Source organism: Escherichia sp. E4736 (assembly GCF_005781225.1).
Classification (GTDB): Bacteria; Pseudomonadota; Gammaproteobacteria; order Enterobacterales; family Enterobacteriaceae; genus Escherichia.
Window position 1 is genome coordinate 1 of record NZ_VATT01000004.1, and the last position, 57671, is coordinate 57671.

The following is a 57671-nucleotide window of genomic DNA, read 5'->3' on the forward strand; positions in this document are numbered from 1 at the left end:
AACCAGTGAAATTCCCGCAGGACCGTATACTCCGGTACTACCCGTCATCCCGGCCCCCGATCCTGAGCCACCTGTAACACCTGAGCCCCCTGTAACACCAGAACCGCCAGTGACACCGGAGCCGCCTGTTACGCCATCTGTTCCACAACCAGAACGAAAACATCTGTATCGCCCGGAAATTGGTAGCTATCTGGCCAATATTCAGGCGGCAAATACGCTGTTTAATACCCGACTGCATGACCGTCTGGGGGAAACACAATACACCGACCTGCTCACTGGCGAACAGAAAGTAACCAGTTTGTGGATGCGTAATATTGGCGGACATAATCGCTTTAAAGATCGTTCGGATGAATTGAGCACTCAGAGCAACCGTTATGTTCTGCAACTGGGTGGTGATCTCGCACAATGGAGCAGTAATGACCTTGATCGCTGGCATCTCGGCTTAATGGCTGGCTATGCCAACAGCAAGAGTCACACGCATTCCAGCCTGACCGGATACAGCTCACGTGGGCAAATCGACGGCTACAGTGTGGGCGTGTATGGCACCTGGTACGCTAACGAAGCAGACAAAACAGGGACTTATGTTGACAGCTGGTTGCTCTATAACTGGTTTGATAACACCGTCTCCGGCGAGTATCTGCCCAGTGAAAAGTATCACTCTGACGGCATCACCGCCGCCATTGAAGCGGGTTATACCTTCCGTCTCGGTGAAAGCGCTGATGCGCGTACCAGCTACTGGTTGCAGCCAAAAATGCAACTGACGTGGATGGACGTGAAGGCAGACAATCATACGGAAGACAATGGCACTCTGGTTGAGGACAGCACCGAAGGCAACCTGCAAACGCGTCTGGGGGTGAAAGCGTATCTGCAGGGTCATAATGCTATTGATGATCATAAAGAGCGTTCCTTCCAGCCTTTCGTGGAAGCCAACTGGATTTATAATTCCCGCAATTACAGCGTGAAGATGGATCACATCGGCGATGAGATCATCGGCGCACGTAACACTGGCGAGTTAAAAGCGGGGGTGGAAGGTCAGATTACTCCGCATCTGCAACTGTGGGGCAACGTCGCCCAGCAGTTGGGTGACAATGGTTACAGCGATACCCAGGGAATGCTGGGCGTGAAATATCTCTTCTGATATACCACTTTGCCACCTGTCACGTACAGGTGGCATGTTCCCTGCGTCAACCAGATAAGCGTAGCGCACCAGGCAAGCCTGACGGTGCTGTTGCATCTCCGGCTGCTTCTGCACTAACCAACTAAATGTGCAGTTCCTGCAACTTCTCTTTCGGCAGCGCCAGTTCTTCATTGCTGTTGATGCGCACGTCACGTTCCAGAATGCTACGCGCAATATCCTGTGCTTCCTGCAAAGAGTGCATCTGGTAAGTACCGCACTGATAGACGTTAAGTTCCGGGATCTGATTCTGATCCTGCACTTTCAGCACGTCTTCCATTGCCGCTTTCCAGGCATCAGCGACACGCTGCTCATCAGGCGTACCAATCAGACTCATATAAAAACCAGTGCGGCAGCCCATTGGTGAGATATCGATAATCTCAACGCCATTACCGTTAAGATGGTTACGCATAAAACCAGCAAACAGGTGCTCCAGGGTATGGATCCCTCTTTCTGGCATCACTTCTTTGTTCGGCACGCAGAAGCGAAGATCGAACACGGTAATTGCGTCGCCATGCGGGGTGTTCATTGTTTTTGCCACCCGAACTGCAGGCGCTTCCATCCGGGTATGATCGACTGTGAAGCTATCTAACAACGGCATTTAGCCACCTCCGGTAAATTTTTTTTAAATATTCTGAACTCTTTCTTCCCAGGCGAGTCTGAGTATATGAAAGACGCGCATTTGTTATCATCATCCCTGAATTCAGAGATGAAATTTTGGCCACTCACGAGTGGCCTTTTTCTTTTCTGTCAGGCGTGTTTTTCCAGCCACACCGCAAACGGTTCGGTATCAGCGGCTTCCATTTCCTGCTGGCGACGTTCAGACGCCTCGCGCTCGGCTACAAAATCCTCTTCGCGCAGAATTTCCAGCGGCTCTTCACGCAGAAGATTACGGTAGGCTTCTGCAAACGCTTTACCTGTTCCGCCAATGCCAGTATCAATCATAGACCTTAAGATACGCGCAGAGAAAGTCAGATCAGGATTATCGAAGCAGGCGACCAGTTCATCACACACTTTCTGGTACGCTTCGCCGCCGTTAATGCTATCCAGCGTTTGCGCGACGCGTTTTAGATCGCGGAACAGATCTTTACCCACCTGCGGCAACGGGAATTGCGCAGTTTCGCAACCGATACCCAGCGTCAGGCCCGGTTTACGACCCTCGAGGATCACCCGGTTCCAGTTAACGCGTGTACAGGCAAGTTCGCTACTGCTCATTTCCGGTGCATCAGCCAGCGCACACCAGACCATAAACAGGTCGAGGAAACGCACCTGCTGTTCATCTACACCAATCGGCGAGAACGGGTTGATGTCCAGCGAACGCACTTCAATATATTCAATGCCGCCACGTAATAGCGCATCAGAAGGCGATTCTCCGCTGCGAGTAACGCGTTTTGGACGAATCGGCGCATACAGTTCGTTTTCAATCTGCAGCACGTTGCTGTTGATTTGTAGCCGCTTACCGTCTTTCTCAATACCAATCTTCGCGTACTCTTCCGACGGCGTTTTGATAGCCTGCTTGAGCCCTGCGACGTACTCGTAGAGATCGTTGAAGGTAATACCGAGATTGCTTTGCGATTTATTGGTATAGCCAAGATCGCTCAAACGAAGAGAGGTCGCATACGGCAGGTAATACATACCGCACTCGGTTTTCTCAAACGGCAGCGACGTTGGTTTTCCTTGCAGGAAAGAAGAACAAATCGCCGGAGACGCACCAAACAGATAAGGGATGACCCAACCGAAGCGATAGTAGTTGCGGATAACGCGGAAATAGCCCGCAGAAATTTTCTCTTTGGCATCAGCGCCCGAGATATCACCGCACTTCGCTTGCCAGAATGCCATTGGCAAAGAGAAATTGTAGTGCACGCCGGAAATGGTTTGCATCAGCGCGCCGTAGCGATTTTTCAGCCCTTCACGGTACAGCGTTTTAAAGCGTCCGGTGTTAGAAGTGCCGTACTGTGCCAGTTCGATGTCCTGACCTTCTGCGATGTAGCATGGCATGCTTAACGGCCACATCCGCTCATCGCCCATATTGCGCGCCGTATAACGATGCAGGTCGCGCATAAAGGTCAGCATATGTTCAATATCACCATCCACTGGTGTAATAAATTCCAGCAATGCTTCCGCAAAATCGGTGGTTATCCATTTATGCGTTAGTGCGGAACCTAATGCTTCAGGATGACCTGTTGTTGCAAGTGTGCCATCAGCATTAACACGCAAAGTTTCGCGCTCCAGCCCACGCTGTATCCCCTTTAACGCCTGAGGATGTTTTTCCAGCCAGGCCAGCGCCTGTGATACGTCCGGGATCAAATTGACCTCCCGCCTGTCAAAATCGTTTTATTTAGCATAACTGTAATGGTGGCCATGTGTGCAGGCCTACAATTAGTGCCACCACATCATGCCCTGAACGGTAGCTACTGCAATCGCAACATAGCGTAACGCTTTACCAAGGCACAAAAAAAAGATTACTGGTCCCCACGAGATGCGCATCCATCCCGCTAACAGACACAGTAAATCGCCAACCACGGGCATCCAGCTTAATAATAGTGTGATTGCACCATATCGTTTCAGCCAGCCGATGGCTTTCTCTTGCCAGCGCGATGTTTTGCGCAGTGGAAAGAAACGCCCAAGGATAACGTTAGTTAGCCCTCCAAGGCTATTACCCATTGTTGCTGTTAACACTAAAACCCAGGGATGACTTACCCCGGAAAGTAACATTGCAACCAAGACGACTTCGGAATTACCGGGTAATAGTGTAGCGCTGAGGAAACTACTGGCAAACAACGAGAAAAGCGATAAAGCTTCACTCACAGCAAGCGAACATCCACAGCGTCCATGCCTGCAGCGCGAGCAGCCTGAATACCGAAATCAGCATCTTCAAAGACCACACACTGCGTTGGTTGCACGCCCATACGCTGTGCGCACAACAAAAATGTGTCTGGCGCAGGTTTATGGTGTTTGACGTGATCGGCGGCAACGACCGCATCAAAATAACGGCGTAATCCCAGGTGCGCCAGCAATGCCTCAGCGATGGCGCTTTCACTCCCCGTTCCAACAGCCATTGGTCGACGTCCGTGCCAGCTTTTCACCACTTCAACAAGAGGAAGCGGCTCGACGCTATCCAGCAGCATACTTCTTACTGCTTCTGTTTTTTCACGCGCTAACGCATGCGGGTCGAGATCGGCCTGATTCAGCTCAATAATCGCCTGAGCAATACGCCACGTGGGCGAGCCATTAAGCGCAATCATCGCCTGAACATCGTACTGAAGACCGTAATGCCCTAATACTTCGCGCCACGCTTTACGGTGCGTAGGCTCCGTATCCAGGATTGTGCCATCCATATCAAAAATTAAACCTGCATAACGCTCGTACATGGTCTTCTCGCAAGTCGAAAAATATGACGCTACTTTAGCGTAATTGCTTGATTTTGTCGCTGATGGCGAAGGAGAAGAAAATTCAGGAAATGGATAAAGTAGTTATTTAGAAATGAGATATTTTTGAAGGAAATTTTTTGGAGAAGATGGTGCATCCGGGAGGATTCGAACCTCCGACCGCTCGGTTCGTAGCCGAGTACTCTATCCAGCTGAGCTACGGATGCATCGGGAAATTTATTTTACTGCTGATATTGATACCGCTACGAAAGCCATATCAAGTAAGAGATGGTGCATCCGGGAGGATTACTCGCCTTGCGGCTCGCCCTTCGGGCCGTTGCTAAAGCAACGTTATCCTTCCTGGTGCCTGCGGTTAGTACCGCTACTTTTTCCATACCTTCATAGCTGAAAGTTACGGAGAATATGGTGCATCCGGGAGGATTCGAACCTCCGACCGCTCGGTTCGTAGCCGAGTACTCTATCCAGCTGAGCTACGGATGCATCGGGAAACTTACTTTACTGCAGATTTTTTGATACCGCTACTAAAGCCGTATCAAGTAAGAGATGGTGCATCCGGGAGGATTCGAACCTCCGACCGCTCGGTTCGTAGCCGAGTACTCTATCCAGCTGAGCTACGGATGCAAATGGCGGTGAGGCGGGGATTCGAACCCCGGATGCAGCTTTTGACCGCATACTCCCTTAGCAGGGGAGCGCCTTCAGCCTCTCGGCCACCTCACCACACGCCTCTTACGAGTGCTTCGAAGAACTTGTTTATCGCTCATCGTCGCTGCGTGGCGCACATATTACTTTCTGAGACTTATAAGTCAAACAATTTTTCCCACACTTTTATCGTTTGCACACTTCGCGCTCAATTAGTCTGTAAAAACGTCAAAAAGAGTGTTTTATCAACAGAAAAACAGGCCTCTGACAGGTAGCAGTGATAGAGAAAAATGAAGGCAAAAGTTAAATGAACGGGAGTAACGCGAAAAAAATGAAGTGAAAGAGAAATTTTGAGGGTGCGTCTCACCGTTAAAGATGAGACGCGGAAAGATTAGTAACTGGACTGCTGGGATTTTTCAGCCTGGATACGCTGGTAGATCTCTTCACGGTGAACAGAAACTTCCTTCGGGGCGTTTACGCCAATACGTACTTGGTTGCCCTTTACCCCTAAAACTGTCACGGTGACCTCATCCCCAATCATGAGGGTCTCACCAACTCGACGAGTCAGAATCAGCATTCTTTGCTCCTTGAAAGATTAAAAGAGTCGGGTCTCTCTGTATCCCGGCATTATCCATCATATAACGCCAAAAAGTAAGCAATGACAAACACATTACATCTAAGCAGTCATGGCATTACATTCTGTTAAACCTAAGTTTAGCCGATATACACAACTTCAACCTGACTTTATCATTGTCGATAGCGTCGATGCGAATGCCGTGAAGCAAGTCCACGGCATTGCCTGACACTTATATTATTGCAATTTCGCGCTGACCCAGCCTTTCACACTGGCTAACGCTGCAGGTAAGGCCGCAGCATCCGTACCACCGGCTTGCGCCATGTCAGGACGTCCACCACCCTTGCCGCCCACCTGCTGAGCGACCATACCAATCAGTTCCCCTGCTTTCACGCGATCTGTGACGTCCTTAGATACGCCTGCAATCAGAGAAACCTTACCTTCGGCTACCGTTGCCAGCACGATAATTGTCGACCCCAGCTGATTTTTTAAATCGTCAACCATGGTGCGCAACATTTTCGGCTCAACACCGCTAAGCTCACTAACCAACAGCTTAACACCATTAACATCAATTGCCTTACTGGAAAGATTTGCGCTCTCCTGTGCGGCAGCCTGTTCTTTAAGCTGTTGTAACTCTTTTTCCAGCTGACGCGTACGTTCCAGTACTGAGCGCACTTTATCAGCCAGATTATTGCTATCGCCTTTCAGCAGATGCGCGACTTCGCTTAAGCGATCGCTGTCTGCATGAACGGTGGCGATAGCACCTTCTCCGGTTACCGCTTCGATACGACGAACGCCTGCAGCAGTACCCGATTCAGAAATGATACGGAACAGACCAATATCACCGGTGCGGCTGGCGTGAGTACCACCACACAGCTCGGTGGAGAAATCGCCCATGCTCAGCACACGTACACGTTCATCATACTTCTCGCCGAACAGCGCCATCGCACCTTTCGCTTTCGCCGCTTCGAGATCCATGATGTTGGTTTCGATAGGCAAGTTACGACGAATCTGCGCGTTCACCAGATCTTCGACAGCACGAATCTCTTCTGGTTTCATCGCTTCGTTATGCGAGAAGTCAAAACGCAGCACCTTGTCATTAACCAGCGAACCTTTCTGGGAGACATGAGTACCCAGAACCTGACGCAGCGCAGCGTGCATCAGGTGCGTTGCGGAGTGATTCAGACGAATACGAGCGCGACGAGCTTCATCTACATCTGCCTGTACCGCGTCGCCCACTTTCAGAGAACCCGCAGCAAGTTTACCGATGTGACCAATCGCCTGGCCATATTTCTGCGTATCTTCCACCGCAAAGGAGAAGTTAGCGCCTTTCAGTTCGCCTTTATCGCCAACCTGACCGCCGGATTCTGCATAGAATGGCGTTTGATCCAGCACGACCACAGCTTCCTGGCCTGCATTGATGGCATCAACCGCTTTACCATCAACAAACAGCGCGGTCACTTTGCCGTTCAGTTCCAGATGGTCATAGCCTTTAAATTCAGATGCACTATCAACACGGATCATTGCGTTGTAATCGGCACCAAAGCCGCTGGCTTCGCGCGCACGACGACGCTGCTCTTCCATTGCTGCTTCAAAACCAGCTTCGTCAACTTTGATGTTGCGCTCACGGCAAACGTCAGCCGTCAGGTCAACCGGGAAGCCGTAGGTGTCGTACAGGCGGAAAGCTGTTTCACCATCCAGCGTATCACCAGAAAGTTTTGCCAGCTCTTCATCCAGCAGTGCCAGACCGCGCTCCAGAGTACGGGCAAACTGCTCTTCTTCAGTCTTCAGCACCTGCTCAACCTGCGCCTGCTGGCGTTTCAGGTCTTCACCCGCAGAGCCCATAACGTCGATCAGCGGACCAACCAGTTTGTAGAAGAAGGTTTCTTTCGCGCCCAGCATATTGCCGTGACGCACTGCGCGACGAATGATACGACGCAGCACATAACCACGGTTTTCGTTGGACGGCATTACGCCATCCGCGATCAGGAACGCACAAGAACGAATGTGGTCAGCGATAACGCGCAGCGATTTATTGCTCAGATCGGTCGCGCCAGTCACCTTAGCCACCGCCTGAATCAGCGTACGGAACAGGTCGATATCATAGTTGGAGTTTACGTGTTGCAGCACGGCGGCAATACGCTCCAGCCCCATACCGGTATCTACAGACGGCTTCGGCAGCGGTTCCATCGTGCCATCTGCCTGGCGGTTGAACTGCATGAAGACGATGTTCCAGATCTCAATGTAGCGGTCACCGTCTTCTTCCGGGCTTCCCGGAGGGCCACCCCAAATGTGGTCGCCGTGATCGTAGAAGATTTCGGTGCACGGGCCGCACGGACCAGTGTCACCCATCTGCCAGAAGTTGTCAGATGCGTATGGCGCACCTTTGTTATCGCCGATGCGAATAATACGTTCGCGCGGGATCCCTACTTCTTTTTCCCAGATTTCGTAGGCTTCGTCGTCGCTTTCATAGACGGTAACCCACAGACGCTCTTTCGGCAGGGCAAACCATTTTTCGCTGGTCAGCAGTTCCCATGCAAACTGAATGGCATCGTGTTTGAAATAGTCGCCGAAGCTGAAGTTGCCCAGCATTTCGAAGAAGGTATGGTGACGCGCGGTGTAACCGACGTTTTCCAGGTCGTTGTGTTTACCACCCGCACGCACGCAGCGTTGGGAAGTGGTAGCGCGGGAATAATTACGCTTGTCGAGCCCAAGGAAGACATCCTTGAACTGGTTCATCCCGGCGTTGGTAAACAACAAAGTTGGGTCGTTATGGGGTACCAGGGAGCTGCTGGCAACTACCTGATGCCCCTTACTATGGAAAAAGTCGAGAAACGCCTGACGGATCTCAGCGGTGCTCTTGCTCATAATTATCCTGAAATCAAGCTAACGAAATATCGCCACCAGCTACAGCGTGTCTTAACCGCCGGGCTGGTAACTGAAAAGTGGGAATAAGATAAGTTTTCTTGACTGGGAAGTAAAATACCGTATGCGTTCAGTCGGCAAAATTTCGCCAAATCTCCTGGATATCTTCCATCAGATAGCCACGATAGAGCAGAAAACGCTGGATCTTAACTTTTTCTGAAAAGACAGTTGGCAAAGGTTCGCCATATTTTCGCGTCGCCTGATCGCGTGCCAGCGCACACCAGTCAATGTCACATTCACGCATCGCTTTTTCTGTCGCTTCGCGGGAAATACCTTTCTGATTCAGTTCCTGACGAATACGCGCCGGACCATAGCCTTTGCGGCTACGGCTGGCAATAAAGCGCGCAACAAATCGGCTGTCATCGAGATAGCCATGTTCATGGCACCAGGCAATAACGCGCGCGTAATCTTCTGCCGTAGCATCAATCTCTTCCGGGCCATTTTTGCCCATAATCGGTGCCGCGAGTTTACGTCGCAATTCTTGCTCACTGTGATCGCGCACCGCCAGAATGCGTACCGCTCGATCCAACAGACGAGCATATGCCGAGCGACGGGATGTTGAGTCTGTCATGGCATATCCTTAAAACTTAAAAAACAAAAGGGCCGCAGATGCGACCCTGGTTTTGCTGACAAAGTGGCGTTGTTCATGCCGGATGCGGCGTGAGCGCCTTATCCGTCCTACAAACCGTGCAACTTCAATACATTGCAGAGAACATGTAGGTCTGATAAGCGTAGCGCATCAGGCAATTTTGCGTTTGTCATCCGTCTCAGAGTCGCAGATGCGCCCCTTGAGTATCAAACAAGACGATTAAAAATCTTCGTTAGTTTCTGCTACGCCTTCGCTGTCATCTACAGAGAAATCCGGCGTTGAGTTCGGGTTGCTCAGCAGCAGCTCACGTACTTTCTTCTCGATCTCTTTCGCGGTTTCCGGGTTATCTTTCAGCCAGGCAGTCGCATTCGCTTTACCCTGACCGATCTTCTCACCTTTGTAGCTGTACCACGCGCCTGCTTTCTCGATCAGCTTCTCTTTCACGCCCAGGTCAACCAACTCGCCGTAGAAGTTGATGCCTTCACCGTAGAGGATCTGGAATTCGGCCTGTTTAAACGGCGCTGCAATTTTGTTCTTCACCACTTTCACGCGGGTTTCGCTACCCACTACGTTTTCGCCCTCTTTCACCGCGCCGATACGACGGATGTCGAGACGAACAGAGGCGTAGAATTTCAGCGCGTTACCACCGGTAGTGGTTTCCGGGTTACCGAACATCACACCAATTTTCATACGGATCTGGTTGATGAAGATCAGCAGCGTGTTGGACTGCTTCAGGTTACCCGCCAGCTTACGCATCGCCTGGCTCATCATACGTGCTGCAAGGCCCATGTGAGAGTCGCCGATTTCGCCTTCGATTTCCGCTTTCGGCGTCAGTGCCGCCACGGAGTCAACGACGATAACGTCTACTGCGCCAGAACGCGCCAGAGCGTCACAGATTTCCAGTGCCTGCTCGCCGGTGTCCGGCTGGGAGCACAGCAGGTTGTCGATATCGACACCCAGTTTACGTGCATAGACTGGGTCCAGCGCGTGTTCAGCATCGATAAACGCACAGGTTTTACCTTCGCGCTGGGCAGCGGCAATCACCTGCAGCGTCAGCGTGGTTTTACCGGAAGATTCCGGTCCGTAGATTTCGACGATACGGCCCATCGGCAGACCACCTGCTCCGAGCGCGATATCCAGTGAAAGCGAACCAGTAGAGATGGTTTCCACATCCATGGAACGGTCTTCACCCAGGCGCATGATGGAGCCTTTACCAAATTGTTTCTCAATCTGGCCCAGTGCTGCCGCCAACGCTTTCTGTTTGTTTTCGTCGATAGCCATTTTTACTCCTGTCATGCCGGGTAATACCGGATAGTCAATATGTTCTGTTGAAGCAATTATACTGTATAGTCATACAGTATCAAGTATTTTGTAGAAATTGTTGCCGCAGCGTATTTAAGGCATAAGCCGTCGCCTTACGACGCACGGCATCGCGGTCGCCGCTAAAGCATTCCCGGCGGGTAATGCCTTCGCCGCGGGCTGTGGCAAAAGCAAACCAGACGGTGCCGACAGGCTTCTCTTCGCTGCCGCCATCCGGTCCGGCGATGCCACTGATAGCAACCGCATAATCAGCACGAGCCGCTTTCAGTGCGCCTATCGCCATTTCCACCACAACAGGTTCACTCACCGCGCCATGCTGCGCCAGCGTCTCTTCGCGTACGCCGATCATCTGCGCTTTGGCTTCGTTACTGTAGGTGACAAATCCGCGTTCAAACCAGGCGGAACTGCCGGCAATATCGGTAATCACTTTCGCTACCCAACCGCCAGTACAGGATTCAGCGGTTGTTACGGTTGCGCCACGGGATTTCAGCGCCAGCCCTACCTGCTCGCTTAACTGCATCAGTTCACTGTCAGTCATCACAACCTCTGTCAGTCAAAAATTTATGCCGGACAAGATAGCACTTTCCCGCAGAAGATGGGGACCAGCGATTCATTTTACGAGTCGCATTCCGAAATAAGACTGTTGCGGCCAACCGGTAAAGAAAAACGCTACCATGCAGCGTTCATATTGCCAGGTATTCACAAGGAGAGAAAAATAATGACAACAAAGAAAACGGATAACACCCCCCAAAACGTGCTTAAACAGACCACGCAAATACGTATGTGGGTCATCATTGGTGGCATCAGCGCACTGGTTTCAGTGATATGTAAGATTTTATCTTCTGGCTATCTTGAACCTTTCGACTTCGGTCAGGCTGCGTTAGGCGTTGTCTGCCTGGGATATGCGATATCGCTGTCAAAAAAAATCAGGCAATTACGTCATTCGAATAAACAGTAAGAAAGCAGAGGGAAGTTTAACCTCCCTCTTGCAGATAGTTACTGTACGCGCGCCAGCGCCACGGCTTGTCCTAACTGCCAGACCGCCATTGCGTAATGTGTGCTGTGGTTATAACGGGTAATGGTGTAGAAGTTCGGCAGACCGTACCAGTACTGATAACCTGTTCCAACATCCAAACGCAGCAGGCTGGCCTGTTGATGGTTGCCCAGCGACTGCTGTGGCGTTAAACCTGCCGCGGCAAGCTGCGAAATGCTGTACTTGGTTTTGAAGCCATTTGGCAAGCCTGGAGCCTGACCATTTGCCATTACCGCGACCTGATCGCCTTTTACCCAGCCGTGCGCTTTGAAATAGTTCGCCACGCTACCGATCGCATCAACCGGATCCCAAAGGTTGATATGCCCGTCGCCGCTGAAATCTACCGCATATTGTTTGTAAGACGACGGCATAAACTGTCCGTAGCCCATCGCCCCGGCAAAGGAACCTTTCAGATTGAGCGGATCGTCCTGCTCATCGCGCGCCATCAGCAGGAAGGTTTCCAGCTCGCCAGAGAAATACTCCGCGCGGCGTGGATAGTTAAATGACAGCGTTGCCAGCGCATCGAGGATGCGGGTTTTCCCCATCACGCGCCCCCAGCGGGTTTCGACGCCGATAATCCCGACGATAATTTCCGGCGGTACGCCATACACCTGCCACGCGCGATTCAGCGCATCTTCATACTGATTCCAGAAAACCACGCCGTTCTGCACGTTATCCGGCGTAATAAATTTTTTGCGATAACGCAGCCATGCGCCGTTCGGACCAGATGGCGGTTTCACCGATGTGGTTGGTGCCTGGTTATCCATCAGCCGCAGTACCGAATCCAGACGTTTCGCCTGAGAGAGAATTTCCTGCAATTGCTGACGATCGAAACCATGTTTGTTCACCATTTTTTCGATGAACTGCTGCGCATTGGGGTTATTGGCGAAATCTCCGCCCATCTGCATCACATTGTGCTGCGGCTCAAGCAGGAAGCCGCCGGACGGCGTTCCGGTGGTTGTTTCAGTCTCAGTCGGTTTTGGCTTGCTGCTACAGGCGGCAAGTAACACAAAAAGGGGAAGCAATGTTACATAACGATGCTTGAACATGAGGGGTCCATTTAACAAATTCAACCAGGGGCAAGTATGGTAAAGCATCCCGCCCAGCACAAGGAAGCGGTAGTCTGTTTTCGGCACTCCATTTCTCTTTAGTCTCTTCTTTCAGTTAATATTTTTTCTTAAAGTATGTTGTAACTAAATTCACATATGTTGTTTCCCTTCCCATAGCGCTGGATAATGAGCGCTCATTCCGGCCATCAATCCTTGGCTGGAATAAATAAATGGACCTTAACCGGAGAGAGCAATGAGTGAAGCACTACTGAACGCGGGACGTCAGACGTTAATGCTGGAGTTGCAGGAAGCAAGCCGTTTACCGGAACGTCTGGGCGATGATTTTGTTCGCGCCGCCAATATCATCCTGCACTGCGAAGGCAAAGTGGTAGTTTCGGGAATTGGCAAATCGGGCCACATTGGTAAGAAAATCGCCGCAACACTTGCCAGCACCGGCACACCGGCTTTTTTTGTCCATCCGGCAGAAGCACTGCACGGCGATCTGGGGATGATTGAAAGCCGCGATGTGATGCTGTTTATCTCTTACTCCGGTGGAGCGAAGGAACTGGATCTGATTATTCCACGTCTGGAAGACAAATCTATCGCGCTGCTGGCGATGACCGGCAAACCGACGTCACCGCTGGGACTCGCGGCGAAAGCGGTGCTGGATATCTCCGTAGAACGCGAAGCCTGTCCGATGCACCTTGCGCCGACCTCCAGCACCGTCAATACCCTGATGATGGGTGATGCGCTGGCGATGGCGGTCATGCAGGCACGCGGATTTAATGAAGAAGATTTTGCCCGCTCCCACCCAGCTGGGGCACTGGGCGCTCGCTTGCTGAATAAAGTGCATCATCTGATGCGCCGTGATGACGCTATCCCACAGGTAGCGTTAACCGCAAGCGTGATGGATGCGATGCTGGAACTCAGCCGCACCGGTCTGGGGCTGGTGGCGGTATGTGACGCTCAACAACAGGTACAAGGCGTCTTTACCGACGGTGATTTACGTCGCTGGCTGGTTGGCGGCGGCGCACTCACCACGCCAGTTAATGAAGCGATGACGACAGGCGGCACGACATTACAGGCACAAAGTCGCGCCATCGACGCCAAAGAAGTTCTGATGAAGCGCAAAATCACCGCCGCACCGGTGGTGGATGAAAACGGCAAACTCACCGGTGCGATTAACCTGCAGGATTTCTATCAGGCCGGAATTATTTAATCCTTCAATCCCAGACGTTTCGCCAGCCGATGCAGGTTGGCGACGTCGGTTTCCAGCATCCGCGCGCAGGCAGCCCAGTTGTTATGATTTTGTGCCAGTGCCTGGCGAATGGTTTCACGCTGGAACGCTTCTGTCGCTTCACGCAGATTTTGCTTAACAACGGGCATTGTCATCGCTTCTGGCAGCGGCAACGCCTCCTCAGGAAAAGCAAAATGTTGCGCCTCAAGAATCACTTCATCGCCGCTGCGAGTGGCTCTCGCCAGCACTACCGCCCGATGAATAGCATGTTCCAGTTCGCGCACATTTCCCGGAAAATTATAGTGTTGCAGTAATTTTCGCGCCCCGGCACTTAATACCACGCGGGAGAGCCCCAGCCGCAAACGACACTGCTCACAGAAATACCCTGCCAGCAGAATGACGTCATCGCCCCGCTCACGCAGCGGCGGCACCGAAAGTGGAAACACGCTCAGGCGATGAAACAAGTCGGCGCGAAATCGCCCTGCCAGCACCTCTTCGCGTAAGTCGCGGTTAGTCGCAGCCAGCACGCGCACATCGACCCGCAAACTGCGGTCATCGCCAACGCGCTGAATATCGCCATACTGCAACACCCTCAGCAGCTTGGCCTGCAATGCCAACGACAACTCGCCGATCTCATCCAGAAACAGCGTGCCGTTATCCGCCATTTCAAACTTCCCGCTGCGGTTACTGATAGCGCCAGTAAACGCTCCTTTCACATGCCCGAACAACTCACTTTCCGCCACACTTTCCGGCAGTGCGGCACAGTTGAGATAGACCAGCGGATTCACCGCCCTTGGCGAGGCTTCATGAATCGCTTTCGCCACCAGCTCCTTACCGGTTCCCGTCTCACCGCTGATCAGGACGTTGAGATCGGACGCCGCCACAATCTCAATCTCTTTTTTCAATTGCGTCATACCTGGCGACAGACCGATCATCTGCGTCTGTTTCACCGCTTCAAACGGCGCGGCATCGCCTGGCAGCATATTCTGGCTTTCCAGTTGTTCAATCAGCAACGCATTACTTAACGCTCCCGCCGCCAGCGCAGCAATCAGCCGTAACTCTTCGTCGCTGAAAACATCGAACTGATCGGGCTGCATCCCGTCGAGCGTCAGTGCGCCGATCAAGTTTTGTCCGGCAAACAACGGCAGGCCAACGCAGGCGTGAACCTTCAGACTCTCCTGCCCGGGAATCAAACCGTCATAGGGATCGGGCAATTCGCTGTCTGCGGGAAAACGCACCACGTCCCCGGCGCGGGCAATCGCTTCCAGCCGCGGATGACCTTCCAGCGCAAAGCGTCTACCGAGTACATCCTTCGCCAGCCCGTCGATGGCAAGCGGAATAAACTGCCGCGAGTCGTAACGTAGCAACGCAGACGCATCGCACTCCAGCACCTGACGCAGCGTGGTGATCAGGCGCTGAAAACGATCCTGATGACCAATTCCACGCTGCAATTCGATGGCGATATTCGCCAGCACATCAACGGAAAAACTCATCTTTGCCTCACTGTCAATTTGACTATAGATATTGTCATATCGACCATTTTATTAATAGTCATTTTGACTACTCATTAATGAGCATGATTTTATTTATATTTTAAAAACAATTAGATAAAAAACTGGCACGCAATCTGCAATTAGCAAGACATCTTTTTAGAACACGCTGAATAAATTGAGGTTGCTATGTCTATTGTGGTGAAAAATAACATTCATTGGGTTGGTCAACGTGACTGGGAAGTGCGTGATTTTCACGGTACAGAATATAAAACGCTGCGCGGCAGCAGCTACAACAGCTACCTCATCCGCGAAGAAAAAAACGTGCTGATCGACACCGTCGACCATAAATTCAGCCGCGAATTTGTGCAGAACCTGCGTAATGAAATCGATCTGGCGGATATCGACTACATCGTTATTAACCATGCAGAAGAGGACCACGCCGGGGCGCTGAGCGAACTGATGGCGCAAATTCCCGATACGCCGATTTACTGTACTGCCAACGCTATCGACTCGATAAATGGTCATCACCATCATCCGGAGTGGAATTTTAATGTGGTGAAAACTGGCGACACGCTGGATATCGGCAACGGCAAACAGCTCATTTTTGTCGAAACGCCAATGCTGCACTGGCCGGACAGCATGATGACTTACCTGACAGGCGACGCGGTGCTGTTCAGTAACGATGCTTTCGGTCAGCACTACTGCGACGAGCATCTGTTCAACGATGAAGTGGATCAGACGGAGCTTTTCGAGCAGTGCCAGCGTTACTACGCCAATATCCTGACGCCGTTCAGCCGCCTGGTAACGCCGAAAATTACCGAGATCCTGGGCTTTAACTTACCAGTCGATATGATAGCGACCTCTCACGGCGTGGTATGGCGCGATAACCCGACGCAAATTGTCGAGCTGTACCTGAAATGGGCGGCGGATTATCAGGAAGACAGAATCACCATTTTCTACGACACCATGTCGAATAATACCCGCATGATGGCTGACGCTATCGCCCAGGGGATTGCGGAAACCGACCCGCGCGTAGCGGTGAAAATTTTCAACGTCGCCCGAAGCGATAAAAACGAAATCCTGACCAATGTCTTCCGCTCAAAAGGCGTACTGGTTGGGACTTCGACGATGAATAACGTGATGATGCCGAAAATCGCCGGGCTGGTGGAGGAGATGACCGGATTACGCTTCCGTAACAAACGCGCCAGTGCTTTCGGCTCTCATGGTTGGAGCGGCGGTGCGGTGGATCGTCTTTCCACGCGCTTGCAGGATGCAGGTTTCGAAATGTCACTTAGCCTGAAAGCCAAATGGCGACCGGACCAGGATGCACTGGAATTATGCCGTGAACACGGTCGCGAAATCGCCCGTCAGTGGGCGCTCGCGCCGCTGCCACAAATCACGGTGAATACGGTAGTTAAAGAAGAAACCTCTGCCACCACGACGGCTGATCTCGGTCCGCGGATGCAGTGCAGCGTCTGCCAGTGGATTTACGATCCGGCAAAAGGCGAGCCAATGCAGGACGTCGCACCGGGAACGCCGTGGAGTGAAGTTCCGGACAACTTCCTCTGCCCGGAATGTTCCCTCGGCAAAGATGTCTTTGACGAACTGGCATCGGAGGCAAAATGAGTTACGGCATTGTGATCATTGGTTCGGGCTTCGCCGCCCGCCAACTGGTGAAAAATATCCGCAAACAGGACGCTACTATTCCATTAACCCTGATTGCCGCCGACAGCATGGATGAGTACAACAAACCTGACCTCAGCCATGTTATCAGCCAGGGGCAACGTGCCGACGACCTTACCCGCCAGACGGCAGGTGAATTTGCCGAGCAGTTTAATCTGCGCCTGTTTCCGCACACTTGGGTGACGGATATCGATGCCGAAGCCCATGTGGTGAAAAGTCAGAATAATCAGTGGCAATACGACAAGTTAGTGCTGGCAACCGGTGCCAGCGCCTTTGTCCCGCCAGTGCCTGGGCGTGAGTTAATGCTGACGTTAAATAGTCAGCAAGAGTATCGCGCCTGTGAAACACAACTGCAGGATGCCCAACGCGTGTTGATTGTCGGCGGTGGTTTGATTGGTAGCGAACTGGCGATGGATTTTTGTCGGGCAAGCAAAGCGGTCACGCTGATTGATAACGCCGCCAGCATTCTGGCGTCGTTAATGCCGCCGGAAGTAAGCAGCCGCTTGCAGCATCGGTTGACGGAGATGGGCGTTCATCTGCTGTTAAAATCTCAGTTGCAGGGGCTGGAAAAAACGGATTCTGGCATTCTGGCAACGCTGAACCGCCAGCGTAGCATCGAAGTGGATGCGGTAATTGCCGCCACCGGACTGCGCCCGGAAACCGCCCTGGCACGACGCGCCGGGCTGACGATTAATCGCGGCGTTTGCGTCGACAGTTATCTGCAAACCAGTAATGCCGATATTTATGCGCTGGGCGATTGCGCGGAAATTAACGGTCAGGTATTGCCGTTCCTCCAGCCGATTCAACTTAGCGCGATGGTGCTGGCAAAAAATCTTCTCGGCAATAACACGCCGCTGAAACTACCGGCGATGCTGGTGAAAATCAAAACGCCGGAATTACCGCTGCATCTGGCAGGCGAAACCCAGCGTCAGGATTTACGCTGGCAGATTAATACCGAACGCCAGGGAATGGTGGCGCGCGGCGTTGACGATGCAGACCAGCTTCGCGCCTTTGTGGTCAGTGAGGATCGGATGAAAGAGGCATTTGGATTGTTGAAAACGTTGCCGATGTAGGCGGGCTACTGTGCCTAAAATGTCGGATGCGACCTACGGGGACGCATGTGTTGGCCGGATAAGGCGTTTACGCCGCATCCAGCTACTGTACCCAAAATGTCGGATGCAACGCTCGCGCGTCTTATCCGACCTACGGGGAGCGCATCCGGCAATGGTGGCCAAATGCAACACGTTTTATCCGTTCTGGACTTCACCCGCTAACCAACGAGCCGCAGCAATAACCCCCTGCCCCAGAGACAAGCCGCCATCACCCGCCGGTAAACTCTGTGGAAAGAGCAACGTGAAATCAGCGAGATAATGCGCCAGACGTGCACGCAGCAAACGGTTATGAATAACCCCACCGCTAAATACCAGCGTAGTGATACCGCGCATCGTGGCCTGCTCACGCATCAACGCGGCAAAACCCTGCGCCAGCGCATCATGAAACGCCCACGCGCGTTGATTAACCGGTGCCTGCCAGTTCAGCCACTGCTGCCAGAAAGTGGCGAGATCCAGTTGATTGTCCACCAGCGGCATCGTCACCGGATGCGTCACTCCGTGGCACGAAGCTGCGAGTGCCTCCAGAGCACAAGCCGCTTCACCTTCATAACTTAACGTGGCTGGCGCACAGCCCAGTGCCGCCGCTACGGCATCGAACAAACGCCCACACGATGACGCCAGCGGCGCGTTAATTCCACGTTCAATGGCCCGCGCCAGCACGCTCCAGTTTTGCTGTTGCACACTTGCCGTTTCAGGATAATTCTGCCACTCCGGCACAAAGCGCAGGCACTGCGCCAACAGGTTTCGCCACGGCTGCTTCGCCGCCAAATCGCCACCCGGAAGCGCCACCGCAGGCAAGCCGCCCAAGTGCTGGCATTCGCGATAGTTCACCCGCAGACACTCGCCGCCCCACAAAGCGCCGTTCTCCCCCATACCGATACCGTCGAGCGTCAAAGCAATGACATCCCCGCCATCCAGTGGCCAGTGATGTTCTGCCAGACACGCCGCCGCGTGGGCATGATGATGCAGCACCGTTTGCGTCGGCAGATTCATTTCGCTCGCCCACTGGCTGGAGACATAGCCCGGATGCACGTCATGCACAACGTATTGCGGGGTAAAATCGTAGATGTTTTGCATCAGGCGTAACGCTTCGCGCCACTGCATCTGGATGCCATCGTCACTTAAATCGCCCAGATGCTGACTCAACACCGCTTGTTCACCGCGCACCAGGCAGAAGGTATTTTTCAGATCCGCGCCGAGACACAGCACAGGCGGAACATTTTTAAAGCCCGGAGGCAAAGCCAGCGCATCCGGCACATACCCCCGCGAACGGCGCAGCATTTCGCCGCTTTCGCGCACCACTGAATCATCCATCCGCTGCACGATGTCGCGGTTATGTATCAAGAATCCGTCGGCAATGCCCTGCAAATCCTCCAGCGCCTGTTCGTTGCTGATAGCCGGTGGTTTACCGCTCAGGTTGCCGGAGGTCATCACCAGCGGGCATTGCAATTCCTGTAACAGCAAATGCTGGAGCGGATTCGCAGGCAACATCACCCCGACTTCGTTAAGGCCAGGGGCGATATCATCACAAAGCTCAGGAACGTATTTTTTATCCACCAGCACAATCGGCGCGGCGGGCGTGGTGAGCAACTGGCGGGCAGCGTCTGGTAAACCGTCTGCCACTGGCAACATGACCGCCAGCGGTTTCGCCGGGCGATGTTTGCGCGCCCGAAGTGTCGCCACCGCGTTACTGTTACGTGCATCGCAGGCGAGATGAAATCCGCCAATCCCTTTGATGGCGACAATGTTGCCCATTTTTAACTGTGCGATAGCTGCCTGTAATGCCGCCTCTTGTTCCTCATGTTCACCATGACTTACCCATTCAAGATGCGGGCCACACTCCGGGCAGGCCACCGGCTGGGCGTGGAAGCGACGATCGAGCGGGTCACGGTACTCTTTGTCACAAGCCGAACACAGCGGAAACGCCGCCATCACGGTAAACGGGCGGTCGTAAGGCATGGCGCGAATAATGGTGAAACGCGGGCCGCAGTGGGTACAGTTGATAAACGGATAACGATAACGCCGTTCGCCTAGGGTATTCATTTCGGCAAGACAGGCAGGGCAAGTAGCGGCATCGGGAACAATTTGCGTATTCATGACGCCGCCCGCGCTCTGGCGGATGGTGAACTCAGTGGGCAGTTGTGACCAGATAAACGGCTCACGCTCGACGCTATCAATACGCGCCAGCGGCGGGCAGTGCTGATGCAATTGAACAAGAAACATTTCCGGGTCTTCCAGCAGCCGGACTTCCACGCCATCGCCGTCATTACAGACATCGCCGTGAAGATTTAATTGCTGTGCCAGCTGCCAAACAAACGGACGAAAACCGACGCCCTGCACTTTGCCACGAATACGCAGTTGGACACCGCAAGATGTGTTTTTTGCCATTGAGTTATTCCCGCCATCATGAATTGCGTAACCCGCCCAGCCGGACACGACAGCGTCGCATCCGGCAGCCACAGGTCGGCGATACCGCCCGCACCGTATTCTACGAATATTTCCGGGAATTCCTTTGATGCCAGAACAGTTCTGTAAGATTTTTAGAACATCAGCGCCGTGCGGCGGCGTTTTTCTGCGCTCAGTTGTTCAAGTTTATTACGATCGACACAAATCAGCGCATGGGTCGGGCAAGCTGCCATACACGCCGGGCCGTCTTCACGATGGTTACAGAGGTCGCATTTATTGGCTTCAGCTTTGTCAGCCCGTACATTAAGCCCCGCGCCGCTGTTGCGAATCACCGGACGTACCACCACTTCCATCGCGCCATACGGGCAAGCCACAACGCAGGTTTTGCAACCAATGCAACGTTCCTGCATCACATGAACAAACCCTTTATCACGGCTGATAGCACCATTCGGGCAGACGTTAGCGCACGGTGCATCTTCACACTGACGGCAGACTGTTGCCGTGGAAATGTTCACACCTTTAATGACATGGATTCGCGGTAAAAAAGTTTCCGGGGTCAGCGATGCACAGTCCTGATTTTCCTGATGAGAAACCACGCACGCCACTTCACAAGTACGGCAACCAATACATTTACTCGCGTCAGCAATGATGAAACGGTTCATCAAATTCTCCAGCAATGACAGTTAATGCGCCGATACATTCACAAATCATGCCAGTTTTTAATTTACTGTTATTTAAGGAAATTAATTTCTGCGATGCAGGAAAAACGATGTCATCGACACTAGTGACGATGACATGTGATGACAGTGTTTATTGCGAAAGAGCAATGAGTGAGTCGCGGCGGATCAGTTTTCCGCTGAAGGTTTTCGGCGGTGAGAAATCCCCGCCATCGAGCATAAAAATCAGCCGTCCAATAATTTCCTGAATCATCTCAGTCACCGGAATTTTTACGCTGGAGAGCGCCGGAACGGTGTAGGGGGCAATTGCGATATCATCGAATCCGATAACTGACACCTGCTCTGGCACCGCTATGCCGCGCTCGTGTAACGCTTTCATCGCACCAATCGCCATATCGTCGTTACTGGCAACTAACGCGCTAAATTTAGCCCCACGTTCGAGTAACGTTTCTACCCCTTCGGCCCCGCTGGCGGGCGTCCATTTACCGTTAACGATAAGTTTTTCATCGAGCGCAATACCATGCTGCGCCAGCGCGTCTTTATATCCGGCAAGACGTTCAATGCTGGTGGGAGAATCCATCGAGCCGGTAAGGAAAGCAATCTCCTGATGTCCGGCGTTTATCAACTCTGCCACGGCGTTAAAGCTGGTCTGTTTATGATCGCACCAGACGCTATGGCTGCTGTTTTTGCGCAGGCGGCGATTAAGCACCATTATCGGCTGACTGTGCGCGTCAATGATGTCATCGATCTCATCCACGCTTAAAAAACGCGGGTAAATCATGATGGCGTCGCAGCGCAAATCCAGCAGATACTGAATCGCCTGGCGCTCTTCTTCGGCGCTATGTTTGCCATCTGCCAATAGCAACTGTCGCCCTTTCTCTTCCGCCATTCGCGCGGCATGAAACAGTAATTCACTAAAATAAATGCCGTGGTAAAGCGTGTTGGTCACTACCAGCCCCAGCGTCTGAGTACTCTTCGCCGACAGATTGCGCGCCAGCAAGTTTGGGCGGTAACCGCTCTCTTCTACCGCCTGAAACACGCGATCTTTAGTCTCCTGGCTGACGTAGCCATTACCTGAAAGCACGCGGGAAACGGTCGCTTTTGAAACCCCGGCGCGCTTCGCCACTTCCAGCATCGTCGTCATCATTTTCATCCCTTTACACGCAATCAACGCAGTGTACTGCACCGTTTGCCGATTGTCCTTGCGCAATCGGCGGGAAAAATATTCAGGTGACCGGTTTCACAAATATAAAAAATGAACAATTAACTCTCTTGCTTATTTTTTGACAACTATTCATGATTTTGTGAAACCGGTTTCTTAATTCCGTTTCAGCATCGGCATTTTTCCGTCCCGTCGACTGATAACAACTACATCTACCCTACTGATAACAGGATAAAATCCGATGGCCAAAAATTATGCGGCGCTGGCACGCTCGGTGATAGCAGCACTGGGCAGCGTTGATAACATCTCGGCAGTCACGCACTGTATGACGCGTTTGCGCTTTGTTATCAAAGATGACCAGCTTATCGACAGCCCGACGTTAAAAACCATCCCCGGCGTGCTCGGCGTGGTACGTAGTGACAACCAGTGTCAGGTAATTATCGGCAATACCGTTTCGCAAGCCTTTCAGGAAGTCGTCAGTCTGCTGCCGGGAGATATGCAGCCCGCACAGCCCGTGGGTAAACCTAAACTCACGCTACGTCGCATTGGTGCGGGGATCCTTGATGCGCTGATCGGCACCATGTCACCGCTGATCCCGGCGATTATCGGCGGATCGATGGTCAAACTACTGGCGATGATCCTCGAGATGAGCGGCGTGTTGACAAAAGGATCGCCGACCTTAACCATTCTGAATGTGATTGGTGACGGTGCTTTCTTCTTCCTGCCGCTAATGGTCGCGGCATCTGCCGCCATCAAATTTAAAACCAATATGTCGCTGGCGATTGCCATCGCGGGTGTGCTGGTACATCCGAGTTTTATTGAACTGATGGCGAAAGCGGCCCAGGGTGAACATGTCGAATTTGCCCTGATTCCGGTCACCGCGGTGAAATATACCTACACGGTGATCCCGGCGCTGGTGATGACCTGGTGCCTGTCATATATCGAACGCTGGGTGGACAGCATTACACCGGCGGTGACCAAAAACTTCCTCAAACCGATGCTGATTGTGTTGATTGCCGCACCGCTGGCAATCCTGCTAATTGGCCCGATTGGTATCTGGATCGGTAGCGCCATTTCGGCGCTGGTTTACACCATCCATGGTTATCTGGGCTGGCTTTCAGTCGCCATTATGGGCGCACTGTGGCCTCTGCTGGTAATGACCGGGATGCACCGCGTCTTTACGCCAACCATCATTCAGACCATTGCCGAAACCGGCAAAGAAGGGATGGTCATGCCGTCCGAGATCGGCGCTAACCTGTCGCTGGGCGGTTCATCGCTGGCGGTGGCGTGGAAAACGAAAAACCCGGAACTGCGCCAGACGGCGCTGGCTGCAGCGGCATCAGCCATTATGGCGGGGATTTCCGAACCGGCGTTATACGGCGTGGCGATCCGCCTGAAACGTCCGCTTATCGCCAGTCTTATCAGCGGTTTTATTTGCGGGGCGGTTGCCGGTATGGCGGGACTTGCCAGCCACTCAATGGCAGCGCCGGGGTTATTTACCAGCGTGCAGTTCTTCGACCCGGCGAATCCAATGAGCATCGTCTGGGTGTTCGCCGTCATGGCGCTGGCGGTTGTGCTGTCGTTTATCCTCACACTGTTGCTCGGCTTTGAGGATATTCCTGTTGAGGAAGCGGCTGCCGAGGCGCGAAAGCATCAGAGTGCACAAACGACCGTCGCCAAAGAAGTAAGTCTTAATTGAGGATGAAAATGTCAGTATTTCCAGAAGGTTTTTTATGGGGCGGCGCGCTTGCCGCCAACCAGTCTGAAGGTGCGTACCGTAAAGGTGGCAAAGGGCTGACCACGGTCGATATGATCCCACATGGCGAGCATCGAATGGCGGTGAAACTGGGGCTGGAAAAACGTTTTCAGTTGCGCGATGACGAGTTTTATCCCAGCCATGAGGCGACGGATTTTTATCATCGTTATAAAGAAGATATCGCCCTGATGGCAGAGATGGGATTCAAGGTTTTCCGTACCTCGATTGCCTGGAGCCGCCTCTTTCCGCAGGGCGATGAACTGACGCCCAACCCGCAGGGCATTGCTTTTTATCGTTCGGTCTTTGAAGAGTGTAAAAAGTACGGCATCGAACCGCTGGTCACGTTGTGCCACTTCGATGTGCCGATGCATCTGGTCACCGAATATGGCTCCTGGCGTAACCGCAAGCTGGTGGAGTTTTTCAGCCGCTACGCCAGAACCTGCTTTGAAGCCTTTGATGGCCTGGTGAAATACTGGCTCACCTTCAATGAAATCAACATTATGTTGCATAGCCCGTTTTCCGGCGCGGGTCTGGTGTTTGAAGAAGGTGAAAATCAGGATCAGGTAAAATATCAGGCCGCGCATCACCAACTGATTGCCAGTGCATTAGCCACCAAAATCGCCCATGAGGTTAACCCGCAAAATCAGGTGGGCTGTATGCTGGCGGGCGGTAACTTCTACCCTTACAGTTGCAAGCCGGAAGATGTCTGGGCGGCGCTGGAGAAAGACAGGGAAAACCTGTTTTTTATTGATGTGCAGGCGCGGGGCGCGTATCCGGCTTACTCTGCCCGCGTATTCCGCGAAAAAGGGGTAACCATCGACAAAGCACCTGGCGATGATGAAATCCTGAAAAATACCGTCGATTTTGTCTCTTTCAGCTATTACGCCTCGCGCTGCGCCTCGGCGGAGATGAACGCCAACAACAGCAGTGCGGCGAACGTGGTGAAATCGCTGCGTAACCCGTATCTACAGGTAAGCGACTGGGGCTGGGGTATTGATCCACTCGGTCTGCGTATCACCATGAATATGATGTACGACCGTTATCAGAAGCCGCTGTTTCTGGTGGAAAACGGCCTGGGCGCAAAAGATGAATTTGCTGCTAATGGTGAGATTAACGATGACTATCGCATCAGCTATTTACGCGAACATATCCGCGCAATGGGCGAAGCGATTGCAGACGGCATTCCGCTGATGGGCTACACCACCTGGGGCTGTATTGATTTGGTTTCCGCCTCTACGGGTGAAATGAGCAAGCGCTACGGTTTTGTCTACGTAGACCGTGACGACGCAGGCAACGGTACGCTGACGCGCACGCGTAAGAAATCGTTCTGGTGGTATAAAAAAGTGATTGCCAGTAACGGTGAAGATTTAGAGTAAGTAACAGTGCCGGATGCGGCGTGAACGCCTTATCCGGCCTACATGTCGCACGAACCAGGTAGGCCCGATAAGCGCAGCGCATCAGGCAATCTGGCGTTTGCTATCAGTTCTGATTCCCTCATCAAGAACATCCCTGTCCTGATTCCTTACTGAAAAACTACTCTTCTTCCACCGCTAACTGCGTAAATCCGCCGTTCCCTTCCCAGCCTTCCAGTCGTTGATAAACGGTTTCAACCGCATCTTTAATCGGCTGGGTCATCGGGTAGTAAAAGCCGACGATATCCGGCTGGATGCCGAGGAAAATCACTTCGCCAATATCTTCTTTCAACTGGTCGATAAGGTAGTTCAACGGCATGTTATGGGTAGTCATCATAAACATCTCGGCGATGTCATCTGGGTCGATGATGCGGATCTCGCCGGGGTTTAGCCCCATATCAGTGGCGTCGACAATCAGCAGTCGTGTCGGGCGCAGTTCGCGGATGGCGACAATGTCGTTTTCCGGTGCGCTACCGCCATCAATCACCACCCAGTTACCTTTCGGCGCGGCGGCGCACTTTTCCGCCAGCAGCGGACCTGCGCCATCATCGCCCATCATGCTATTGCCAACACAGAGTAAAACGTCAGTCACGCAATCTCCTCACCATCAAATAGATGGCGTTTTCCTGATGAATATCGTGCAGCATACTTAACAGCATTGTACTCCATTCCTTCTGCTGCGAAGTTTGCGCTGCCCGGGCTTTATCGAATGCGTTGGCCAGCATCGGCACATGGTTAATGTCGATGACGATCTCACCATATTTCGGCACGCCTTCCATTTTGCGGCGGGCTTCGCTGCCCGCTTCCAGAGTAGCAATCCATGCCAGATATTCATCCCACGGGCAGGTGAGCGCCGCTTCCAGGCAATCGATAACCCCAAGGTGGTGACCAATCGCCAGGCTGTAATAGACCACCTGCTGCGCCTCGGCGGGCGTGGCATCGTTCTCATCAATAAATTTACGGCTCAGTTGACTGAACACCACCTTTTCACTCATCGGATACGCGCCTCTTCAACAACATGATTCAGATGGCTGACAATCTCGTTCAGACGCGGATCGTTTTCCGCTTCCAGCCAGCGTGCAACCTGTTCTTCGCCCTGCCCTAACTGTGTCAGGAAGTCATCGGCAATCTGACGACCGTAGCGGTAACCCGCCAGGCGGCGTGCTTCGCGATCCACTTTCACGCGCAGCGGCTGCACCATATCGCCATGCAGGATCTCAGCCGGTTGTTCATCCTGCTCACCCGGGCCACGGGCGTGAATTTTCTGCTCCAGCAGGCCGAGTGCCATTGCAAAGCCGTACAGCGTGGCGGCTGGTGTTGGCGGGCAGCCAGGGATATAAACATCCACCGGGACGATTTTATCCGTACCGCCCCACACGCAGTAAAGATCGTGGAAAATGCCGCCGCTGTTGCCGCAGGCACCGTAGGAGATACAGATTTTCGGGTCCGGCGCGGACTGCCACGCACGTAGCGCAGGGGATCGCATTGCACGGGTTACCGCGCCGGTAAACAGTAAAATATCCGCATGACGCGGTGACGGAACGACTTTAATGCCGAAGCGTTCTGCATCGAAAAGTGGCGAAAGCGTGGCGAAAATTTCGATTTCGCAGCCGTTGCAGCCGCCGCAGTCCACGCGGTAAACGTAGGCAGAACGTTTGATTTTTTTCAGTAACGACGCCTTCATGCTGGCGATGGACTCATCCACCGTCATCGGGACCGGAATGCCGTTGGCGTCACGGGGGCCTAATAAATTGCTCATCAGATGGCCTCTTTCATATGGCGAGTCAGTTCAATACGGTCGGACGGCACCAGGCATTTCTGGCGCTTACATTCCGGGCAAGTCTCAAAGCTTTCGCGGTGGTTTTCCGCGCGGCTGTCGCCGTTGTGCTTAAGCAGCGCAATGGCGTAGTCGATCTCTTTCTGAACGGCGAAAGGACGATTGCAGACGCGGCAGTTGCACAGCGCAAAGCGGGACTGTTGCAGGAAATCTTCTTTCTTCCACACCGCCAGTTCGTACTCTTGCGACAGTTTGATCGCCGCCGTTGGGCAGACTTCTTCGCAGCGTCCACAGAAGATGCAGCGCCCGAGATTAAACTCCCAGGCAAGCTCTCCTGTGGCGAGGTCAGTTTCAACCGTTAAGGCGTTTGACGGGCAGGCATTGACGCAGGCCGCGCAGCCGATGCACTGCTGCGGGTTCTGCTCTGGCTTACCACGGAAGTTTTTATCAACCGCAATCGGCTCCAGCGGATAAGACGAGGTCGCCGTGCCGGTTTTGATGACTTTTTTGATAAAGGTAAACATGGCGATTCCTTATTTCAGCGGCGAGTTTTTACGCTCAATGCTGTAGCGCTCAAGTTCTTTGTACGGCACCACTTTGCTCTTCTTCTTACGTACATCGACCACGGTCATGCGGTCGGTACAGGAGTAGCAAGGGTCCAGGCTACCGATAATCAGCGGCGCATCGGAAACAGTGTTGCCACGCAGCATGTAGCGCAGGGTCGGCCAGTTCGCGTAGGTCGCGGCACGGCAGCGCCAGCGGTACAGCTTCTGGTTGTCACCGGTCATGCTCCAGTGGATATCATCGCCGCGCGGCGCTTCGGCAAAGCCCAGCGCGAAACGGTGCGGAATGTAGGTAAAGCCTTCCACCATCAGCGGGCCGCCCGGTAGGTTATCCAGACCGTAGTCGATCATGTTCAGCGCGGTATAGACTTCGTTGATACGCACCTTCAGACGGGAAATAACGTCGCAGCCCTGCTCGCTGTGGACTTCCATTGGCAGCAGGCCATAACCGACAAACGGGTGATCGGCGCGGGTATCGCGGGCGTGACCGCTGGCGCGGACCATCGGGCCAACGTTACTGAAATCGCGGGCAATTTCCGGGTCCAGACGACCAATGCCAACGGTGCGCTGTTCCATGTTCGGAGTGCTCAGCAGCACATCCACCAGCTCCTGCACTTCACGACGCATCTGCTGTGCCAGTTGACGGGTCTGGATCATGTCATCTTTCAGCAGATCGCGACGAATCCCGCCGATCAGGTTCAGGCCGTAAGTTTTACGCGCACCGGTAAGGATCTCTGCCATTTTCATTGAGGTTTCACGCACGCGGAAGAACTGCATAAAACCGGAGTCAAAGCCAGTGAAGTGGCAGGCCAGGCCGAGGTTCAGCAGGTGCGAGTGCAGGCGTTCCACCTCCAGCAGAATGGCGCGGATCATCTGCGCACGTTCTGGCACCTGAATACCCATCGCGTTTTCCACTGACGTGGTGTAGGCGGTGCTGTGGGCGAAGCCGCAGATCCCGCACACACGGTCAGAGAGGAAGGTCACTTCGTTGTAACCCATGCGGGTTTCCGCCAGTTTTTCCATGCCGCGATGGACATAGAACAGACGGTAGTCGGCGTCGATAATGTTTTCGCCATCAACGAACAGACGGAAGTGGCCCGGTTCGTCGGAAGTGACGTGCAGCGGACCAATCGGCACGACGTTGTTTTTCTTGTCGCCCAGTTCGTTGATGAACTCGTAGGTTTCAGCATCGGTGGTCGGTGCCGGACGTTGACGATAATCCATGCTGTCTTTACGCAGCGGATAAAGTTCATCCGGCCAGTCATCCGGCAGCACCAGACGACGTTCATCCGGCAAACCAACCGGAATCAAACCGTACATATCGCGCACTTCGCGCTCGCCCCACACCGCCGCCGGAACGCGTGGCGTCACGGACGGATACTCCGGTTTGTTGGCGTCAACTTCAACACGCACGGTTACCCAACATTTGGTGCCCTTCTCCATCGACAGCACGTAGTAAACGGCGTAATGACCGTTCAGTTTGCGTTCGTCGTTACCAAACAGCACCGACAGCCAGCCGCCCTGTTTGTAGTAGAGGAACTCCACCACTTCCGGCAGATAGTTCACCTTCACGGTGACAGTCAGCTGATCTTTGGTCTGCCAGGCGTGGTCCAGCACGACGCCCGGAAATGCCTCATTCAGCGCGGCGAGATAATGTTGACCTAATTTTTCTTCAGACATGCTCAAACTCTCTTTAATCACGCCGCCAGCAAGGAGACGAACGCTAAAAATGCAAAACCAAAACCAGCCCAGGTAATGCGCGGAGTAATATCAAGACGCAGACGGGCCATGCTGTTTTCGAATAGCGCGATAACCAGTACGCCGACCACCAGTTTGACGATGGCAATCACCAGCGCCAGCAGCAGCCCACCAGCGGTGAAGGTTTCCATTTGTCCCCACGGAATAAACACCCCGACGAACATCTGCAACACCACCAGCTGTTTCAGGCTGATACCCCATTTCATTACGCCAAAACCGCTACCGCTGTATTCAGAGAGCGGGCCTTCCTGCAACTCCTGCTCGGCTTCCGCCAGGTCGAACGGCAGTTTGCCCATTTCGATAAAGGTGGCGAATGCACAGGCACAAAGCGCCAGCACCAGCGGGATGCTCTGGCTCAGCGGCCAGTGATAAACGGTGTCGGTGATGTTGCTGATATTGGTGGAACCAGCAACCTGCGCGGCGACCCACAGACCAAGCAACAACATCGGTTCGACCAGCACGCCAAGCATCGCTTCACGGCTCGCGCCGATGGCGGTAAACGGGCTGCCGGTATCCAGACCAGAAATGGCAAAGAAGAAACGCGCGATGGCGAAGAGATACAGTAAGGTGATCAAATCAGCCAGTTGCGGCAGCGGAGAACCAACGGTTACTACCGGCAGCGCAGTAGCGATAGTCAGCATGACACCCACCATCACATACGGCGTCAGGCGGAACACCCAGCCGGAGGCATCCGGGCCAACGCTCTGGCGGCCCAGCAGTTTGATAATGTCGCGATACTCCTGCAACACGCCCGGCCCGCGACGGTTATGCAGACGGGCGCGCGCCACGCGGGTTATACCGGAGAGCAGCGGCGCAACGGCAAATAACACCAGCGCCTGAATTAACGGATATAAAACACTCATTCTCAGGCTCCTCGTGAAACAATAATCACCACCAGTACCGCCAGTTCAACCAGCGCCATCCGGCGGAACAGCAACGCACTACCTTCGCACTGCCAGCCCGGCACCAGCGACACCGGATTCAGCCATTTGCGCAGTTTCAGCACTGGCGCAAACGCCTGTTTAACCGGCATGGCAAAACCGTGAGCGGTAATCACCATTGATTTTTCGTGGTCGTAGCCGCACACCCAGGCCGCGCCACGGGAACGTGACGGCAAACGGTCGCCTTTGCAAATCGCCATGATGATGAATGGCAGCAGCGGGCAGGCAATCAGCAGCAGTGTGATCATCGGTTGAGAAACGGTGGTGTTGGCGGGTTCCAGCGGCAGAGGTACAGCAGCCGACAGCATCGGCAGCAGCCACGGCGCAGCAACACCGCCAATTACGCAGCAAATCGCCAGTGCCACCACGCTGACGCTCATCAGGAGCGGCGCACAGGTGGCGTTTTCGGCTTCTTTGGTACGCGGCGCACCGAGGAACGTGACGCCATAGACTTTCGCCATACACATCACCGCCAGCGCACCGGTAATTGCCAGCCCCACAGCGAGCAGCGGCCCCAGCAGACGGGCAACAAACGCGCCGCTATTGCTCAGTTTGAAGAAGGATTGATAGATAACCCATTCCCCGGCAAAACCGTTCAGCGGCGGCAGCGCAGCCATTGCCATCAGCCCGACTAACATAGCGATGGAGATAACCGGCATTTTCTTGCCAATACCACCGAGTTTTTCGATATCGCGATGACCGGTACGGAACCAGACGCTCCCGGCCCCGAGGAACAGTACGCTTTTGAACAGGCTATGGTTAAGCAGATGGTACAGACCACCGACCAGACCAAGGGCAATCAGCGCCGGTTGTTCAAGCGCGATACCCGTTACGCCAGCGCCCAGCCCCAGCAGGATAATGCCGATATTTTCCAGGGTGTGGTAAGCCAGCAGACGCTGGATGTTGTGCTCCATCAACGCATACAGACCGCCGACGAACGCGGTGATCATGCCGAGCACCAGCAGCGCGATCCCCCACCACAGCGGCGCGTTACCACCCAGCAGCGACAGGGTTAAAATGCCCAGCAGGCCAATTTTCATCACCACCGTAGAAAACAGCGCGGCAGCTGGCGCAGAGGCGTTAGCATGTGCCTGCGGCACCCAGCCGTGCAGAGGAATAATCCCGGCCAACAGGCCAAAGCCAATCACACCGAGCAGCCAGATATCGGAACCGAGCGGCAGTTGCTGCACACGCAGATCCAGCAGGCGCAGATCCAGCGTGCCGTAACGCTGCCAGACCAGCCAGCAGGCAATCGCCAGCAGCAAAGTACCAAGACGCCCCAGCGCAAACCACAGTTTGCCCTCTTTACTGTTGCTGGTGAGGAACACCGCGCACAGGGCCATGATTTCTGCCATCACAACTAACATGCCCAGGTTGCTGGCGATGACGGCACAGACGGCCGCAGCCATCAACATATTGATCTGCAAGCCGTTGCACTTCACCTGCGCGTGGCGATGCCAGTCAATGTTGTAGAGGCTGACAAACAGACCGCACAGGCCGAGCGTAATCAGCCAAATCGCGTTAAGCGGAGAGATTTGCACATCGTAGCTTATCAGTGACAGCGCACCGCTCACGCCAACCGCGCCAGTCAGCACGGTGAAACCTGCCGCTGCGGTGTACAGGCTACCAACCGCGCCGCCAATTCCGGCAATCCAGCCGCTTAGTGCCTTATGAAAAGAAAAGAGAAATGCCAGAACAGCGGCGGCGGCAAACCACGCCACGCCGCTATTGATCAGGGAAATTGCGCTCATTTAGCCTCTCCACTTTGAGCCTGCTGAAACAAGGTGAGATCGCCAAAGTCCGTGTTAAAGGTCAGCTCACGCTTACGTTTGCTAACGCGGGCGATATCGGTGTTATCCACCAGATGCAGGGCTTTGGTCGGGCACATCCGCACGCAGGCCGGACCTTGTTCATCAAAGCTACAAAGGTCACATTTGACGGCGATCGCGCGAATACCTGGCACCCAGTCAAGCAGCGTGCTGACACGCGCCGGAGCAGGCGGTGCCGGTGGCGCTTTCGGGGTATTGGCATTTGCAGGAATATCCAGCGGACGGCTGCCGGAAAATTCGATTGCGCCGAACGGACAGGCAATGCCGCACAGTTTGCAGCTTACGCACAGGCTTTCATTCAGCTGCACGGCCCCATCAACACGAGTGATAGCATTAACCGGGCAGACCACCGCACAGGGCGCATCTTCACAGTGGTGACAGAGCTGCGGCGCAGATTCTTTTTCATTTAGCATCACTCTCAGGCGCGGCATAGACTGAAGGCCGTGCTGGCGATGCGTCTCTGAACAGGCGGCCTCACAGGTGTGGCAGCCGATACAGAGCGTGGAGTCAGCAATTACAAAACGATTCACCGGGCATTCCTCAGGTGATTGTCATTTTTGACGAAAACATGCCGATGAAATGTCATTTTCGACACTCATCGACACGCCCATCCCCAAACAGGCATGATGCCTGCAAACCGGACAAAGCCTCAGCTCATGCTGCTGAGCTTTGCCCCTTTACCAGTTGGCTTAAATTCACCGGCGTATTGTTCTCAATGGCGGTGTATAAGTTGTCGTAAACACCAGCGATTTTTTCGAGATAGTGTTCCAGAACCTGTTCGCGATTGCGGATGTTGACCTTGCCATCAATCATGCCGTCAATGCTTAACTGAGCCTGTGCAATCAGCTGCTTGTCTTCGCCGTCTTTCGTTTCGACGTAGTACTCGATGGTGTGGCTGTTAAAACCATCCGCCAGGGTGACGTAAATGCGAAAATGTTCAAAAAGTACGAAACAGAGTTCTTTATCTGGCGCGCAACTCATGGCGTGGTGCAGACGCGCTTTTGATAACGTGATCCCCTGAACCAGCGAATTGCAGTAGATATGCCACTGGTCCTGTAGGCGACGATGCCGCTGTGCGATGTAATCGGCTTTCTCGCTTATTTCCCAAATAGTCATTGTCAGGTTACCCGTTTAACAGAGATGCCAGCCTTAAGCATTTTTTGTGCCAATTTTTAATTTATTGTTATTCATATACTTTTCATAAGACAGCCGACTTTCGACGCCATGACGACGTGTCATTTCGACATCATCGACATTGTTCACATCAGGGATAATCAACACTGGCATAATTATTGCTTGTCACGGGCAACAGTTAATGGGAGGCGATATGCACGAAATAACCCTCTGCCAGCGGGCACTGGAATTGATCGAACAGCAGGCCATACAGCACGGCGCAAAACGCGTAACTGCGGTCTGGCTCAAAATTGGCGCATTTTCTTGTGTCGAAACCAGCTCTCTTGCCTTTTGTTTTGATCTGGTTTGCCGCGGCAGCGTGGCAGAAGGTTGTAAACTGCACCTCGAAGAACAAGAGGCCGAGTGCTGGTGTGAAACATGCCAGCAGTATGTAACGCTACTGACCCAGCGCGTCCGCCGCTGTCCACAGTGTCATGGCGACATGCTGCGCATTGTGGCAGACGACGGTTTACAGATTCGGCGGATAGAAATAGACCAGGAGTGAGCGATGTGTACAACATGCGGTTGCGGTGAAGGCAACCTGTATATCGAGGGTGATGAACATAACCCTCATTCCGCGTTTCGTAGCGCGCCATTTGCCCCGGCGGCACGGCCGAAGATGAAAATCACCGGCATTAAAGCGCCTGAATTTACCCCGAGCCAGACCGAAGAAGGCGACCTGCATTATGGTCACGGCGAAGCTGGCACTCATGCACCGGGTATGAGCCAGCGTCGGATGCTGGAAGTCGAAATTGACGTGCTGGACAAAAACAACCGTCTGGCTGAACGCAACCGCGCGCGCTTTGCTGCCCGCAATCAGTTGGTACTCAACCTGGTTTCCAGCCCTGGTTCCGGTAAAACCACCCTGCTGACGGAAACTTTAATGCGCCTGAAAGATAGCGTTCCGTGTGCGGTGATTGAAGGCGACCAGCAAACCGTGAACGATGCCGCACGCATTCGCGCTACCGGCACACCAGCGATTCAGGTGAATACCGGTAAAGGCTGCCATCTCGATGCACAGATGATCGCTGATGCCGCACCGCGCCTGCCACTGGCCGATAACGGTATTCTGTTTATCGAAAACGTTGGTAACCTCGTATGCCCGGCCAGCTTCGATCTCGGTGAAAAACACAAAGTGGCGGTGCTTTCCGTTACCGAAGGTGAAGACAAACCGCTGAAATATCCACATATGTTTGCCGCCGCCTCACTGATGCTGCTCAACAAAGTTGACTTGCTGCCGTATCTCAGCTTTGACGTTGAGAAGTGCATCGCCTGCGCCCGCGAAGTCAATCCAGAAATTGAAATCATCCTTATTTCCGCCACCAGCGGCGAAGGGATGGACCAGTGGCTGAACTGGCTGGAGGCACAGCGATGTGCATAGGCGTTCCTGGCCAGATTCGCACCATTGACGGCAACCTGGCGAAAGTCGACGTCTGCGGCATTCAGCGCGATGTCGATTTAACGCTAGTCGGCAGCTGCGATGAAAACGGTCAGCCACGCGTGGGCCAGTGGGTACTGGTTCACGTTGGCTTTGCCATGAGCGTAATTAATGAAGCCGAAGCGCGTGACACTCTCGACGCCTTACAAAATATGTTTGATGTTGAGCCGGATGTCGGTGCGCTGTTGTATGGCGAGGAAAAATAATGCGTTTTGTTGATGAATATCGCGCGCCGGAACAGGTGATGCAGTTAATTGAGCATCTGCGCGAACGTGCTTCACATCTTTCATACACCGCCGAACGCCCTCTGCGGATTATGGAAGTGTGCGGCGGTCATACCCACGCCATCTTTAAATTCGGCCTCGACCAGTTACTGCCGGAAAACGTTGAGTTTATCCACGGACCTGGTTGTCCGGTGTGCGTTCTGCCGATGGGCAGAATCGACACCTGCGTGGAGATTGCCAGCCATCCGGAAGTCATCTTCTGTACTTTTGGCGACGCCATGCGCGTACCGGGGAAACAGGGGTCGTTGTTGCAGGCAAAAGCACGCGGTGCTGATGTGCGCATCGTCTACTCGCCAATGGATGCGTTGAAACTGGCGCAGGAGAACCCAACTCGTAAAGTGGTGTTCTTCGGCTTAGGGTTTGAAACCACCATGCCGACCACTGCCATCACTCTGCAACAGGCAAAAGCCCGCGATGTGCAGAATTTTTACTTCTTCTGCCAGCACATTACGCTGATCCCCACGCTGCGCAGTTTGCTGGAACAGCCGGACAATGGCATCGACGCGTTCCTCGCGCCGGGCCACGTCAGTATGGTAATTGGCACCGACGCCTATAATTTTATCGCCAGCGATTTTCATCGTCCTCTGGTGGTCGCTGGTTTCGAACCTCTTGATCTACTGCAAGGCGTGGTGATGCTGGTAGAGCAGAAAATAGCGGCCCACAGCAAGGTAGAGAATCAGTACCGGCGAGTGGTGCCAGATGCGGGTAATTTGCTGGCACAACAGGCGATTGCTGACGTCTTCTGCGTCAATGGCGACAGCGAATGGCGCGGCTTAGGCGTGATTGAATCGTCTGGTGTGCACCTGACGCCGGATTATCAACGATTCGATGCCGAAGCACATTTCCGCCCAGCACCGCAGCAGGTTTGCGATGACCCGCGCGCACGTTGTGGTGAAGTATTGACCGGCAAATGTAAGCCGCATCAATGCCCGCTGTTTGGTAACACCTGTAATCCTCAAACCGCGTTCGGCGCACTTATGGTTTCCTCCGAAGGAGCATGTGCCGCATGGTATCAGTATCGTCAGCAGGAGAGTGAAGTGTGAACAATATCCAACTCGCCCACGGCAGCGGCGGCCAGGCGATGCAGCAATTAATCAACAGCCTGTTTATGGAAGCCTTTGCCAATCCGTGGCTGGCAGAACAGGAAGATCAGGCACGTCTTGACCTGGCGCAATTAATGGCAGAAGGCGATCGTCTGGCCTTCTCCACTGACAGCTACGTCATCGACCCGCTGTTCTTCCCTGGCGGTAATATTGGCAAGCTGGCGATTTGCGGCACGGCCAATGACGTTGCGGTCAGCGGCGCTATTCCGCGCTATCTCTCCTGTGGATTTATCCTCGAAGAAGGATTGCCGATGGAGACGCTGAAAGCCGTGGTTACCAGCATGGCAGAAACCGCCCGCGCGGCAGGCATCGCCATCGTCACTGGCGATACTAAAGTAGTACAGCGCGGCGCGGCTGATAAACTGTTTATCAACACCGCTGGCATGGGCGCAATTCCGGCGAATATTCACTGGGGAGCACAGACGCTAACCGCAGGCGATGTGTTGCTGGTTAGCGGTACGCTCGGCGACCACGGGGCGACTATCCTTAACCTGCGCGAGCAGCTGGGGCTGGATGGCGAACTGGTCAGCGATTGCGCGGTACTGACGCCACTGATTCAGACGCTGCGCGACATTCCCGGCGTGAAAGCGCTGCGCGATGCTACCCGTGGTGGAGTGAACGCGGTAGTTCATGAGTTCGCGGCAGCCTGCGGTTGCGGTATTGAACTTTCAGAAGCAGCGCTGCCGGTTAAACCTGCCGTGCGTGGCGTTTGCGAGCTGCTGGGTCTTGATGCCCTTAACTTTGCCAACGAAGGTAAGCTGGTGATTGCTGTAGAGCGTAACGCGGCAGAGCAAGTGCTGGCGGCGCTGCGTTCCCACCCACTGGGACAAGATGCAGCATTAATTGGCGAAGTGGTTGAGCGTAAAGGTGTTCGTCTCGCTGGACTTTATGGCGTGAAACGAACTCTCGACCTACCACACGCCGAACCGCTACCTCGTATATGCTAATAAAAATCTAGCCCCTGGAATTTGTCATTTACCTTTTGCACCGCTTAGCGGTGCTTTCCTGGAAGAACAACATGTCGTATACACCGATGAGTGATCTCGGGCAACAAGGGTTGTTCGACATCACTCGGACACTATTGCAGCAGCCCGATCTGGCCTCGCTGTGTGAGGCTCTTTCGCAACTGGTAAAGCGTTCTGCGCTCGCCGACAACGCAGCTATTGTGTTGTGGCAAGCGCAGACTCAACGTGCGACTTATTACGCGTCGCGTGACAAAGACAATCCCATTAAATACGAAGACGAAACCATTCTGGCACATGGTCCGGTGCGCAGCATTTTATCGCGCCCTGACACACTGCACTGCAGCTACGAAGAATTTTGTGACACCTGGCCGCAACTGGCTACGAGTGGGCTATACCCCAAATTTGGTCACTATTGCCTGATGCCGCAGGCCGCGGAAGGACATATTTTTGGCGGTTGTGAATTTATTCGTTATGACGATCGCCCGTGGAGCGAAAAAGAGTTCAATCGACTGCAAACATTTACGCAGATTGTTTCTGTTGTCAGCGAGCAAATTCAGAGCCGCGTCATCAACAATGTCGACTACGAACTGTTATGCCGGGAACGGGATAACTTCCGCATCCTGGTTGCCATCACCAACGCGGTACTGTCTCGCCTGGACATGGACGAGCTGGTCAGCGAAGTGGCTAAAGAAATCCACTACTACTTCGATATCGACGATATCAGCATCGTCTTACGTAGCCACCGCAAAAACAAACTCAACGTTTACTCTACTCACTATCTCGATAAACAGCATCCCACTCACGAACAGAGTGAAGTTGATGAGGCCGGAACCCTCACCGAGCGCGTATTTAAAAGCAAAGAGATGCTGCTGCTTAATCTCCACGAGCGAGACAATTTAGCCCCCTACGAACGCATGTTGTTCGACACCTGGGGCAACCAGATCCAGACGCTGTGCCTGCTACCGTTGATGTCTGGCAACACCATGCTGGGCGTGCTGAAACTGGCGCAGTGCGAAGAGAAAACCTTTACCACCACTAACCTGAGTTTGCTGCGCCAGATTGCGGAACGTGTGGCGATTGCCGTGGATAACGCCCTCGCCTATCAGGAAATCCACCGTCTGAAAGAGCGCCTGGTTGACGAAAACCTTGCTCTGACCGAACAGCTCAATAATGTGGATAGCGAATTTGGCGAGATTATTGGTCGCAGCGAAGCCATGTATAGCGTGCTCAAGCAGGTTGAGATGGTAGCGCAAAGCGACAGTACCGTACTCATTCTCGGTGAAACGGGGACGGGTAAGGAACTGATTGCCCGCGCGATCCACAATCTTAGCAACCGCAATGGTCGGCGAATGGTGAAGATGAACTGCGCCGCCATGCCTGCGGGATTACTGGAAAGTGACCTGTTTGGTCATGAGCGTGGTGCCTTTACTGGTGCCAGCGCTCAGCGCATTGGTCGTTTTGAACTGGCGGATAAAAGCTCGCTGTTCCTCGATGAAGTGGGCGATATGCCGCTGGAGTTACAGCCGAAGTTGCTGCGCGTATTGCAGGAACAGGAGTTTGAACGCCTCGGGAGCAATAAAATCATTCAGACGGACGTGCGTTTAATCGCCGCGACTAACCGCGATCTGAAAAAAATGGTCGCCGACCGCGAGTTCCGTAGCGATCTCTACTACCGCCTGAACGTCTTCCCGATTCATCTGCCGCCGCTGCGCGAGCGCCCGGAAGATATTCCGCTGCTGGCTAAAGCCTTTACATTTAAAATTGCCCGCCGCCTGGGTCGTAATATTGACAGCATTCCTGCCGAGACTCTACGCGCATTGAGCAATATGGAATGGCCAGGTAACGTGCGCGAACTGGAAAACGTCATTGAGCGCGCGGTGTTGCTGACACGAGGTAACGTTCTACAACTCTCTTTACCCGATATCCCTCTGTCAGAACCTGAAACACCACCGGCCGCGACGGTCGTCGCCCAGGAAGGCGAGGATGAATATCAACTGATTGTCCGCGTATTAAAAGAGACGAACGGCGTGGTTGCCGGGCCAAAAGGCGCTGCACAACGTCTGGGGTTAAAACGCACCACTCTGCTGTCACGGATGAAGCGGCTGGGGATAGATAAAGCGGCATTGGTTTAACAGATGTGGTTATACTCGATCAACATTCAATGAAAGGAGGCAGTATGGCAGTTTCAGCAAGAAATCAATTAACCGGAACAGTTAGCGCAGTCGCAATGGGCGCGGTGAATGATGAAGTAGAACTGACGCTGGCAGGTGGCGCAAAGCTGGTAGCGGTTGTTACCCACAGTAGCCAGCAAGCCCTGGGGCTGGCAAAAGGGAAAGAAGCGATTGCCCTGATTAAAGCCCCGTGGGTAACGCTGGCAACGGAAGACTGTGGACTGAAATTCTCTGCTCGCAACCAGTTTGCTGGCAGCGTTTCGAAAATCACCGAAGGCGCAGTGAATGCCACTGTCCATATCAAAACAGATGCGGGTTTTGAAGTTGTGGCAGTGGTAACCAATGAAAGCCAGGATGAAATGAAACTCACCACAGGATCGCGCGTTATTGCATTGATCAAGGCATCAGCAATCCTGATTGCGACCAAAGCGTAAGCGCCGTATTTGCCGGAGAGAATAAATTCCTCCGGCAAATTTATTTCTTCCGGCGATATTTTTCCGGCAGTTCTGGTACTGGACGTTTATCATCAATCAGATGACGCACGGTTAAGATCGGATGACGCCACAGCATTCTCGGCCCCGCCCACCGCATAATCTGCTTCATCTCTTCACGCTTCGCAGGCTGGTAACAGTGCACCGGACACTGTTTACAGGCCGGTTTCTCTTCGCCAAACACACATTTATCCAGCCGCTTTTGCGCGTAAGCAAACAGCGCATCGTAATGCTCCGGCTCCGCTGACGCCTGCGGGCATTTCGCTTGATAAAGATCGATCATTTTTTTAATCGTCAGTTTTTCACGAGAGATACGCTTGCCGGACATGCTGCCTCCATACTCTTAAGGTGCATTTATATTACAACTTAATTCTAAAGGGGACTATGGCTCTGAAGGAGGAGGTTTCTTCAACCGATGTAATTTTGCGATCTTGTTTCATAGTCATCACGCAAAAGCTGCAAAGCAGCATTTTTCGCGGAACCGGCATCAAGAACTGACCTTTCGCGTCTTCCCCTGAAATGATTAACTCCGGTATCATGTGCGCCTTATGTGATTACAACGAAAATAAAAACCATCACACTACATTTAACATCAGGGAACCGGATCTAATTCCATGAGTGTAATAGAAAATTTCGACGCCCATACGCCTATGATGCAGCAGTATCTCAAGCTGAAAGCCCAGCATCCTGAGATCCTGCTGTTCTACCGGATGGGTGACTTTTACGAGCTATTTTATGACGACGCAAAACGGGCGTCGCAGCTGCTGGATATTTCGCTGACCAAACGCGGCGCGTCTGCGGGCGAGCCGATCCCGATGGCGGGTATCCCATACCATGCAGTGGAAAACTATCTCGCCAAACTGGTGAATCAGGGCGAGTCCGTCGCTATATGCGAACAGATTGGCGATCCTGCAACCAGCAAAGGGCCGGTTGAGCGCAAGGTTGTCCGTATCGTCACGCCGGGGACTATCAGTGATGAAGCCCTGTTGCAAGAGCGCCAGGATAACCTGCTGGCGGCTATCTGGCAGGACAGCAAAGGTTTTGGCTATGCGACGCTGGATATCAGCTCCGGGCGTTTTCGTCTGAGCGAACCGGCTGACCGCGAAACGATGGCGGCAGAGCTGCAACGCACCAATCCGGCAGAGCTGCTGTATGCAGAAGATTTCGCCGAGATGTCGCTGATTGAAGGTCGTCGCGGCCTGCGTCGTCGCCCGCTGTGGGAGTTTGAAATCGACACCGCGCGCCAGCAGTTGAACCTGCAATTTGGCACTCGTGATCTGATTGGTTTCGGTGTAGAGAATGCACCACGCGGGCTTTGTGCTGCCGGTTGCCTGTTGCAGTATGCGAAAGATACCCAACGTACGACTCTGCCGCATATTCGTTCTATCACCATGGAACGTGAGCAGGACAGCATCATTATGGATGCCGCGACGCGCCGTAATCTGGAAATTACCCAGAACCTGGCGGGCGGTGCGGAAAATACTCTGGCTTCTGTGCTTGATTGCACCGTCACGCCGATGGGTAGCCGTATGCTGAAACGCTGGCTGCATATGCCAGTGCGCGATACCCGCGTGTTACTAGAGCGCCAGCAAACTATTGGCGCATTGCAGGATTTTACCGCTGAGTTACAGCCTGTGCTGCGTCAGGTGGGCGACCTGGAGCGTATTCTGGCACGTCTGGCGTTGCGTACCGCTCGCCCGCGCGATCTGGCTCGTATGCGCCACGCCTTCCAGCAACTGCCGGAACTGCGCGCGCAGTTAGAAACTGTCGATAGTGCACCGGTGCAGGCGCTACGTGAGAAGATGGGCGAGTTTGCCGAGCTGCGCGATCTGCTGGAGCGCGCAATCATCGACACGCCGCCGGTCTTGGTACGCGACGGTGGTGTTATCGCACCAGGCTATAACGAAGAACTGGATGAGTGGCGGGCGCTGGCTGACGGCGCGACCGATTATCTGGAGCGTCTGGAAATCCGCGAGCGTGAACGTACCGGCCTGGACACGCTGAAAGTCGGCTTTAACGCGGTTCATGGTTATTACATTCAGATCAGCCGTGGGCAAAGCCATCTGGCGCCAATCAACTATATGCGCCGCCAGACGCTGAAAAACGCTGAACGTTACATTATTCCAGAGCTGAAAGAGTACGAAGACAAAGTCCTCACTTCAAAAGGCAAAGCACTGGCACTGGAAAAACAGCTTTATGAAGAGTTGTTCGACCTGCTGTTGCCGCATCTGGAAGCGCTGCAACAGAGCGCGAGCGCGCTGGCAGAACTCGACGTGCTGGTGAACCTGGCAGAACGGGCCTATACCCTGAACTACACCTGCCCGACCTTTATTGATAAACCTGGCATTCGCATTACCGAAGGCCGCCATCCGGTGGTTGAACAGGTACTGAATGAGCCGTTTATCGCTAACCCGCTGAACCTGTCGCCACAGCGTCGCATGTTAATCATTACTGGCCCGAATATGGGCGGTAAAAGTACCTATATGCGCCAGACCGCACTGATTGCGCTGATGGCCTATATCGGCAGCTATGTACCGGCACAAAAAGTCGAGATTGGCCCGATTGACCGTATCTTTACCCGTGTGGGCGCGGCGGACGATCTGGCATCCGGGCGTTCAACCTTTATGGTGGAGATGACCGAAACCGCTAATATTCTGCATAACGCCACCGAGTACAGTCTGGTGTTGATGGATGAGATTGGACGCGGGACGTCCACTTACGATGGTCTGTCACTGGCATGGGCGTGCGCGGAAAATCTGGCGAATAAGATTAAGGCATTGACGCTGTTTGCCACCCACTACTTCGAGCTGACTCAACTACCGGAGAAAATGGAAGGCGTCGCCAACGTGCATCTCGATGCACTGGAGCACGGCGACACCATCGCCTTTATGCACAGCGTGCAGGACGGCGCGGCGAGCAAAAGCTACGGCCTGGCGGTTGCTGCGCTGGCAGGCGTGCCGAAAGAGGTGATCAAACGCGCGCGGCAAAAACTGCGCGAGCTGGAAAGCATTTCACCGAATGCCGCCGCTACGCAGGTGGATGGTACGCAAATGTCTTTGCTATCAGTACCAGAAGAAACTTCGCCTGCGGTCGAAGCTCTGGAAAATCTCGATCCAGATTCACTCACCCCGCGTCAGGCGTTAGAGTGGATTTATCGGTTGAAAAGTTTGGTGTAAAAATAATTCCCGATAGTCTTTTGCTATCGGGAATATTAACGACAACTGACAAATCAAATAAAAATACCCTGTATAATAGTAGATATTATTTTACAGGGTAAAACTATGCCATCTACTCGCTATCAAAAAATTGATGCTCATCACTATCGCCATATATGGGCCGTTGGTGATATTCATGGGAATTATCAGTTATTACAATCCCGTTTACATCAATTATCTTTTTGCACTGAAACAGACTTACTTATTTCCGTCGGCGATAACATTGATCGTGGGCCGGAGAGTCTTAATGTGCTGCGCCTGTTAAACCAGCCCTGGTTTACCACCGTAAAAGGCAACCACGAAGCGATGGCGCTTGATGCGTTCGCTACAGGTGATGGTAATATGTGGTTAGCCAGCGGCGGTGACTGGTTTTTCGATTTAAATGATACGGAACAACAAGAGGCAATAGACCTGTTACTGAAATTCCATCACCTTCCGCATATTATTGAAATTACCAACGACATAATAAAATATGTCATCGCACATGCAGATTATCCGGGGAATGAATATCTCTTTGACAAAGAAATAGCGGAAAGCGAATTACTCTGGCCTGTTGATCGTGTGCAGAAATCGCTTAATGGCGAGTTAGAAGAAATAAACGGCGCTGACTATTTTATATTTGGACATGTGATGTTTGATAACATTCAGACGTTCGCTAACCAGATTTACATTGATACCGGATCGCCGAAAAGCGGACGCCTGTCGTTTTATAAAATTAAATAACGTAGCCGGGTAAAGTAAATCCTCTACCCGGCATTTTTTATTAACGCTTATCTGTCGCCAGCAGCGGCGGAATGCTCGGCACCATCGGCGCGTCATCAATATCTTTTTGCGTCATACGAAACGCTTCCGGGTAATGTTCGCGGCTGGTGCGACGTAGCGGTTCGGTATCGCGCCAGGTATAAAGGCAATGCTGGCACTGGTAGACCGTCCAGACATCTTTCACCGGCGATTTCGCCATCACTTCAATCTGTTCATCGGCACAACGTGGACAAATCATCTTGTTCTCCTTATTTACGTGCGGCCAGCATAGCGGTCAGTTTTTCAGCCCAGGCTTTAGTTTCCGGTAAATCCACCACCGGCTGGCTGTAGTGACCACGGTTGTCCGGGGCGACAGGCGTGGTGGCGTCGATAATCAGCTTGTCGGTGATCCCCGCCGGACTTGAGCCTGGGTCGAGTTCCAGCACTGACATATTTGGCAACTGCACCAGGTCGCCCGCCGGGTTCACTTTCGACGAGAGCGCCCACATCACCTGCGGCAGGTTGAACGGATCAACGTCTTCATCGACCATAATCACCATCTTCACGTAGCCCAGACCGTGCGGCGTGGTCATCGCACGCAGGCCCACCGCGCGGGCAAAGCCGCCGTAGCGTTTTTTGGTGGAGATAATCGCCAGCAGGCCGTGGGTGTACATGGCGTTTACCGCCTGCACTTCCGGGAACTCGGCTTTCAGTTGTTGATACAGCGGTACGCAGGTGGCTGGCCCCATCAGGTAGTCGATTTCGGTCCACGGCATGCCGAGGTACAGCGATTCGAAAATCGGCCTGGTGCGGTAAGAGACTTTATCGATGCGCACCACGGTCATGTTACGCCCGCCGGAGTAGTGTCCGGTAAACTCACCGAACGGCCCTTCGATTTCGCGTTTACGGCTTTCGATGACCCCTTCGAGGATCACTTCTGAACCCCACGGCACATCAAAACCGGTCAGCGGGGCGGTGGCGATCGGGTACGGGCTTTCACGCAGCGCGCCTGCCATTTCATACTCAGACTGATCGTATTTCAGCGGCGTGGCCCCCATCAGCGTGATGATCGGATCGTTACCGAGCGTGATGGCTATCGGCAGATCTTCACCGCGCTCTTCTGCTTTATGTAGATGCAGGGCGATATCGTGCATCGGCACCGGTTGCAGGCCGAGCTTTCGCTTGCCCTTCACTTCCATGCGGTAGATGCCGACGTTCTGCTTGCCGAAGTTAACCGGGTCGAGCGGATCGCGGGAAACCACGCACGCTTTGTCGAGATAGAAATCGCCATCGTTTAAACGAAACAGCGGCAGGATATCGAACAGGTTGATCTCGTCGCCATCAACGGTATTCTGCGCCCAGGCTGGATTGGCGCGGCGCTCCGGGGCAATCGGGAAGTTATCCCAGCGGCGGATAAACTCATCAATCTGCTTTTTGACCGGCGTATTTGGCGGTAGGCCGAGGGAAATCGCGTGGTTCTGCCAGGACCCGATGGTGTTCATCGCCACACGCGCATCGGTAAAACCACGAATATTATCAAACCACAGCGCGGGTGCGCCGTCGCCGATACGCCCGGTGGCGTTGGCAGCAGCGGCCAGATCTGGCTCAGCGTTAACCTCTTCACTGATTTTCAGCAATTGCCCCTGGTCGTCAAGTGCCTGTAAAAAGCTGCGTAAATCATCAAAAGCCATTATTCATTCTCCAGAGAAAAACTCCCGGACTGCGGCAATCCTTGCCAGCGCCTGGCTTGAGGATGTTCGAGGCTAAACTGATCCATCACGCGGGCAACCACGTGGTGGACAATGTCATCTACCGTTTCGGGATGGTTATAGAAGGCAGGCATGGGCGGTATCATCGCCACGCCCATACGGGAAAGCGCGAGCATATTTTCAAGGTGGATAGTACTGAGCGGCATTTCACGCGGCACCAGCACCAGCTTGCGCCCTTCTTTGAGAACAACATCAGCTGCGCGCCCCACCAGCCCATCGGCATAGCCAGCACGAATACCAGCCAGCGTCTTCATGCTGCACGGAATAACGATCATGCCATCGGTACGAAAGGAACCTGAGGAGATAGTCGCCGCCTGATCCGCCGGGTTATGGCAATAGTCTGCCAGGGCCGCGACATCGTGGACGCTGTAGGGCGTTTCCAGTTCAATGGTGGTTTTCGCCCACTTCGACATCACAAGATGTGTTTCAACACCGGGCATCTTCTTTAGTGCTTGCAGTAATGCCACACCAAGAGGCGCACCTGTAGCCCCAGTCATCCCGACGATCAGTCTCATTTTTTATTCCCTTAATTGTTCGCACACGAACGTTATTATTAACATACCCTTCTATTCACGTAGCGGCAAGTGCAGAAAAGTAACAACATCTTCTTCGTCACTAAAAAACCGCTATGATAACGGCAGAGAATTAGCCCGGAGTTTACATGGCGTTACGAAATAAAGCGTTCCATCAGTTACGACAGCTTTTTCAGCAGCACACGTCTCGCTGGCAGCATGAGTTACCTGATCTGACCAAACCGCAGTATGCGGTGATGCGCGCTATTGCTGAACACCCCGGTATAGAGCAGGTTGCGCTGATAGAAGCAGCTGTCAGCACGAAGGCAACGCTGGCGGAAATGTTGGCAAGAATGGAAAATCGTGGCCTGGTCAGACGAGAGCATGACACCATCGATAAGCGGCGTCGCTTTGTCTGGCTGACTGCCGAAGGAGAAAAGGTACTTGCGGCAGCTATCCCCATTGGTGACGGCGTGGATGAAGAATTTTTGGGGCGTTTGAGTAGAGATGAGCAAGAGCTGTTTATGCAGCTGGTGCGAAAAATGATGAACACATAACGCTGTCGCATCTTATCCAGGCGACAAAACACACCAACTCCCTATACAAAAGAAAAAGGCCAGCCTCATATGAGACTGGCCTTTCTGACAGATGCTTGCTTATTCGCGGAACAGCGCTTCGATATTCAGCCCCTGAGTCTGCAAAATCTCACGCAGACGGCGCAGGCCTTCAACCTGAATCTGGCGAACACGTTCACGGGTGAGGCCAATTTCACGACCTACATCTTCCAGTGTTGCCGCTTCGTACCCCAGCAAACCGAATCGACGTGCCAGCACTTCACGCTGCTTGGCGTTCAGTTCGAACAGCCATTTGACGATGCTTTGTTTCATATCGTCATCTTGCGTGGTGTCTTCCGGACCGTTCTCTTTTTCATCGGCCAGGATATCCAGCAACGCTTTTTCGGAATCACCACCCAATGGGGTGTCTACCGAGGTAATGCGCTCGTTAAGACGAAGCATACGGCTGACGTCATCAACTGGCTTATCCAGTTGCTCTGCGATCTCTTCCGCACTCGGTTCGTGGTCCAGCTTATGGGACAACTCACGTGCGGTTCGCAGGTAAACGTTCAGCTCCTTTACGATGTGAATCGGCAAACGAATAGTACGGGTTTGGTTCATGATGGCCCGTTCGATCGTCTGGCGAATCCACCAGGTTGCGTAAGTTGAGAAGCGGAAACCACGTTCCGGGTCAAACTTCTCAACCGCGCGGATCAGCCCCAGGTTGCCCTCTTCGATAAGGTCCAGCAGCGCCAGACCACGATTGCCATAACGGCGGGCAATTTTTACCACCAGACGCAAGTTACTCTCGATCATCCGGCGGCGAGAGGCGACATCACCACGCAGTGCGCGACGCGCAAAATAAACTTCTTCTTCGGCCGTTAACAGTGGCGAATAACCAATCTCACCAAGATAAAGCTGAGTCGCGTCCAGCACACGCTGTGTTGCGCCCTGCGATAACAGCTCCTCTTCGGCCAAATCGTTATCACTGGGTTCCTCTTCAACTAAGGCCTTTTCGTCAAAAACCTCAACTCCATTCTCATCAAATTCCGCGTCTTCATTTAAATCATGAACTTTCAGCGTATTCTGACTCATAAGGTGGCTCCTACCCGTGATCCCTTGACGGAACATTCAAGCAAAAGCCTGGTTCCGCCGATTTATCGCTGCGGCAAATAACGCAGCGGGTTTACGGATTTCCCCTTGTAACGAATTTCAAAATGCAAGCGTGTTGAACTGGTTCCGGTGCTACCCATGGTCGCTATTTTTTGCCCCGCCTTAACTTCTTGTTGTTCCCGGACCAGCATTGTGTCGTTATGGGCGTAGGCACTCAGGTAATCATCATTATGTTTGATGATAATCAGATTACCGTAGCCGCGCAGCGCATTACCGGCATAAACAACGCGGCCATCTGCGGTCGCGATAATTGCCTGTCCTTTGCTACCTGCGATATCAATCCCCTTGTTGCCTCCCTCAGAAGCGCCAAAGGTTTCAATCACTTTGCCCTCAGTCGGCCAGCGCCAGGTGGAGATCGGCGTACTGGTTGTTGTACTGCTGACAGTTGGCTCGGTTGTGCTTGCTGTTGGTACCGTTACAGGCGCTGTGACCGTGGTCGCAGTTGGCTTGTTGTTCGGCAACATTTTGTTAGCACTCTGTTCACCCGAAGATTCAGAATACGTAATTGTCGGTTGCGACGCAACAGCAACGGTGGAATTTTGTGCAGGCTTGATCACAACTCCTTGCTCTGCTGCGTCGGCCTGGGTAATGGCATTTCCGCCAGTGATTGGCGTACCGGAAGCATTCCCCACCTGTAAGGTCTGACCTACGTTCAGAGCGTAAGGCGCCTGAATATTGTTGCGTTGGGCAAGGTCACGGAAATCGTTGCCGGTAATCCAGGCGATATAGAAAAGCGTGTCGCCTTTTTTCACGGTGTAAGTACTGCCGCTATAACTGCCTTTCGGAATATTTCCGTACTGACGGTTATAGACGATGCGTCCGTTTTCCATTTGCACCGGTTGCTGGGCAACAGGCTGTACCGGTTGGATTTGCGGCTGTTGAGCCGATTGAATTTGTGGCTGTTGTACCGGCTGAATTTGCGGTTGCTGCGTTGTAGACGTCGTCCCCATTTTCGGTGGCGGCGTAATCAACATACCAGAATTGGTATTTGCAGGTGCATTGCCATTGACGGAGCTGACAGGTGCCGGTGGATTTGAAGTGTCAGAACAGCCAGCCAACCATAGCGAAACCAGTGACAAAGCCGCAATACGGCGAACGGTGAATTTTGGGCTTCCCGCGCTCATTTATCCCCCAGGAAAAAAATTGGTTAATAACCAGTGACATAATTACCGTGCAAGGCACTCTACTGAACACTGGAAAAGATGTTCACGATACGCTGACCTGCTGCAAAATAACCAGGAAAATTCCAGGTATTTTCCTCACGCGCTAAGCCAGCTCCCCCTTTACTAAGGGAACAAAGCGCACAGCCTCCACGGTGTCGATAATAAATTCGCCTCCCCGACGACGCACCCGCTTTAAATACTGGTGCTCTTCCCCTACGGGTAAGACGAGAATGCCGCCTTCGTCCAGTTGCGTCATTAACGCTGTCGGAATTTCTGGCGGTGCAGCCGTTACAATGATAGCGTCAAACGGCGCACGTGCTTGCCAACCTTGCCATCCATCGCCGTGACGGGTTGAAACATTGTGTAAATCAAGATTTTTCAGACGCCTGCGCGCCTGCCACTGCAACCCTTTAATCCGCTCGACCGAGCATACATGCTGGACAAGATGTGCCAGAATTGCTGTTTGATATCCTGAACCAGTGCCGATCTCCAGCACTCGCGACTGCGGCGTCAGTTCAAGTAATTCAGTCATTCGCGCCACCATATACGGCTGCGAAATTGTCTGCCCCTGACCTATCGGCAATGCGATATTGTCCCAGGCTTTTTGTTCAAACGCTTCATCGATGAATTTTTCACGCGGCACGGCAGCAAGTGCATTAAGCACCTGCTCATCCTGAATACCTTGCGCACGTAATTGATCCAGAAGTGCTTGTACGCGTCTGCTTACCATTGCGTGCCAACTCCCACGCTGTTTAACCAGTCTGAAACCACATCTTGCGCGTTGTGCGCGGTTAAATCCACATGCAGCGGCGTGATGGAGACGTAGCCTTCATCTACCGCAGCAAAATCGGTCCCCGGACCGGCATCACACTTACCGCCCGGCGGGCCAATCCAGTACAGCGTATTACCGCGCGGATCCTGCTGCGGAATCACTTGATCTGCCGGATGTCGTGTACCGCAGCGAGTCACGCGGATACCTTTAATCTGATCCAGCGGTAAATCAGGTACGTTGATATTGAGAATACGTCCGGTACGCAGCGGCTCTTTACACAGTGCACGCAAAATGGAACAGGTGACCGCTGCAGCAGTGTCGTAATGTTTATGCCCGTCAAGTGAAACGGCCAGTGCCGGAAAGCCTAAATGACGGCCTTCCATCGCGGCGGCTACCGTGCCGGAATAAATAACATCATCACCCAGATTCGGCCCGGCGTTAATACCCGAAACCACAATATCCGGGCGCGGACGCATCAGAGCATTCACGCCAAGATAGACACAATCGGTCGGGGTTCCCATTTGCACGGCGATATCACCATTTTCAAAGGTAAACGTGCGCAGGGAGGATTCCAGCGTTAGAGAATTTGAAGCGCCGCTGCGATTACGATCGGGGGCGACCACCTGAACGTCAGCAAACTCACGCAGAGCTTTCGCCAGCGTTTGTATACCGGGTGCATGTACCCCGTCATCATTACTCAGCAATATGCGCATAATCACCTGTTGTGTTGATAAGTTCCCTGACAACGCTGGTTGCAAAGCTTCCTGCCGGAAGCCAGAAACGGATTTCGACGGTGACGTCATCCCACCAGTTCCAGCTTAATTGTTGCGGATATAACAGCATCGCTCTGCGCGCCGCCTCAACTTTTTCGCGCAGCAGTAAGGCTTGTAATTCCGTTTCTTCGGCGACAGCTGCTTGTTCGAATGCCAGCGCCTCACGCTGGGCTCCCCATTCGCCGCTACCCGGCATTGCAGCGGTAATTAACAGCTCTTTATCGTTCACGCGACGCTGTAATTCCGCCAGTTCTTCATTCGTGGCAACAAACCAGCTGCCGCGCCCGGCTAATTGTAGCGCATCACCGTCAACAACCTGATTAACTTCTGCTTTTTTGAGACGCTCAGCAACAATCTGATTAAACAACGCACTACGAGCTGCCGACAACCAAAAACTACGCTTATTGCGATCGCGCACCGGAGTATTGGTTTGCGCCCAGCGCAACGCCCCCTGCAAGTTACTACCGCCAATACCAAAACGTTGCGCGCCAAAGTAATTCGGTACACCTTTCACGCAAATATCGATCAGTCGCTGTTCAACGTCATCACGATTGCTCACTTCTCGCAGCACCAGGGTAAAAGCGTTGCCTTTCAGCGCACCTAAACGCAGTTTGCGCTTGTGGCGTGCATACTCCAGCACCTGGCAGCCTTCCAGTTGAAACGCACTTAGATCAGGCATCTCTTTGCCCGGTACCCGAGCGCATAACCACTGTTCCGTAACGGCGTGTTTGTCTTTCTGCCCGGCGAAACTGACTTCGCGAGCATGAATTTTCAGGAATTTCGCCAGTGCGTCGGCCACAAAACGGGTATTGCAGCCGTTTTTGAGGATCCGCACCAGGATATGCTCACCTTCACCATCAGGCTCAAAGCCTAAATCTTCCACCACTACAAAATCTTCCGGGTTAGCTTTCAGCAGCCCGGTTCCTTGCGGTTTGCCGTGGAGGTAAGTGAGATTATCAAATTCAATCATTTTGTTGCCTTAATGAGTAGCGCCACCGCTTCACAGGCAATCCCTTCCCCACGTCCGGTAAATCCGAGTTTTTCCGTAGTAGTGGCTTTCACGTTAACATCATCCATATGGCAGCCGAGATCTTCGGCAATAAACACGCGCATTTGTGGAATATGTGGCAGCATCTTCGGTGCCTGAGCGATGATAGTGACATCGACGTTGCCGAGGGTATAGCCCTTCGCCTGAATGCGTCGCCAGGCTTCGCGTAGCAGCTCGCGGCTGTCAGCGCCTTTAAATGCCGGATCGGTATCCGGGAATAGCTTGCCGATATCCCCCAGCGCCGCTGCACCAAGTAATGCATCGGTCAGCGCGTGCAGCGCCACGTCGCCATCAGAATGTGCCAGCAGCCCTTTTTCATAAGGGATGCGCACGCCACCAATGATAATTGGGCCTTCGCTGCCAAAGGCGTGAACATCAAAACCGTGTCCAATTCGCATTATGTATTCTCCTGATGGATGGTTCGGGTGAGGTAAAACTCGGCAAGCGCCAAATCTTCCGGGCGCGTGACTTTAATGTTATCCGCTCGGCCTTCGACAAGCTGTGGATGAAAACCGCAGTATTCCAGCGCTGAGGCTTCGTCAGTAATGGTAGCGCCTTCATTTAAAGCGCGTGTCAGGCAGTCATGTAACAGCTCACGAGGGAAAAATTGCGGCGTAAGCGCGTGCCATAAGCCGTTGCGATCAACGGTGTGAGCAATGGCATTTTTGCCTGGCTCGGCGCGTTTCATCGTATCGCGCACCGGCGCGGCGAGGATCCCTCCCGTGCGGCTGGTTTCGCTCAACGCCAACAGGCGCGCGAGGTCATCCTGATGCAGACAAGGGCGAGCGGCGTCATGCACTAACACCCACTGCGCATCGCCAGCGGCATTCAGACCTGCCAGCACGGAATTAGCACGCTCTTCACCACCAGCAACAACGGTGATTTGCGGATGATTCGCCAGAGGAAGTTGAGCAAAGCGGTTATCGCCAGGGCTTATTGCAATGACGACACGCGTCACCCGGGGATGCGCCAGCAGCGCATGCACCGAGTGTTCAAGAATGGTTTTATTACCGATTGAGAGATATTGCTTAGGACATTCCGTTTGCATTCGGCGGCCAAATCCGGCCGCCGGAACCACGGCGCAAACATCCAAATGAGTGGTTGCCATGTTAATTCCTGGGCTGATTTATCGATTGTTTTGCCCCGCAGACTGCGCGCGCTTCGACGCGTCAGGCACCAGACGATAAAAAGTTTCGCCCGGCCTGGTCATGCTGAGTTCATTACGCGCACGCTCTTCAAGCGCCTCCTGGCCGCCATTGAGATCGTCAATTTCGGCAAAAAGCTGATCGTTTCGCGCTTTAAGTTTCGCGTTTGTAGCTTGCTGTGCCGCCACATCATCATTGACGCGGGTATAGTCATGTATACCGTTCTTACCGAACCACAGCGAATACTGTAGCCAGACCAGAATAGCCAGCAACAGCAGCGTTAGTTTACCCATCCTGCCCCCTGAAAAACGGCATCCTCATCCCATGCATCCGAAGACGACTCTACATCCTCTGTTGGGGATACCGCGACAACGCGGGCAAATGTACCACATTTGTCCACTGTTACGTATACCCAGGGCGCGCAGAACATAATCTCATTATTGGTTACGGTTTGAATTATGGACAGAATGAACAGGAAAGAACAGATTAGCCCAACAACCACATAAACAGTGCACCAAACATAATGCCAACGGTGATAAAAGTGAAAACAATACTGTAGCGTAATTTCCCGTCCATCAAGGAATGCAGCGCAATACCTACCACCACCGCAACAGGCATCAGCGCCAGAAAGAAAGGCCAGGTGTAGATAAAGAAAAACAGCGTGTTAGAGCCATAAATCAACATCGGAATCGCCAGTGCACACAGCCAGGACACAAAACCGACCACGGCCCCTGGTAGCGACCATGTGGTTTCTTCATCCTCGGTAAGGCTATCATTATTTGTTAGTGTAATGTTATGGCTATTACGCATATCAGATCCTGTTACTTTGACGAACCGGGCATGAAAACCCGGTGGTGTCTCAGGATCTGATAATATCGTTCTGTCTCAGTAGATCTAATAATTGCTGAACCAAATTTGTTACTAATTGTTCACCATTGAGATGAATTTCTGCCGATTCAGGCGCTTCGTAAACGGAATCTATTCCGGTAAAGTTACGCAGTTCACCAGCGCGTGCTTTTTTATATAAGCCTTTTGGATCGCGAGACTCACAAATCGCCAGCGGCGTATCGACAAACACTTCGATAAACCGCCCTTCTCCTACACGTTCGCGAACCATCTGCCGTTCGGCGCGGTGTGGTGAGATAAACGCCGTCAGCACCACCAATCCGGCCTCGACCATTAAATTCGCCACCTCACCGACCCGACGGATATTTTCTTTGCGATCGGCATCGCTAAAACCGAGATCGCTGCATAAACCGTGGCGGACATTGTCGCCATCCAGTAAATATGTACTGACGCCAAGTTTATGTAACGCCTCCTCCAGCGCCCCCGCGACCGTTGATTTACCGGAACCAGAGAGGCCGGTAAACCACAGCACAACACCTCGATGACCGTGGTGGTGCTCGCGTTGTTGTGCAGTAACCGGATGGCTATGCCAGACGACGTTTTCGTCATGCAGCGCCATCATTTACCTCCCAGTAAATCGCGCGCTCCCCAGTGCGGGAAGTGGCGGCGTACTAACGCATTCAGCTCCAGCTCGAATGCGCTAAATTCCGACGGCGCAACGGCGGCCTCGTTTTTCGGCTCATGCACCATACCGGCACCAACAGTCACGTTGCTCAGGCGATCGATAAAAATCAGCCCACCCGTCACCGGATTTTGTTGATAACGATCTAACACCAACGGCTCGTCAAAGGTGAGATCCACGAGGCCGATCCCATTCAGTGGCAGGTTTTCAACTTCACGCTGGGTAAGGTTATTAATATCAACCTGATAGTGAATACCATCAACGCGGGCGCGCGTCTTCTTACCGGCGATTTTGATGTCGTAACTCTGCCCAGGGGAAAGCGGTTGCTCCGCCATCCATACCACATCAACTGACGCGCTCTGCACTGCCGGTAACGCTTCATCTGCTGTCAGCAGCAGATCGCCACGGCTGATATCGATCTCGTCCGTCAGCACCAGGGTGATCGCTTCTCCAGCAAAAGCTTCTCCGCGATCGCCATCAAAAGTGACGATCCGCGCGATGCTTGACTCCACACCAGAGGGCAGCACTTTGACACGTTGCCCGACTTGCACGCTGCCGGAAGCCAGCGTTCCGGCGTAGCCACGAAAATCGAGATTAGGGCGGTTAACGTACTGAACCGGGAAGCGCATCGGCTGGGCATCAACCACTCGCTGAATCTCCACGGTTTCCAGCACTTCAAGTAATGTTGGGCCGCTGTACCACGGCATTCTTTCACTTTGCGAAGCTACATTGTCGCCTTCCAGCGCAGAGAGCGGCACAAAGCGAATATCCAGATTGCCCGGCAATTGTTCGGCAAAAGTCAGGTAGTCTTCACGAATGCGGGTGAATGTCTCTTCACTGTAATCCACCAGATCCATTTTGTTGATCGCTACGACCAGATGTTTGATCCCCAACAGCGTGGAGATAAAACTGTGACGACGGGTTTGATCGAGCACGCCTTTACGGGCGTCGATCAATAAGATCGCCAGCTCACACGTTGACGCGCCAGTCGCCATATTGCGGGTGTACTGCTCGTGCCCAGGGGTATCGGCGATAATAAATTTACGCTTCTCGGTGGAGAAATAGCGATAAGCCACATCGATTGTGATGCCCTGTTCGCGTTCCGCTTGCAGGCCGTCCACCAGCAGCGCCAGATCCAGTTTTTCGCCCTGGGTGCCGTGACGTTTACTGTCGTTATGCAGCGATGAGAGCTGATCTTCGTAGATTTGGCGGGTATCGTGCAGCAGGCGACCAATCAGGGTACTTTTGCCGTCATCGACGCTACCACAGGTCAGAAAACGCAGCAGGCTTTTATGTTGTTGCGCAATCATCCAGGCTTCGACGCCGCCTTCATTGGCGATTTGTTGTGCAAGTGCGGTGTTCATCTTAAAAATACCCCTGACGTTTTTTCAGCTCCATAGAGCCTGCCTGGTCGCGGTCAATCACGCGCCCCTGACGTTCACTGGTGGTGGAAACCAGCATCTCTTCGATGATCTCCGGCAGCGTTTGTGCATTTGACTCCACCGCACCGGTCAGCGGCCAGCAGCCCAGCGTGCGAAAGCGAACCATCCGTTTTTTAATCACTTCACCCGGTTGCAGGTCGATACGGTTGTCATCAATCATCATCAACATACCGTCGCGTTCCAGAACCGGACGTTCGGCGGCGAGATACAGCGGAACAATGTCGATATTTTCCAGCCAGATGTATTGCCAGATATCCTGCTCGGTCCAGTTAGAGAGCGGGAAGACGCGGATGCTCTCGCCTTTGTTGATCTGCCCGTTATAGTTGTGCCACAACTCCGGACGCTGGTTTTTCGGATCCCAGCGATGAAATCGGTCACGGAAAGAGTAGATTCGTTCTTTGGCGCGGGACTTCTCTTCATCGCGACGTGCGCCACCGAAGGCGGCATCAAAACCGTATTTGTTCAGAGCCTGTTTCAAACCTTCGGTTTTCATAATGTCGGTATGTTTGGCGCTGCCGTGCACGAACGGGTTAATCCCCATCGCCACGCCTTCCGGGTTTTTATGTACCAGCAACTCGCAGCCGTAAGCTTTCGCCGTACGATCGCGGAACTCATACATCTCGCGGAATTTCCAGCCGGTATCGACATGCAGCAGTGGGAACGGCAGCGTACCAGGATAAAACGCCTTGCGCGCCAGATGCAGCATGACGCTGGAATCTTTGCCGATGGAGTAAAGCATCACCGGATTTGAGAATTCTGCCGCCACCTCGCGAATGATGTGGATGCTTTCCGCCTCCAGCTGTCGTAGGTGGGTAAGTCGTTTTTGATCCATAACCGTTCCTTTGCAATACCGCTATTTTCTTGCCATCAGATGTTTCGACTATAGGGAGCGCAGGAGAACGAATGAAATTACCAATTGGAATGAGTAGTTCCTTAACGGAATAACGCTTTGGCAAAGCAAATATCAAAAAGTGCTTAAGCTACCGAATTTCGGGCGTTTAGGAAGATTTGAAATTGTTTTAGCGCAGCGGCAGTTTCATACTATGGCGGTAAAAATTTTGCATGGTATTTAAGGACTCACTATGTTTTCCGCATTGCGCCACCGTACCGCTGCCCTGGCGCTCGGCGTATGCTTTATTCTCCCCGTTTACGCCTCATCACCTAAACCTGGTGATTTTGCCAATACACAGGCGCGACATATTGCCACTTTCTTTCCGGGACGAATGACCGGAACACCCGCAGAAATGTTATCTGCCGATTATATTCGGCAACAGTTTCAGCAAATGGGTTACCGCAGTGATATTCGAACATTTAATAGCCGATATATTTATACCGCACGCGATAACCGCAAAAACTGGCACAACGTGACGGGAAGTACGGTGATTGCCGCTCATGAAGGCAAAGCGCCGCAGCAGATCATCATTATGGCGCATCTGGATACCTATGCCCCGCAGAGCGACGCAGATGCAGATGCCAATCTCGGCGGGCTGACGTTACAAGGAATGGATGATAATGCCGCAGGTTTAGGTGTCATGCTGGAGCTAGCTGAACGCCTGAAAGATATTCCGACTGAGTATGGGATTCGTTTTATTGCCACCAGTGGTGAAGAGGAAGGGAAATTAGGTGCTGAGAATTTACTCAAGCGCATGAGTGATACCGAAAAGAAAAATACTTTATTGGTGATTAACCTCGATAATCTGATTGTTGGCGATA

General features: G+C 53.1%; 57 protein-coding genes and 4 tRNA genes (1 of these 61 running past the window's edge). 18 read left to right on the plus strand and 43 right to left on the minus strand.

Translation table 11 applies throughout. The features are described 5' to 3' along the window. The coding region (locus FEK46_RS02725) for an autotransporter outer membrane beta-barrel domain-containing protein (RefSeq protein WP_138194641.1) at positions 1-1138 on the plus strand (1138 nt) is incomplete at its 5' end. Positions 1139-1259: 121 nt separating this feature from the next. Here the strand turns inward: FEK46_RS02725 and luxS are convergent. The 13 genes from luxS to pncC all read right to left on the minus strand — a co-directional run bounded on the left by luxS (position 1260) and on the right by pncC (position 11148). Then, positions 1260-1775 (minus strand): S-ribosylhomocysteine lyase, encoded by a 516-nt coding sequence (luxS, locus tag FEK46_RS02730; RefSeq protein ID WP_001130211.1) that lies wholly within the window; start codon positions 1773-1775, stop codon positions 1260-1262. Positions 1776-1924: 149 nt separating this feature from the next. Continuing rightward, entirely contained in the window at positions 1925-3481 is a 1557-nt protein-coding gene (gshA, locus tag FEK46_RS02735) for a glutamate--cysteine ligase (RefSeq protein WP_000611804.1), read from the minus strand. A 72-nt stretch (positions 3482-3553) separates the two neighbouring features. Further along, on the minus strand, positions 3554-3982 hold the full coding sequence (locus FEK46_RS02740) for a YqaA family protein (RefSeq protein ID WP_064529936.1): 429 nt from the start codon (positions 3980-3982) through the stop codon (positions 3554-3556). Further along, positions 3979-4545, minus strand: a complete 567-nt coding sequence (yqaB, locus tag FEK46_RS02745; RefSeq protein WP_000273309.1) for a fructose-1-phosphate/6-phosphogluconate phosphatase — start codon at positions 4543-4545, stop codon at positions 3979-3981. The genes FEK46_RS02740 and yqaB overlap by 4 nt, the downstream gene beginning before the upstream one ends. A gap of 147 nt (positions 4546-4692) precedes the next feature. Then, positions 4693-4769, minus strand: a tRNA-Arg gene (locus FEK46_RS02750). A gap of 197 nt (positions 4770-4966) precedes the next feature. After that, positions 4967-5043: transfer RNA gene (locus FEK46_RS02755), tRNA-Arg, on the minus strand. A gap of 64 nt (positions 5044-5107) precedes the next feature. Beyond that, positions 5108-5184, minus strand: a tRNA-Arg gene (locus FEK46_RS02760). A 3-nt stretch (positions 5185-5187) separates the two neighbouring features. Further along, positions 5188-5280: transfer RNA gene (locus FEK46_RS02765), tRNA-Ser, on the minus strand. 313 nt (positions 5281-5593) lie between these two features. After that, entirely contained in the window at positions 5594-5779 is a 186-nt protein-coding gene (csrA, locus tag FEK46_RS02770) for a carbon storage regulator CsrA (protein ID WP_000906486.1), read from the minus strand. Between the two features lie 234 nt (positions 5780-6013). Then, positions 6014-8644, minus strand: coding sequence for an alanine--tRNA ligase (alaS, locus tag FEK46_RS02775; RefSeq protein WP_000047170.1), 2631 nt, complete (start codon positions 8642-8644; stop codon positions 6014-6016). A 127-nt stretch (positions 8645-8771) separates the two neighbouring features. After that, positions 8772-9272, minus strand: a complete 501-nt coding sequence (gene recX, locus FEK46_RS02780) for a recombination regulator RecX (protein ID WP_135494978.1) — start codon at positions 9270-9272, stop codon at positions 8772-8774. A 237-nt stretch (positions 9273-9509) separates the two neighbouring features. Beyond that, complete coding sequence (gene recA / locus FEK46_RS02785; protein WP_000963153.1) at positions 9510-10571, minus strand: recombinase RecA; 1062 nt, start codon at positions 10569-10571, stop codon at positions 9510-9512. Between the two features lie 79 nt (positions 10572-10650). Then, a complete protein-coding gene (gene pncC / locus FEK46_RS02790; protein WP_130214441.1) occupies positions 10651-11148 on the minus strand; it encodes a nicotinamide-nucleotide amidase in 498 nt (165 codons plus the stop codon). A gap of 180 nt (positions 11149-11328) precedes the next feature. On the opposite strand from pncC, the gene FEK46_RS02795 reads away from it, so the two are divergent. After that, the gene (locus FEK46_RS02795) at positions 11329-11568 is read left to right on the plus strand and encodes a hypothetical protein (RefSeq protein WP_130259313.1); all 240 of its coding nucleotides are present in this window, start codon (positions 11329-11331) and stop codon (positions 11566-11568) included. Positions 11569-11606: 38 nt separating this feature from the next. Here the strand turns inward: FEK46_RS02795 and mltB are convergent, their stop codons facing one another. Continuing rightward, complete coding sequence (gene mltB, locus FEK46_RS02800; RefSeq protein WP_130207614.1) at positions 11607-12692, minus strand: lytic murein transglycosylase B; 1086 nt, start codon at positions 12690-12692, stop codon at positions 11607-11609. Positions 12693-12945: 253 nt separating this feature from the next. On the opposite strand from mltB, the gene gutQ reads away from it, so the two are divergent. Continuing rightward, positions 12946-13911 (plus strand): arabinose-5-phosphate isomerase GutQ, encoded by a 966-nt coding sequence (gene gutQ, locus FEK46_RS02805; RefSeq protein ID WP_001287417.1) that lies wholly within the window; start codon positions 12946-12948, stop codon positions 13909-13911. Here gutQ and norR read toward each other — a convergent pair. After that, positions 13908-15422, minus strand: a complete 1515-nt coding sequence (gene norR, locus FEK46_RS02810; RefSeq protein WP_135559295.1) for a nitric oxide reductase transcriptional regulator NorR — start codon at positions 15420-15422, stop codon at positions 13908-13910. The genes gutQ and norR overlap by 4 nt on opposite strands. A 186-nt stretch (positions 15423-15608) precedes the next feature. Between norR and norV the strand changes: the two genes are divergently transcribed. Beyond that, a complete protein-coding gene (gene norV / locus FEK46_RS02815; protein WP_135559294.1) occupies positions 15609-17048 on the plus strand; it encodes an anaerobic nitric oxide reductase flavorubredoxin in 1440 nt (479 codons plus the stop codon). Beyond that, a complete protein-coding gene (norW, locus tag FEK46_RS02820; RefSeq protein ID WP_135494981.1) occupies positions 17045-18178 on the plus strand; it encodes an NADH:flavorubredoxin reductase NorW in 1134 nt (377 codons plus the stop codon). The genes norV and norW overlap by 4 nt, the downstream gene beginning before the upstream one ends. A gap of 174 nt (positions 18179-18352) precedes the next feature. Here the strand turns inward: norW and hypF are convergent, their stop codons facing one another. The 3 genes from hypF to ascG form a co-directional block, all read right to left on the minus strand. Beyond that, a complete protein-coding gene (hypF, locus tag FEK46_RS02825; protein WP_135559293.1) occupies positions 18353-20605 on the minus strand; it encodes a carbamoyltransferase HypF in 2253 nt (750 codons plus the stop codon). Positions 20606-20757: 152 nt separating this feature from the next. Beyond that, a complete protein-coding gene (hydN, locus tag FEK46_RS02830; protein WP_001078777.1) occupies positions 20758-21285 on the minus strand; it encodes an electron transport protein HydN in 528 nt (175 codons plus the stop codon). A gap of 148 nt (positions 21286-21433) precedes the next feature. Beyond that, positions 21434-22444 carry a DNA-binding transcriptional regulator AscG gene (gene ascG / locus FEK46_RS02835; protein WP_167852413.1) on the minus strand — a complete coding sequence of 337 codons (1011 nt, stop codon included), beginning with the start codon at positions 22442-22444 and terminating at the stop codon, positions 21434-21436. A gap of 259 nt (positions 22445-22703) precedes the next feature. On the opposite strand from ascG, the gene ascF reads away from it, so the two are divergent. Both ascF and ascB read left to right on the plus strand, forming a co-directional pair. Next, the gene (ascF, locus tag FEK46_RS02840; RefSeq protein WP_135559292.1) at positions 22704-24161 is read left to right on the plus strand and encodes a PTS cellobiose/arbutin/salicin transporter subunit IIBC; all 1458 of its coding nucleotides are present in this window, start codon (positions 22704-22706) and stop codon (positions 24159-24161) included. Positions 24162-24169: 8 nt separating this feature from the next. Beyond that, positions 24170-25594, plus strand: coding sequence for a 6-phospho-beta-glucosidase AscB (gene ascB / locus FEK46_RS02845; protein ID WP_135559291.1), 1425 nt, complete (start codon positions 24170-24172; stop codon positions 25592-25594). Between the two features lie 157 nt (positions 25595-25751). Here the strand turns inward: ascB and hycI are convergent, their stop codons facing one another. From hycI to hycA, 9 genes are all read right to left on the minus strand, one after another. Beyond that, positions 25752-26222: a hydrogenase maturation peptidase HycI gene (hycI, locus tag FEK46_RS02850; protein WP_130207626.1), complete on the minus strand. Its 471-nt coding sequence runs from the start codon at positions 26220-26222 to the stop codon at positions 25752-25754. Then, positions 26215-26625 carry a formate hydrogenlyase assembly protein HycH gene (gene hycH / locus FEK46_RS02855; protein WP_001291918.1) on the minus strand — a complete coding sequence of 137 codons (411 nt, stop codon included), beginning with the start codon at positions 26623-26625 and terminating at the stop codon, positions 26215-26217. The genes hycI and hycH overlap by 8 nt, the downstream gene beginning before the upstream one ends. Beyond that, complete coding sequence (gene hycG / locus FEK46_RS02860; protein WP_000067399.1) at positions 26622-27389, minus strand: formate hydrogenlyase subunit HycG; 768 nt, start codon at positions 27387-27389, stop codon at positions 26622-26624. Before hycG ends, hycH begins: the two co-directional genes overlap by 4 nt. Next, a complete protein-coding gene (gene hycF, locus FEK46_RS02865) occupies positions 27389-27931 on the minus strand; it encodes a formate hydrogenlyase subunit HycF (RefSeq protein WP_000493785.1) in 543 nt (180 codons plus the stop codon). Before hycF ends, hycG begins: the two co-directional genes overlap by 1 nt. Before the next feature lie 9 nt (positions 27932-27940). Then, positions 27941-29650, minus strand: a complete 1710-nt coding sequence (hycE, locus tag FEK46_RS02870) for a formate hydrogenlyase subunit HycE (RefSeq protein ID WP_001288134.1) — start codon at positions 29648-29650, stop codon at positions 27941-27943. 17 nt (positions 29651-29667) lie between these two features. Then, a complete protein-coding gene (gene hycD / locus FEK46_RS02875) occupies positions 29668-30591 on the minus strand; it encodes a formate hydrogenlyase subunit HycD (protein WP_130207628.1) in 924 nt (307 codons plus the stop codon). 2 nt (positions 30592-30593) lie between these two features. Further along, positions 30594-32420, minus strand: a complete 1827-nt coding sequence (hycC, locus tag FEK46_RS02880; RefSeq protein WP_130259322.1) for a formate hydrogenlyase subunit 3 — start codon at positions 32418-32420, stop codon at positions 30594-30596. Then, a complete protein-coding gene (gene hycB, locus FEK46_RS02885) occupies positions 32417-33028 on the minus strand; it encodes a formate hydrogenlyase subunit HycB (RefSeq protein ID WP_001079186.1) in 612 nt (203 codons plus the stop codon). The genes hycC and hycB overlap by 4 nt, the downstream gene beginning before the upstream one ends. A gap of 124 nt (positions 33029-33152) precedes the next feature. Next, positions 33153-33614, minus strand: a complete 462-nt coding sequence (gene hycA, locus FEK46_RS02890; RefSeq protein WP_130207632.1) for a formate hydrogenlyase regulator HycA — start codon at positions 33612-33614, stop codon at positions 33153-33155. Between the two features lie 211 nt (positions 33615-33825). On the opposite strand from hycA, the gene hypA reads away from it, so the two are divergent. The 7 genes from hypA to FEK46_RS02925 all read left to right on the plus strand — a co-directional run bounded on the left by hypA (position 33826) and on the right by FEK46_RS02925 (position 40066). After that, positions 33826-34176, plus strand: coding sequence for a hydrogenase maturation nickel metallochaperone HypA (hypA, locus tag FEK46_RS02895; RefSeq protein WP_130207634.1), 351 nt, complete (start codon positions 33826-33828; stop codon positions 34174-34176). A gap of 3 nt (positions 34177-34179) precedes the next feature. Beyond that, positions 34180-35052, plus strand: a complete 873-nt coding sequence (gene hypB / locus FEK46_RS02900) for a hydrogenase nickel incorporation protein HypB (protein ID WP_135559290.1) — start codon at positions 34180-34182, stop codon at positions 35050-35052. Continuing rightward, complete coding sequence (hypC, locus tag FEK46_RS02905; protein WP_000334874.1) at positions 35043-35315, plus strand: hydrogenase 3 maturation protein HypC; 273 nt, start codon at positions 35043-35045, stop codon at positions 35313-35315. The genes hypB and hypC overlap by 10 nt, the downstream gene beginning before the upstream one ends. Then, on the plus strand, positions 35315-36436 hold the full coding sequence (gene hypD / locus FEK46_RS02910) for a hydrogenase formation protein HypD (protein WP_130207636.1): 1122 nt from the start codon (positions 35315-35317) through the stop codon (positions 36434-36436). The genes hypC and hypD overlap by 1 nt, the downstream gene beginning before the upstream one ends. Next, positions 36433-37443 (plus strand): hydrogenase maturation carbamoyl dehydratase HypE, encoded by a 1011-nt coding sequence (hypE, locus tag FEK46_RS02915; protein WP_130207638.1) that lies wholly within the window; start codon positions 36433-36435, stop codon positions 37441-37443. The genes hypD and hypE overlap by 4 nt, the downstream gene beginning before the upstream one ends. Before the next feature lie 71 nt (positions 37444-37514). Continuing rightward, a complete protein-coding gene (gene flhA, locus FEK46_RS02920) occupies positions 37515-39593 on the plus strand; it encodes a formate hydrogenlyase transcriptional activator FlhA (protein WP_130207640.1) in 2079 nt (692 codons plus the stop codon). A gap of 44 nt (positions 39594-39637) precedes the next feature. Continuing rightward, positions 39638-40066 carry a TOBE domain-containing protein gene (locus FEK46_RS02925; protein WP_131162378.1) on the plus strand — a complete coding sequence of 143 codons (429 nt, stop codon included), beginning with the start codon at positions 39638-39640 and terminating at the stop codon, positions 40064-40066. Between the two features lie 40 nt (positions 40067-40106). Here FEK46_RS02925 and FEK46_RS02930 read toward each other — a convergent pair whose 3' ends face one another. Beyond that, positions 40107-40451, minus strand: a complete 345-nt coding sequence (locus FEK46_RS02930) for a nitrous oxide-stimulated promoter family protein (protein WP_130207644.1) — start codon at positions 40449-40451, stop codon at positions 40107-40109. A gap of 286 nt (positions 40452-40737) precedes the next feature. Here FEK46_RS02930 and mutS point away from each other — a divergent pair, with 286 nt between their 5' ends. Together mutS and pphB are read left to right on the plus strand one after the other, a co-directional pair. Then, complete coding sequence (gene mutS, locus FEK46_RS02940) at positions 40738-43299, plus strand: DNA mismatch repair protein MutS (RefSeq protein WP_130207648.1); 2562 nt, start codon at positions 40738-40740, stop codon at positions 43297-43299. Between the two features lie 105 nt (positions 43300-43404). Next, on the plus strand, positions 43405-44061 hold the full coding sequence (gene pphB, locus FEK46_RS02945; RefSeq protein WP_135559289.1) for a protein-serine/threonine phosphatase: 657 nt from the start codon (positions 43405-43407) through the stop codon (positions 44059-44061). A gap of 40 nt (positions 44062-44101) precedes the next feature. Here pphB and FEK46_RS02950 read toward each other — a convergent pair whose 3' ends face one another. Genes FEK46_RS02950 through FEK46_RS02960 form a run of 3 tightly spaced genes read right to left on the minus strand, consistent with a single transcriptional unit; the run spans position 44102 to position 46363 of the window. Beyond that, entirely contained in the window at positions 44102-44338 is a 237-nt protein-coding gene (locus FEK46_RS02950; protein ID WP_130207652.1) for a non-oxidative hydroxyarylic acid decarboxylases subunit D, read from the minus strand. Between the two features lie 10 nt (positions 44339-44348). Next, positions 44349-45770, minus strand: a complete 1422-nt coding sequence (locus FEK46_RS02955) for a non-oxidative hydroxyarylic acid decarboxylases subunit C (protein WP_135559288.1) — start codon at positions 45768-45770, stop codon at positions 44349-44351. Beyond that, positions 45770-46363, minus strand: a complete 594-nt coding sequence (locus tag FEK46_RS02960) for a non-oxidative hydroxyarylic acid decarboxylases subunit B (protein ID WP_135559287.1) — start codon at positions 46361-46363, stop codon at positions 45770-45772. The genes FEK46_RS02955 and FEK46_RS02960 overlap by 1 nt, the downstream gene beginning before the upstream one ends. Before the next feature lie 146 nt (positions 46364-46509). Here FEK46_RS02960 and FEK46_RS02965 point away from each other — a divergent pair, with 146 nt between their 5' ends. Beyond that, entirely contained in the window at positions 46510-46917 is a 408-nt protein-coding gene (locus FEK46_RS02965) for a MarR family transcriptional regulator (protein WP_130207658.1), read from the plus strand. Positions 46918-47016: 99 nt separating this feature from the next. On the opposite strand, the gene rpoS is transcribed toward FEK46_RS02965, so the two are convergent. The 12 genes from rpoS to cysD all read right to left on the minus strand — a co-directional run bounded on the left by rpoS (position 47017) and on the right by cysD (position 56790). After that, on the minus strand, positions 47017-48009 hold the full coding sequence (gene rpoS, locus FEK46_RS02970; protein WP_000081550.1) for an RNA polymerase sigma factor RpoS: 993 nt from the start codon (positions 48007-48009) through the stop codon (positions 47017-47019). Between the two features lie 62 nt (positions 48010-48071). Beyond that, positions 48072-49160, minus strand: coding sequence for a murein hydrolase activator NlpD (gene nlpD, locus FEK46_RS02975; RefSeq protein ID WP_240725533.1), 1089 nt, complete (start codon positions 49158-49160; stop codon positions 48072-48074). A gap of 193 nt (positions 49161-49353) precedes the next feature. After that, positions 49354-49980 (minus strand): protein-L-isoaspartate O-methyltransferase, encoded by a 627-nt coding sequence (gene pcm / locus FEK46_RS02980; protein ID WP_000254703.1) that lies wholly within the window; start codon positions 49978-49980, stop codon positions 49354-49356. After that, positions 49974-50735: a 5'/3'-nucleotidase SurE gene (surE, locus tag FEK46_RS02985; protein WP_001516955.1), complete on the minus strand. Its 762-nt coding sequence runs from the start codon at positions 50733-50735 to the stop codon at positions 49974-49976. Before surE ends, pcm begins: the two co-directional genes overlap by 7 nt. Then, the gene (gene truD, locus FEK46_RS02990; RefSeq protein ID WP_135559286.1) at positions 50716-51765 is read right to left on the minus strand and encodes a tRNA pseudouridine(13) synthase TruD; all 1050 of its coding nucleotides are present in this window, start codon (positions 51763-51765) and stop codon (positions 50716-50718) included. Before truD ends, surE begins: the two co-directional genes overlap by 20 nt. Then, entirely contained in the window at positions 51762-52241 is a 480-nt protein-coding gene (gene ispF / locus FEK46_RS02995) for a 2-C-methyl-D-erythritol 2,4-cyclodiphosphate synthase (protein WP_135559285.1), read from the minus strand. The genes truD and ispF overlap by 4 nt, the downstream gene beginning before the upstream one ends. After that, positions 52241-52951 (minus strand): 2-C-methyl-D-erythritol 4-phosphate cytidylyltransferase, encoded by a 711-nt coding sequence (ispD, locus tag FEK46_RS03000; protein WP_130207661.1) that lies wholly within the window; start codon positions 52949-52951, stop codon positions 52241-52243. Before ispD ends, ispF begins: the two co-directional genes overlap by 1 nt. A gap of 18 nt (positions 52952-52969) precedes the next feature. Continuing rightward, on the minus strand, positions 52970-53281 hold the full coding sequence (ftsB, locus tag FEK46_RS03005) for a cell division protein FtsB (protein WP_000517476.1): 312 nt from the start codon (positions 53279-53281) through the stop codon (positions 52970-52972). Between the two features lie 193 nt (positions 53282-53474). After that, complete coding sequence (locus tag FEK46_RS03010; RefSeq protein ID WP_135559284.1) at positions 53475-53798, minus strand: DUF3561 family protein; 324 nt, start codon at positions 53796-53798, stop codon at positions 53475-53477. Between the two features lie 49 nt (positions 53799-53847). Beyond that, positions 53848-54453, minus strand: a complete 606-nt coding sequence (cysC, locus tag FEK46_RS03015) for an adenylyl-sulfate kinase (protein ID WP_130208047.1) — start codon at positions 54451-54453, stop codon at positions 53848-53850. Continuing rightward, positions 54453-55880, minus strand: coding sequence for a sulfate adenylyltransferase subunit CysN (cysN, locus tag FEK46_RS03020; RefSeq protein ID WP_135494992.1), 1428 nt, complete (start codon positions 55878-55880; stop codon positions 54453-54455). Before cysN ends, cysC begins: the two co-directional genes overlap by 1 nt. Position 55881: 1 nt before the next feature. Continuing rightward, the gene (gene cysD / locus FEK46_RS03025; RefSeq protein WP_000372392.1) at positions 55882-56790 is read right to left on the minus strand and encodes a sulfate adenylyltransferase subunit CysD; all 909 of its coding nucleotides are present in this window, start codon (positions 56788-56790) and stop codon (positions 55882-55884) included. A gap of 250 nt (positions 56791-57040) precedes the next feature. On the opposite strand from cysD, the gene iap reads away from it, so the two are divergent. Next, on the plus strand, positions 57041-57671 hold the 5' portion of the coding sequence (iap, locus tag FEK46_RS03030) for an alkaline phosphatase isozyme conversion aminopeptidase (protein ID WP_131162384.1). It continues 407 nt past the right edge of the window; the window shows 631 of its 1038 coding nt (coding positions 1-631); its start codon is at positions 57041-57043; its stop codon lies beyond the right edge, outside the window.

What these genes read in the sequence shown, in the direction of transcription:
- alaS (WP_000047170.1), bottom strand. Translation starts at nt 8,644, where the DNA reads ATGAGCAAGAGCACCGCTGAGATCCGTCAGGCGTTTCTCGACTTTTTC.
- FEK46_RS02960 (WP_135559287.1), bottom strand. Translation starts at nt 46,363, where the DNA reads ATGAGACTGATCGTCGGGATGACTGGGGCTACAGGTGCGCCTCTTGGT.
- hycA (WP_130207632.1), bottom strand. Translation starts at nt 33,614, where the DNA reads ATGACTATTTGGGAAATAAGCGAGAAAGCCGATTACATCGCACAGCGG.
- hydN (WP_001078777.1), bottom strand. Translation starts at nt 21,285, where the DNA reads ATGAACCGTTTCATCATTGCTGACGCGAGTAAATGTATTGGTTGCCGT.
- mltB (WP_130207614.1), bottom strand. Translation starts at nt 12,692, where the DNA reads ATGTTCAAGCATCGTTATGTAACATTGCTTCCCCTTTTTGTGTTACTT.
- pcm (WP_000254703.1), bottom strand. Translation starts at nt 49,980, where the DNA reads ATGGTAAGCAGACGCGTACAAGCACTTCTGGATCAATTACGTGCGCAA.
- pncC (WP_130214441.1), bottom strand. Translation starts at nt 11,148, where the DNA reads ATGACTGACAGTGAACTGATGCAGTTAAGCGAGCAGGTAGGGCTGGCG.
- FEK46_RS02925 (WP_131162378.1), top strand. Translation starts at nt 39,638, where the DNA reads ATGGCAGTTTCAGCAAGAAATCAATTAACCGGAACAGTTAGCGCAGTC.
- hypF (WP_135559293.1), bottom strand. Translation starts at nt 20,605, where the DNA reads ATGGCAAAAAACACATCTTGCGGTGTCCAACTGCGTATTCGTGGCAAA.
- recX (WP_135494978.1), bottom strand. Translation starts at nt 9,272, where the DNA reads ATGACAGACTCAACATCCCGTCGCTCGGCATATGCTCGTCTGTTGGAT.
- norV (WP_135559294.1), top strand. Translation starts at nt 15,609, where the DNA reads ATGTCTATTGTGGTGAAAAATAACATTCATTGGGTTGGTCAACGTGAC.
- surE (WP_001516955.1), bottom strand. Translation starts at nt 50,735, where the DNA reads ATGCGCATATTGCTGAGTAATGATGACGGGGTACATGCACCCGGTATA.
- hypA (WP_130207634.1), top strand. Translation starts at nt 33,826, where the DNA reads ATGCACGAAATAACCCTCTGCCAGCGGGCACTGGAATTGATCGAACAG.
- ascF (WP_135559292.1), top strand. Translation starts at nt 22,704, where the DNA reads ATGGCCAAAAATTATGCGGCGCTGGCACGCTCGGTGATAGCAGCACTG.
- FEK46_RS02955 (WP_135559288.1), bottom strand. Translation starts at nt 45,770, where the DNA reads ATGGCTTTTGATGATTTACGCAGCTTTTTACAGGCACTTGACGACCAG.
- recA (WP_000963153.1), bottom strand. Translation starts at nt 10,571, where the DNA reads ATGGCTATCGACGAAAACAAACAGAAAGCGTTGGCGGCAGCACTGGGC.
- rpoS (WP_000081550.1), bottom strand. Translation starts at nt 48,009, where the DNA reads ATGAGTCAGAATACGCTGAAAGTTCATGATTTAAATGAAGACGCGGAA.
- FEK46_RS02965 (WP_130207658.1), top strand. Translation starts at nt 46,510, where the DNA reads ATGGCGTTACGAAATAAAGCGTTCCATCAGTTACGACAGCTTTTTCAG.
- hycF (WP_000493785.1), bottom strand. Translation starts at nt 27,931, where the DNA reads ATGTTTACCTTTATCAAAAAAGTCATCAAAACCGGCACGGCGACCTCG.
- hycD (WP_130207628.1), bottom strand. Translation starts at nt 30,591, where the DNA reads ATGAGTGTTTTATATCCGTTAATTCAGGCGCTGGTGTTATTTGCCGTT.
- luxS (WP_001130211.1), bottom strand. Translation starts at nt 1,775, where the DNA reads ATGCCGTTGTTAGATAGCTTCACAGTCGATCATACCCGGATGGAAGCG.
- hypD (WP_130207636.1), top strand. Translation starts at nt 35,315, where the DNA reads ATGCGTTTTGTTGATGAATATCGCGCGCCGGAACAGGTGATGCAGTTA.
- FEK46_RS03010 (WP_135559284.1), bottom strand. Translation starts at nt 53,798, where the DNA reads ATGCGTAATAGCCATAACATTACACTAACAAATAATGATAGCCTTACC.
- hycE (WP_001288134.1), bottom strand. Translation starts at nt 29,650, where the DNA reads ATGTCTGAAGAAAAATTAGGTCAACATTATCTCGCCGCGCTGAATGAG.
- FEK46_RS02930 (WP_130207644.1), bottom strand. Translation starts at nt 40,451, where the DNA reads ATGTCCGGCAAGCGTATCTCTCGTGAAAAACTGACGATTAAAAAAATG.
- hypB (WP_135559290.1), top strand. Translation starts at nt 34,180, where the DNA reads ATGTGTACAACATGCGGTTGCGGTGAAGGCAACCTGTATATCGAGGGT.
- hycC (WP_130259322.1), bottom strand. Translation starts at nt 32,420, where the DNA reads ATGAGCGCAATTTCCCTGATCAATAGCGGCGTGGCGTGGTTTGCCGCC.
- flhA (WP_130207640.1), top strand. Translation starts at nt 37,515, where the DNA reads ATGTCGTATACACCGATGAGTGATCTCGGGCAACAAGGGTTGTTCGAC.
- gutQ (WP_001287417.1), top strand. Translation starts at nt 12,946, where the DNA reads ATGAGTGAAGCACTACTGAACGCGGGACGTCAGACGTTAATGCTGGAG.
- cysN (WP_135494992.1), bottom strand. Translation starts at nt 55,880, where the DNA reads ATGAACACCGCACTTGCACAACAAATCGCCAATGAAGGCGGCGTCGAA.
- FEK46_RS02795 (WP_130259313.1), top strand. Translation starts at nt 11,329, where the DNA reads ATGACAACAAAGAAAACGGATAACACCCCCCAAAACGTGCTTAAACAG.
- truD (WP_135559286.1), bottom strand. Translation starts at nt 51,765, where the DNA reads ATGATTGAATTTGATAATCTCACTTACCTCCACGGCAAACCGCAAGGA.
- cysC (WP_130208047.1), bottom strand. Translation starts at nt 54,453, where the DNA reads ATGGCGCTGCATGACGAAAACGTCGTCTGGCATAGCCATCCGGTTACT.
- ftsB (WP_000517476.1), bottom strand. Translation starts at nt 53,281, where the DNA reads ATGGGTAAACTAACGCTGCTGTTGCTGGCTATTCTGGTCTGGCTACAG.
- cysD (WP_000372392.1), bottom strand. Translation starts at nt 56,790, where the DNA reads ATGGATCAAAAACGACTTACCCACCTACGACAGCTGGAGGCGGAAAGC.
- csrA (WP_000906486.1), bottom strand. Translation starts at nt 5,779, where the DNA reads ATGCTGATTCTGACTCGTCGAGTTGGTGAGACCCTCATGATTGGGGAT.
- ascG (WP_167852413.1), bottom strand. Translation starts at nt 22,444, where the DNA reads ATGACGACGATGCTGGAAGTGGCGAAGCGCGCCGGGGTTTCAAAAGCG.
- yqaB (WP_000273309.1), bottom strand. Translation starts at nt 4,545, where the DNA reads ATGTACGAGCGTTATGCAGGTTTAATTTTTGATATGGATGGCACAATC.
- ispD (WP_130207661.1), bottom strand. Translation starts at nt 52,951, where the DNA reads ATGGCAACCACTCATTTGGATGTTTGCGCCGTGGTTCCGGCGGCCGGA.
- pphB (WP_135559289.1), top strand. Translation starts at nt 43,405, where the DNA reads ATGCCATCTACTCGCTATCAAAAAATTGATGCTCATCACTATCGCCAT.
- norR (WP_135559295.1), bottom strand. Translation starts at nt 15,422, where the DNA reads ATGAGTTTTTCCGTTGATGTGCTGGCGAATATCGCCATCGAATTGCAG.
- ispF (WP_135559285.1), bottom strand. Translation starts at nt 52,241, where the DNA reads ATGCGAATTGGACACGGTTTTGATGTTCACGCCTTTGGCAGCGAAGGC.
- hycG (WP_000067399.1), bottom strand. Translation starts at nt 27,389, where the DNA reads ATGAGCAATTTATTAGGCCCCCGTGACGCCAACGGCATTCCGGTCCCG.
- ascB (WP_135559291.1), top strand. Translation starts at nt 24,170, where the DNA reads ATGTCAGTATTTCCAGAAGGTTTTTTATGGGGCGGCGCGCTTGCCGCC.
- norW (WP_135494981.1), top strand. Translation starts at nt 17,045, where the DNA reads ATGAGTTACGGCATTGTGATCATTGGTTCGGGCTTCGCCGCCCGCCAA.
- hycH (WP_001291918.1), bottom strand. Translation starts at nt 26,625, where the DNA reads ATGAGTGAAAAGGTGGTGTTCAGTCAACTGAGCCGTAAATTTATTGAT.
- hypC (WP_000334874.1), top strand. Translation starts at nt 35,043, where the DNA reads ATGTGCATAGGCGTTCCTGGCCAGATTCGCACCATTGACGGCAACCTG.
- FEK46_RS02950 (WP_130207652.1), bottom strand. Translation starts at nt 44,338, where the DNA reads ATGATTTGTCCACGTTGTGCCGATGAACAGATTGAAGTGATGGCGAAA.
- mutS (WP_130207648.1), top strand. Translation starts at nt 40,738, where the DNA reads ATGAGTGTAATAGAAAATTTCGACGCCCATACGCCTATGATGCAGCAG.